This window comes from Actinokineospora iranica (assembly GCF_900101685.1).
In the GTDB taxonomy this organism is placed as follows: Bacteria; Actinomycetota; Actinomycetes; order Mycobacteriales; family Pseudonocardiaceae; genus Actinokineospora; species Actinokineospora iranica.
The window spans coordinates 1-57,671 of sequence record NZ_FMZZ01000019.1 but is presented as its reverse complement, the minus strand read 5'-3'; the positions used below and the strand labels follow the sequence as shown (position 1 = coordinate 57,671).

Annotated in this window: 49 protein-coding genes, 1 tRNA gene and 1 riboswitch (1 of these 51 running past the window's edge); of the genes, 16 read left to right on the top strand and 34 right to left on the bottom strand. The window is 70.8% G+C overall.

Going from position 1 to position 57,671, the window contains the following annotated elements:
* The 7 genes from BLS56_RS27340 to dacB form a co-directional block, all read right to left on the bottom strand.
* Window positions 1–20, bottom strand: partial view of a hypothetical protein gene (locus BLS56_RS27340; RefSeq protein ID WP_091456652.1) — the 5' portion only. Its footprint begins 1,387 nt before the window's first position; the window shows 20 of its 1,407 coding nt (coding positions 1–20); it begins with the start codon at window positions 18–20; the stop codon falls past the left edge of the window.
* Window positions 21–28: 8 nt separating this feature from the next.
* Complete coding sequence (locus BLS56_RS27335) at window positions 29–613, bottom strand: DUF3558 family protein (RefSeq protein WP_175483073.1); 585 nt, start codon at window positions 611–613, stop codon at window positions 29–31.
* A gap of 5 nt (window positions 614–618) precedes the next feature.
* Window positions 619–990, bottom strand: coding sequence for a hypothetical protein (locus BLS56_RS27330; RefSeq protein WP_091456646.1), 372 nt, complete (start codon window positions 988–990; stop codon window positions 619–621).
* 140 nt (window positions 991–1,130) lie between these two features.
* Complete coding sequence (gene hpt, locus BLS56_RS27325; protein WP_091456644.1) at window positions 1,131–1,679, bottom strand: hypoxanthine phosphoribosyltransferase; 549 nt, start codon at window positions 1,677–1,679, stop codon at window positions 1,131–1,133.
* A 10-nt stretch (window positions 1,680–1,689) separates the two neighbouring features.
* Complete coding sequence (gene tilS, locus BLS56_RS27320; RefSeq protein WP_091456754.1) at window positions 1,690–2,658, bottom strand: tRNA lysidine(34) synthetase TilS; 969 nt, start codon at window positions 2,656–2,658, stop codon at window positions 1,690–1,692.
* Complete coding sequence (locus tag BLS56_RS27315) at window positions 2,655–3,746, bottom strand: zinc-dependent metalloprotease (protein WP_228771986.1); 1,092 nt, start codon at window positions 3,744–3,746, stop codon at window positions 2,655–2,657. Before BLS56_RS27315 ends, tilS begins: the two co-directional genes overlap by 4 nt.
* A 30-nt stretch (window positions 3,747–3,776) precedes the next feature.
* Window positions 3,777–8,081 carry a D-alanyl-D-alanine carboxypeptidase/D-alanyl-D-alanine endopeptidase gene (gene dacB / locus BLS56_RS27310; protein ID WP_139191024.1) on the bottom strand — a complete coding sequence of 1,435 codons (4,305 nt, stop codon included), beginning with the start codon at window positions 8,079–8,081 and terminating at the stop codon, window positions 3,777–3,779.
* A gap of 126 nt (window positions 8,082–8,207) precedes the next feature.
* Here dacB and BLS56_RS27305 point away from each other — a divergent pair, with 126 nt between their 5' ends.
* A complete protein-coding gene (locus BLS56_RS27305) occupies window positions 8,208–8,705 on the top strand; it encodes an inorganic diphosphatase (RefSeq protein ID WP_091456636.1) in 498 nt (165 codons plus the stop codon).
* A 50-nt stretch (window positions 8,706–8,755) separates the two neighbouring features.
* Here the strand turns inward: BLS56_RS27305 and BLS56_RS27300 are convergent, their stop codons facing one another.
* The 4 genes from BLS56_RS27300 to BLS56_RS27285 all read right to left on the bottom strand — a co-directional run bounded on the left by BLS56_RS27300 (window position 8,756) and on the right by BLS56_RS27285 (window position 13,166).
* Window positions 8,756–9,424, bottom strand: coding sequence for an SMI1/KNR4 family protein (locus BLS56_RS27300; RefSeq protein ID WP_139191023.1), 669 nt, complete (start codon window positions 9,422–9,424; stop codon window positions 8,756–8,758).
* A gap of 92 nt (window positions 9,425–9,516) precedes the next feature.
* The gene (locus BLS56_RS27295) at window positions 9,517–11,163 is read right to left on the bottom strand and encodes an MDR family MFS transporter (RefSeq protein ID WP_091456633.1); all 1,647 of its coding nucleotides are present in this window, start codon (window positions 11,161–11,163) and stop codon (window positions 9,517–9,519) included.
* Window positions 11,163–11,702 (bottom strand): MarR family winged helix-turn-helix transcriptional regulator, encoded by a 540-nt coding sequence (locus BLS56_RS27290; RefSeq protein ID WP_091456631.1) that lies wholly within the window; start codon window positions 11,700–11,702, stop codon window positions 11,163–11,165. The genes BLS56_RS27295 and BLS56_RS27290 overlap by 1 nt, the downstream gene beginning before the upstream one ends.
* Before the next feature lie 207 nt (window positions 11,703–11,909).
* Window positions 11,910–13,166, bottom strand: coding sequence for a serine hydroxymethyltransferase (locus BLS56_RS27285; protein ID WP_091456628.1), 1,257 nt, complete (start codon window positions 13,164–13,166; stop codon window positions 11,910–11,912).
* 35 nt (window positions 13,167–13,201) lie between these two features.
* Window positions 13,202–13,290, bottom strand: a riboswitch (ZMP/ZTP riboswitch).
* A gap of 50 nt (window positions 13,291–13,340) precedes the next feature.
* On the opposite strand from BLS56_RS27285, the gene BLS56_RS27280 reads away from it, so the two are divergent.
* Window positions 13,341–13,808 (top strand): DUF4442 domain-containing protein, encoded by a 468-nt coding sequence (locus BLS56_RS27280; protein ID WP_091456625.1) that lies wholly within the window; start codon window positions 13,341–13,343, stop codon window positions 13,806–13,808.
* Here BLS56_RS27280 and BLS56_RS27275 read toward each other — a convergent pair.
* Window positions 13,805–14,806 (bottom strand): LysR family transcriptional regulator, encoded by a 1,002-nt coding sequence (locus BLS56_RS27275; protein WP_091456622.1) that lies wholly within the window; start codon window positions 14,804–14,806, stop codon window positions 13,805–13,807. The two genes, BLS56_RS27280 and BLS56_RS27275, sit on opposite strands and share 4 nt — an antisense overlap.
* 112 nt (window positions 14,807–14,918) lie before the next feature.
* Window positions 14,919–15,839, bottom strand: a complete 921-nt coding sequence (locus tag BLS56_RS32620) for a hypothetical protein (RefSeq protein ID WP_228771985.1) — start codon at window positions 15,837–15,839, stop codon at window positions 14,919–14,921.
* Between the two features lie 94 nt (window positions 15,840–15,933).
* Between BLS56_RS32620 and BLS56_RS27265 the strand changes: the two genes are divergently transcribed.
* The 3 genes from BLS56_RS27265 to BLS56_RS32615 all read left to right on the top strand — a co-directional run bounded on the left by BLS56_RS27265 (window position 15,934) and on the right by BLS56_RS32615 (window position 19,392).
* Window positions 15,934–16,746: a hypothetical protein gene (locus tag BLS56_RS27265; RefSeq protein WP_091456619.1), complete on the top strand. Its 813-nt coding sequence runs from the start codon at window positions 15,934–15,936 to the stop codon at window positions 16,744–16,746.
* Window positions 16,743–18,470 carry a serine/threonine-protein kinase gene (locus BLS56_RS27260; protein WP_091456617.1) on the top strand — a complete coding sequence of 576 codons (1,728 nt, stop codon included), beginning with the start codon at window positions 16,743–16,745 and terminating at the stop codon, window positions 18,468–18,470. The genes BLS56_RS27265 and BLS56_RS27260 overlap by 4 nt, the downstream gene beginning before the upstream one ends.
* 148 nt (window positions 18,471–18,618) lie before the next feature.
* Window positions 18,619–19,392 (top strand): excalibur calcium-binding domain-containing protein, encoded by a 774-nt coding sequence (locus tag BLS56_RS32615; RefSeq protein ID WP_228771984.1) that lies wholly within the window; start codon window positions 18,619–18,621, stop codon window positions 19,390–19,392.
* A 10-nt stretch (window positions 19,393–19,402) separates the two neighbouring features.
* Here the strand turns inward: BLS56_RS32615 and BLS56_RS27250 are convergent, their stop codons facing one another.
* Together BLS56_RS27250 and BLS56_RS27245 are read right to left on the bottom strand one after the other, a co-directional pair.
* Window positions 19,403–20,038: an MSMEG_1061 family FMN-dependent PPOX-type flavoprotein gene (locus tag BLS56_RS27250; RefSeq protein ID WP_228771983.1), complete on the bottom strand. Its 636-nt coding sequence runs from the start codon at window positions 20,036–20,038 to the stop codon at window positions 19,403–19,405.
* 83 nt (window positions 20,039–20,121) lie between these two features.
* A complete protein-coding gene (locus BLS56_RS27245) occupies window positions 20,122–20,307 on the bottom strand; it encodes a hypothetical protein (protein ID WP_091456609.1) in 186 nt (61 codons plus the stop codon).
* A 34-nt stretch (window positions 20,308–20,341) separates the two neighbouring features.
* Between BLS56_RS27245 and BLS56_RS27240 the strand changes: the two genes are divergently transcribed.
* Window positions 20,342–21,163, top strand: a complete 822-nt coding sequence (locus BLS56_RS27240) for an oxygenase MpaB family protein (RefSeq protein ID WP_091456607.1) — start codon at window positions 20,342–20,344, stop codon at window positions 21,161–21,163.
* Window positions 21,164–21,314: 151 nt separating this feature from the next.
* Here BLS56_RS27240 and BLS56_RS27235 read toward each other — a convergent pair.
* Window positions 21,315–21,388, bottom strand: a tRNA-Thr gene (locus BLS56_RS27235).
* A gap of 93 nt (window positions 21,389–21,481) precedes the next feature.
* On the opposite strand from BLS56_RS27235, the gene BLS56_RS27230 reads away from it, so the two are divergent.
* Window positions 21,482–23,047 carry a hypothetical protein gene (locus BLS56_RS27230; RefSeq protein WP_175483072.1) on the top strand — a complete coding sequence of 522 codons (1,566 nt, stop codon included), beginning with the start codon at window positions 21,482–21,484 and terminating at the stop codon, window positions 23,045–23,047.
* A gap of 19 nt (window positions 23,048–23,066) precedes the next feature.
* Here the strand turns inward: BLS56_RS27230 and BLS56_RS27225 are convergent, their stop codons facing one another.
* From BLS56_RS27225 to BLS56_RS27195, 7 genes are all read right to left on the bottom strand, one after another.
* Window positions 23,067–24,263 (bottom strand): DNA polymerase III subunit delta', encoded by a 1,197-nt coding sequence (locus BLS56_RS27225; RefSeq protein ID WP_091456602.1) that lies wholly within the window; start codon window positions 24,261–24,263, stop codon window positions 23,067–23,069.
* Window positions 24,263–26,266 carry a bifunctional MFS transporter/dTMP kinase gene (locus BLS56_RS27220; RefSeq protein ID WP_091456750.1) on the bottom strand — a complete coding sequence of 668 codons (2,004 nt, stop codon included), beginning with the start codon at window positions 26,264–26,266 and terminating at the stop codon, window positions 24,263–24,265. Before BLS56_RS27220 ends, BLS56_RS27225 begins: the two co-directional genes overlap by 1 nt.
* Before the next feature lie 271 nt (window positions 26,267–26,537).
* The gene (gene topA, locus BLS56_RS27215) at window positions 26,538–29,327 is read right to left on the bottom strand and encodes a type I DNA topoisomerase (RefSeq protein WP_091456600.1); all 2,790 of its coding nucleotides are present in this window, start codon (window positions 29,325–29,327) and stop codon (window positions 26,538–26,540) included.
* Window positions 29,328–29,468: 141 nt separating this feature from the next.
* Window positions 29,469–30,074, bottom strand: a complete 606-nt coding sequence (locus BLS56_RS27210; protein ID WP_228771981.1) for a hypothetical protein — start codon at window positions 30,072–30,074, stop codon at window positions 29,469–29,471.
* 53 nt (window positions 30,075–30,127) lie between these two features.
* Window positions 30,128–30,646 (bottom strand): hypothetical protein, encoded by a 519-nt coding sequence (locus tag BLS56_RS27205; protein ID WP_091456596.1) that lies wholly within the window; start codon window positions 30,644–30,646, stop codon window positions 30,128–30,130.
* 26 nt (window positions 30,647–30,672) lie between these two features.
* Entirely contained in the window at window positions 30,673–31,338 is a 666-nt protein-coding gene (locus BLS56_RS27200) for a hypothetical protein (RefSeq protein WP_091456594.1), read from the bottom strand.
* A 135-nt stretch (window positions 31,339–31,473) separates the two neighbouring features.
* Window positions 31,474–33,774 carry a sodium-translocating pyrophosphatase gene (locus tag BLS56_RS27195; RefSeq protein WP_091456591.1) on the bottom strand — a complete coding sequence of 767 codons (2,301 nt, stop codon included), beginning with the start codon at window positions 33,772–33,774 and terminating at the stop codon, window positions 31,474–31,476.
* 266 nt (window positions 33,775–34,040) lie between these two features.
* On the opposite strand from BLS56_RS27195, the gene BLS56_RS27190 reads away from it, so the two are divergent.
* Window positions 34,041–36,386, top strand: coding sequence for a DEAD/DEAH box helicase (locus BLS56_RS27190; RefSeq protein ID WP_091456588.1), 2,346 nt, complete (start codon window positions 34,041–34,043; stop codon window positions 36,384–36,386).
* Window positions 36,387–37,246: 860 nt separating this feature from the next.
* Here the strand turns inward: BLS56_RS27190 and BLS56_RS27185 are convergent.
* From BLS56_RS27185 to ssd, 8 genes are all read right to left on the bottom strand, one after another.
* Entirely contained in the window at window positions 37,247–37,876 is a 630-nt protein-coding gene (locus BLS56_RS27185) for a bifunctional DNA primase/polymerase (protein WP_091456586.1), read from the bottom strand.
* A gap of 320 nt (window positions 37,877–38,196) precedes the next feature.
* Window positions 38,197–38,541: an Rv3654c family TadE-like protein gene (locus BLS56_RS27180; protein WP_228771980.1), complete on the bottom strand. Its 345-nt coding sequence runs from the start codon at window positions 38,539–38,541 to the stop codon at window positions 38,197–38,199.
* A gap of 119 nt (window positions 38,542–38,660) precedes the next feature.
* Window positions 38,661–39,008, bottom strand: coding sequence for a TadE family type IV pilus minor pilin (locus BLS56_RS27175; protein WP_091456582.1), 348 nt, complete (start codon window positions 39,006–39,008; stop codon window positions 38,661–38,663).
* Window positions 39,008–39,193 (bottom strand): DUF4244 domain-containing protein, encoded by a 186-nt coding sequence (locus BLS56_RS27170; RefSeq protein WP_091456580.1) that lies wholly within the window; start codon window positions 39,191–39,193, stop codon window positions 39,008–39,010. The genes BLS56_RS27175 and BLS56_RS27170 overlap by 1 nt, the downstream gene beginning before the upstream one ends.
* 28 nt (window positions 39,194–39,221) lie before the next feature.
* Window positions 39,222–39,932, bottom strand: a complete 711-nt coding sequence (locus BLS56_RS27165) for a type II secretion system F family protein (protein ID WP_228771979.1) — start codon at window positions 39,930–39,932, stop codon at window positions 39,222–39,224.
* A 295-nt stretch (window positions 39,933–40,227) separates the two neighbouring features.
* The gene (locus tag BLS56_RS27160; RefSeq protein WP_091456577.1) at window positions 40,228–41,028 is read right to left on the bottom strand and encodes a type II secretion system F family protein; all 801 of its coding nucleotides are present in this window, start codon (window positions 41,026–41,028) and stop codon (window positions 40,228–40,230) included.
* Window positions 41,029–41,167: 139 nt separating this feature from the next.
* Window positions 41,168–42,328: a TadA family conjugal transfer-associated ATPase gene (locus BLS56_RS27155; RefSeq protein WP_091456574.1), complete on the bottom strand. Its 1,161-nt coding sequence runs from the start codon at window positions 42,326–42,328 to the stop codon at window positions 41,168–41,170.
* Window positions 42,329–42,615: 287 nt separating this feature from the next.
* Window positions 42,616–44,547: a septum site-determining protein Ssd gene (gene ssd, locus BLS56_RS27150; RefSeq protein ID WP_091456571.1), complete on the bottom strand. Its 1,932-nt coding sequence runs from the start codon at window positions 44,545–44,547 to the stop codon at window positions 42,616–42,618.
* 422 nt (window positions 44,548–44,969) lie between these two features.
* On the opposite strand from ssd, the gene BLS56_RS27145 reads away from it, so the two are divergent.
* From BLS56_RS27145 to murQ, 6 genes are all read left to right on the top strand, one after another.
* A complete protein-coding gene (locus BLS56_RS27145; protein WP_091456570.1) occupies window positions 44,970–45,797 on the top strand; it encodes an HAD-IB family hydrolase in 828 nt (275 codons plus the stop codon).
* Between the two features lie 715 nt (window positions 45,798–46,512).
* Window positions 46,513–48,213: a glycoside hydrolase family 3 protein gene (locus BLS56_RS27140; protein WP_091456742.1), complete on the top strand. Its 1,701-nt coding sequence runs from the start codon at window positions 46,513–46,515 to the stop codon at window positions 48,211–48,213.
* Between the two features lie 4 nt (window positions 48,214–48,217).
* Window positions 48,218–49,480 carry an exo-beta-N-acetylmuramidase NamZ family protein gene (locus BLS56_RS27135; RefSeq protein ID WP_091456567.1) on the top strand — a complete coding sequence of 421 codons (1,263 nt, stop codon included), beginning with the start codon at window positions 48,218–48,220 and terminating at the stop codon, window positions 49,478–49,480.
* A 10-nt stretch (window positions 49,481–49,490) separates the two neighbouring features.
* Window positions 49,491–51,236, top strand: coding sequence for a serine hydrolase (locus BLS56_RS27130; protein ID WP_091456564.1), 1,746 nt, complete (start codon window positions 49,491–49,493; stop codon window positions 51,234–51,236).
* A gap of 167 nt (window positions 51,237–51,403) precedes the next feature.
* On the top strand, window positions 51,404–52,321 hold the full coding sequence (locus BLS56_RS27125) for a MurR/RpiR family transcriptional regulator (protein ID WP_091456560.1): 918 nt from the start codon (window positions 51,404–51,406) through the stop codon (window positions 52,319–52,321).
* A gap of 43 nt (window positions 52,322–52,364) precedes the next feature.
* Window positions 52,365–53,291 carry an N-acetylmuramic acid 6-phosphate etherase gene (murQ, locus tag BLS56_RS27120; RefSeq protein WP_091456557.1) on the top strand — a complete coding sequence of 309 codons (927 nt, stop codon included), beginning with the start codon at window positions 52,365–52,367 and terminating at the stop codon, window positions 53,289–53,291.
* Between the two features lie 20 nt (window positions 53,292–53,311).
* Here murQ and BLS56_RS27115 read toward each other — a convergent pair whose 3' ends face one another.
* Complete coding sequence (locus tag BLS56_RS27115) at window positions 53,312–54,046, bottom strand: Fic family protein (protein ID WP_091456554.1); 735 nt, start codon at window positions 54,044–54,046, stop codon at window positions 53,312–53,314.
* A gap of 92 nt (window positions 54,047–54,138) precedes the next feature.
* Between BLS56_RS27115 and BLS56_RS27110 the strand changes: the two genes are divergently transcribed.
* A complete protein-coding gene (locus BLS56_RS27110) occupies window positions 54,139–54,720 on the top strand; it encodes a GNAT family N-acetyltransferase (protein WP_175483071.1) in 582 nt (193 codons plus the stop codon).
* Here BLS56_RS27110 and BLS56_RS27105 read toward each other — a convergent pair.
* Entirely contained in the window at window positions 54,717–56,108 is a 1,392-nt protein-coding gene (locus tag BLS56_RS27105) for a GGDEF domain-containing protein (RefSeq protein WP_091456548.1), read from the bottom strand. The two genes, BLS56_RS27110 and BLS56_RS27105, sit on opposite strands and share 4 nt — an antisense overlap.
* A gap of 211 nt (window positions 56,109–56,319) precedes the next feature.
* Window positions 56,320–57,036 (bottom strand): hypothetical protein, encoded by a 717-nt coding sequence (locus tag BLS56_RS31005; RefSeq protein WP_139191022.1) that lies wholly within the window; start codon window positions 57,034–57,036, stop codon window positions 56,320–56,322.
* Between the two features lie 270 nt (window positions 57,037–57,306).
* Here BLS56_RS31005 and BLS56_RS27095 point away from each other — a divergent pair.
* Window positions 57,307–57,671: acetyl-coenzyme A synthetase N-terminal domain-containing protein (locus BLS56_RS27095; protein WP_324187542.1), on the top strand; the 365-nt coding region annotated here is incomplete at its 3' end.

Below are 57,671 nucleotides of genomic sequence, written 5' to 3'. Positions count from 1 at the left end.
TCTCCGCCGTTGGGCGCCATCTCTCCCCCTAGACCTGGACCTTGGGAATCACGATATTCGCTAGCTTTTGCGCCATGTCACAATCGTTGTACTTGCCCCTGCCGCCGGAGAGCAGAGCAATACCCGTTGCGAGGCTCGACTTCCCACCGTTGATCTTGGCGAGCACCTGGCAAGAACGAGTGCGAGTGTTCACCTGCAACACGGCAGGCAACCCCATGACCTCGATGTTGGTGTTGGTGATCCCCTCGCCAGTGCGGATCACTTCCACAGATGAGTCCGGCCCGAATTCAATCGCGACCACCATCTCACCGCGCCACTGGCATTGCGGATGGGCGGTTGAGCCGTTATAGGTGGGTGTCGGGTTCGCGGCGCCGAATTGAGCCACCTCGTCCGCGGTGAGCAATTCGCAGAGCTCGGCGTTGGTGAAGGTGGACTTCTTCACGGGAGCCGAGGACGTTGAGGGCGGTGAAGACGCAGAGGACGCGGTCGTCGGCTCAGCCGCGCTGGACTGGGTCGTCGGCGTGCCGGGCACGCCTGCCACGGGGTCACCGCAGCCTGCGGCGAGCAGGAGCGCGGACGACAGCAGCACCGCGCGTGCGAAATTTCGGGCCACGCTAGCTATCCCCTGTACTTGGCAGCGTTGCCTTGGTCGGTGTGCTGGTAGTTGGCGATGGCATGTTTGAGGGCGTTCTCCGCGGTCTCGATCTGCTCCATGAGTTTCGCGAGCACAGCGATGAGGGAGTCCTCCGACCCCTGGAAACGATCGACCGACTTGCGCGCCATGGCCTCGCCGACCGGATTCGCGCCCAACTCCACTTCTGCGTTACCCCAACCCATGCTATTGGCCAGGACTATCAACTCGTCGCGGACGCTGCCGATCTCGGTGAGAGCGGCTTGGGCGGCGTCCGGATCGATCGAGACCATGCCGCTGGCCGCAGCGCCAGCGAAGGCGCTGACGGCGGCGCCGATCCCACCACTCGAGTCGTACACGTTCGTCTCTCCCCTAGGTTCCCCAACGAGTTCCCCGACAGCCCCTGGCCAGGACTGCTGACCTTGCTCCGAGGCTAACGCACTTGACCACGCCCAGGGCAGAGATCAGCGCAACCTGTGGATAACTCGGCCGCCTGGCCTCAGGACGTGTAGACCCTGGGTTCCAGGGTGCCGATGTAGGGCAGGTCGCGGTAGCGCTCGGCGAAGTCGAGGCCGTAGCCGACGACGAACTCGTTGGGGATCTCGAAGCCGACGTACTTGACCGGGACCTCGACCTTGACCGCGTCCGGCTTGCGCAGCAGGGTGCAGACCTCCAGGGAGCGCGGGTTGCGCGAGGCGAGGTTCTTGAGCAGCCAGGACAGGGTGAGGCCGGAGTCGATGATGTCCTCGACGATGAGCACGTCGCGGCCCGCGATGTCGCGGTCGAGGTCCTTGAGGATCCGGACGACGCCGGAGGAGGACGTGGCCGAGCCGTAGGAGCTGACCGCCATGAACTCCAGTTGGACCGGGACGGGCAGGGCCCGGGCGAAGTCCGTCATGAACATGACCGCGCCCTTGAGGACGCCGACCAGGACCAGGTCGGCGCCGTTGTCCGGGTAGTCGTGCGCGACCTGCTTGGCAAGGTCCGCGATCTTCTCGTCGATCTGCTGCTCGGTGATGAGCACGGAGGCGATGTCGCCGTCGTACACGGTTCCCCTCTCAGGTTTCCGGACCTTCGCAGGTGAGCCTGCCATGCGCGCGGCGTGCCACCAAGCCGCCCGGCAGGGCCACTCCGCGCTGGCCCCGCCAGCGGCCGACTAGGTCGTCGGCGGCGCGCAGGTGGGCGTCGGTGAGTTCGGGCACGCCCGCCTCGGTGAGCCAGTGGCGCAGGACGCGTCTGCGCAGCGCGGGCGGGGCGTCGGCGAGGTCGGCGACGCGCAGTGTCACGCCGTCGCCTGCGCGGGCGCGCAGGTCGGCGGCGAGGTGGTCGAGGGCGGCGAGGTCGTCTTGGAGTTGGGCCGCGGTCCTGGCGAGGGCTTGGGCGACGCCGCCGTGCAGGACGTCTTCGAGCAGGGGCAGCACTTCGCGGCGGAGGCGGACGCGGGTGAAGCGCGGGTCTTCGTTGTGCGGGTCGCGCCAGGGGGCCAGGCCGAGGGCGGCGCAGGCCGCTTCCGTGGTGGCGCGGGCGACCGCGAGCAGCGGTCGCGCCCAGGGCGGGTCGATGGCGCGCATACCGGCGATGGAACGCGGGCCCGAGCCTCGGCCGAGGCCGAGCAGCACGGTCTCGGCCTGGTCGTCCAGGGTGTGGCCGAGCAGGACCAGGTGCGGGCCCGCGGCCGCGCGCAGGGCCGCGTACCGGGCGCGGCGGGCGGCCGCCTCCAGCCCGCCCGCGCCGCTGACCACGACCGGAAGGACGCGGACGTCGGCCAGCCCGAGCCCGGTGAGCTGGTCCGCTGCCCGCGCGGCGACGTCGGCCGATCCGGGTTGCAGGTTGTGGTCGACGATCAATCCGTCGACTCTTAGGCCGCTCTTAGTGCCGACGTGCTGTGCCGCCGCCGCTAACGCGAGAGAGTCAGCGCCGCCGGACACGGCTACCGCGATTCGGTCTTCCGGGCAGGCTTTCGCTAAGAGCGCGCGTACGGCCACACGGATCTCGGCGACCGCCGGATGGGGTTTGGTCCCACTCACGAGGGCGAGACGCGGCGCACCCACGCCTGCGGGTCGCTCAGCTCCGAGCGCAGCGGCAGGGTCTCCGGCGAGGTCCAGATCGTGTTGAACCGCTCCATGCCGATCTCGCCCACCACGTGCGCGGTGAACTTCGCGCCCACCGCGTACTGCTTCATCTTCGCGTCCACACCCAAGAGGCTGCGCAGAAGCCGGTCGAGCAGGCCGCCGCCGCGTCGGCGCACGGTGAAGCGCTCGCGGATGGTCGAGACGGTGGGCACGACCATCGGGCCGACAGCGTCCATCACGTGGTCGGCGTGGCCTTCCAGCAGCGTGGACAGCGCGATCAGCCGGTCGAACACCACGCGCTGGGCGGGCGACTGGAGCAGCTCCATCACGCCCATCGGCCCAGAGGACGCGGTCGGGTCCGGCTTGCCGCGCGCGGCCTTCAGCAGCTCGGGAAGCCGGGTGAGCGCGCTGTTGGCGCTGTCGTCGAGGCCGGAGATGAACGTCGAGACCTGGTTCTGGAAGTACTCGCGCAGCCACGGCACGGCGGTGAACTGCAACCGGTGGGTGCACTCGTGCAGGCAGACCCACATGCGGAAATCTTCCTGCGGCACGTCGAGGGCCTGGTGCGCGGCGACGATGTTGGGCGCGACCAGCAGCAGCCTGCCCGCGTCACCACCGCCGTCACCGTTGCCGAACGGGTCGTACTGGCCGAGCACCCGACTGCCCAGGTACGCCAGGACCATGCCCGCCTGCACGCCCGCGGTGCCCGCGAGGACGCCGCTGACGACCTTGCCGGGCCTGTTGGGCAGCGCGCCTGAGGTGAGTGTGGCGATGCTGTGCGCCGCCGCCCCGATCCAGCCGTCCCGGTCCACGACGTCGCCACCGAGCAGCGGCAGGCCTGCCCCAAGCCCGGTGAGGCCGCGCACGTGCGCCTCGGCTTCCGCGGTGACCTCCCGCAGCCTGGCCACGGTGTGCTCGGCCTCCTGCCGAGGCACCGACGGCCCCGGCCGGACCAGGCGCCGCGCGGTGGAGACCGCGAGGTCCCAGTCGACCGGCGAAACCCTGCCCGGTATGGCCACTTCCGCGCTCGTCGCCCCGTTCACATCCGCGACGCTACCGGAGCCGAGTGAACCTCACCGACAGCCGCACTGGCGCAGCGTCGCCGCGATGGTGTCCAGCGCGGGCTGCGCGGTGCCGGACTGCGAGCCATTGGACATCAGCGCGAACACCAGCAGCCTGCCGTCGGTGTCGAGGACCACGCCCGCCAGGGAGTTCACGCCGGACAGGGTGCCGGTCTTGGCCCTGACCCAGCCCTTGCCGCCCGCCGCGCCCGGCCCCTGGTAGCGCCCGGCGAGCGTCCCGCTGCCACCGGCGACCGGAAGCCCGCCCAGCAGCGGCCGCAGCTTCGCCGTGCGCGGGTCCTTCCCGTCCGGCGCGGCGGCGACCCGCAGCACGTCGGCGAGCAGCGCGGCCGACACCTTGTTCAGCACGGACATCCCGCTGCCGTCGCTCAACTCCAGGCTGCCGACGTCGAAGCCGTTGTCGCGCAGCGTGTCCGCGACGGCCTTGGTGCCGCCCGCGAACGAGGGCTCCTTCCCGGTGGCCCGCGCGACCTCGCGGATCAACGCCTCGGCGAGCACGTTGTCCGAGCGCTGCAACGTGGTGTCGACCAACTCCACGACCGGCGCCGACCGCACCTCGCCGAGCACCTTCGCGTCCGGCGCGGCCCGCACGGTCGCCTTCGCGGGGACCGTCGCGCCGATCCGCTTGGCGAACTCCTCGGCGAGGGTGCGGGCCGGGTTGGCCGAGCGCGGCGACACCGCCTTGGTCGGGTCAGCCCGCCCGCCGTCGAGCATCGCGGGCACCATCGGCGCGATGTGCCCGGCCGCGACGTCGAGCGGGTCCCAGCCCTGGGCGGAGCTGTCGCCGGTGTAGCGGTCGAGGTCGAGCAGCACGGTGTCGACCGGCCCGGAGGCCTTGACCTGGGCGACCAGGTCGTCCAGGTGCGCGGCGCCGGGGAACACGGTGTTCTTGCCCGCGGGCAGCGAAGAGAGCGTCGGGTCGCCGCCGCCGATGATCACGACCGTGCCGGGTTTGTCACCGGCCACGACCCGGGTGGTCAGCTGGCTCGCGTGCGGCAAGACCAGCAGCGCGGCGGCGGAGGTCAAGATCTTCGTGGTGGACGCGGGGACCAGCGTGGTCTCCGCGTTCTGCGCGAAGAGGACCTCACCGGTAATCGGGTCTACCACCGCGCCGGTAAGCGTGCCGAGAGCCGGGTCGCTCACGGGGCCTGCGAGCGCTGACCGGACCCCGGCGGCGGTCGGCGCCGGAGCGTTGGCCCCGGGGCCGCGCAGCGCGGGCATGAACTGCACCGGAGCCCCAGGGGGCGCGGTGGCGACCGAGGACTCGCCACCGCCCAGGCCGAGCTTGGCGGCGAGCCCCGGCACCAGGAACACCGCCGCGGCGCCCACGGCGATCACCGCCACGACCGCCACCGCGACGAGCAGCCCCTTGCGCCGAGGCTCCTCGATCCGCTCCCGCGGCTCGACCCGCTCCGGCATGGCCCGCTCGTCCGACTCGTCGGCGGGCTCGCGGGGGATGGCGGGCAGGCTGATGACCTGGGTCCGCTCCGCGCCCCGCTCGGCCGTGTCCCCGCGGTTCGCCGAGTGGCCGTTGCCCAGGCCTGCCAACCCGGTGTCCGGCGCGTCCTGGCGGATGGTCGCGTGACCGTTGCTCCGGCCATCACGCGGAGCGCCCGACCCGTTCTCTGGGCTCCGCCCCGGCGTGGGCACATCCCGACGAGTGGCCGAATGGCCGTTGCCCTGACCATCAGCGGGCGGCGAGCCGCCGTCCGAGCCCTGCCCAGGCAGCCGACGGGTAGTCGAGTGACCGTCGCTGTCGGCGGCTGGTGGGCCGCCGGTTCCTGGTCCGCCCGGTCCGCTGCCGTCCCCTGGGCCGTTCGGGCCGACGAAGCCGACGGGCCGCGTGCGGTCGGCGGGCGTGCCGGGGCGCGGGGTGTTCGAGGGCAGGCCGTGGGGCCGGGGGCCGAGGGGTCCGCGCTGCGGCGGTCGGCCCGACGGGCCGGGGCGGATCGTCGGCGGCCGGAGGTTGCCGGGCGGACGACCACCGGTCGGTGGCCCGGTGTCCGGCCTGCGCGACGGTGGCACGGGCGGTTTGGGCGCGGGGACGGTGCTGCCCGCGTCGTCATCGAAGGGCCGCTCGGTGAAGCGGGTCGGAGCGTCATCGGTCCGGTCGACCGGCGCGGTGAAGCGGGTGGGCGGGTCGACCGGCGCGGTGTAGCGAGTCGGCGGCTCAAGGTCGTCGTCCGCCAGCTCCGACTCGGCGAACGGATCGACGGGCGCGGCGAACCGGGTCGGCGGATCGAAGCCGTCGTCATCCAGCTCGGCGAGACCGGAAGACGAATCCGCGGCAGAACCGACAGGCTCCGCGAACCGCGTCGGCGAATCGAAACCGTCGCCATCCAGCTCGGCGAGACCGGAAGACGAATCCGCGGCAAAACCGACAGGCTCCGCGAACCGCGTCGACGGATCAAAACCATCATCCGCCAGCTCGACAGGCTCGGCAGGCGACTCCACGAAACGGGTCGACGGCCCGAGGTCGTCGTCCTCCGGCTCGGCGAACCGGGTGGGCGAGTCCGCGTGATCAGCCACCGCCTCGGTGAACCGGGTCGGCTGATCGGCGGGCTCGGGGAAGAGCGTCAGCGCGTTGTCGGTGTCCGCGAACTGAACGGGCGAGTCGACGGAGCCCGCTGGTGAGTCCACAGGGGTGGGTCGGGTGAACTCGTCGGTCGCACCGGCATCGGAGTCGGCGGGCGAATCGGTGACGGGGTCGACCGGTGACGCGAAGAGGGTTAGCGGCTCGGCAGTGCTGTCCGCCGATTCCTGGTAGCTCGACCAGGAATCGGCGGGCTCGCTTTCCTGCTCGTCGGAAAGCGTTGGCTGCTCATCGGGTTCGGGCTCTGGTTCCGGCGAAGAATCCGCTGGGTCAGCGCTGCCCTCCTGGACGGTGGGAACGGTCGCCGAGATGGTCTCCGCGCTTGCGGAAGGCGCTGCGGGCTCGGACTCGGCAGTCGGCTGCTCCGGATCGACCGAAGACTCCGGCTCGCCACTGGGCGAAACCTCGGGTTCAGCCGAGGACGCGGTCGCAAGCTCGGTAGTGCGCTCGGGATCGGCAGCGGCCTCCGGCGCGGATTCGACCGACACGACCGCCGCCAGATCGGCGGAAAGCTCCGAGTCCGGCTCACGGTCGTCCTCGACCGACACGGGTTCGCCGTCGTTCGACACGTCGGCGGCGGGCTCGCCACTGTCGACGGGCGTCTCGGGTTCTGCCGGGGTCTCGGGCTCGGCAGGCCGCTCCGGCTCGCCAGACACCGACTCGGCGGACAACGCCTCCGCGGTGTCCGACTCGGCGGGCGGCGGCTCGGCCTGGTCCGCCTCGGCAGACACCGACTCAGCGGAACCCGGCTCAGCGGAGGCCTGCTCGGCAAAGACCGGCGCGGCGGACTCCGACGCGGCTGAACCTGACTCAGCAGGCATCCGCTCGGCAGACCCGGCAGACGCCGAAGGCGTCGACTCAGCGGACACCGGCTCCGCTGAGTCCGACTCGACTGAGTCCGGCTCGGCAGGCATTCGCTCAGCGGGTTCGGCAGGCGTCCGCTCAGCAGACTCAGCGGGCGCTTGCTCCGCGGACCCGGCAGAGACCTCGGCGGGCGTCCGCTCGGCGGACTCCGACTCGACGGACTCCGACTCCGCCGAACCTGACTCAGCAGGCACCCGCTCGACAGACCCAGCAGGTGCCAGCTCGGCAGCCTCGGCGGCCACCGATTCGGCAGGCACCCGCTCGGCGACTTCGGCAAACACCGATTCGGCAGACGCCAACTCGGCAGGTGCCCGCTCAGCAGACTCGGCAGGTGCCAGCTCGGCAGCCTCGGCGGCCACCGATTCGGCGGGCGCCCGCTCAACAGACTCGACGGGCGCCCGCTCGGCAGGCTCGGAAGGTGCCGGCTCGGCTGGTGCCCGCTCGGCGGAGGCCTGCTCGGCGGGAGTCGAATCCTCCGCGTCCGTGGCCTGCGGTGTCTCGGGGGCGTCGGCGGAATCCGCTGAGTCCGGGTCGTCGGCTTCGGTGGTGGGCCAAGGGGGCTCGGCAGGTTCACCCGGCTGGGTGGTGGCGGTTTCGGGCGTGTCGCGGGCCTCGGCGACGTGGGCCTCGTCACGTATCGCCAGCGGCGACGGTGTCGCAGGCTCGTCCGGGTCGGGCGGCGCGGATTCGTCGTCGTCCTGGGCGGGCCAGAGCGCCTCGTCCGCCACGGGCCAGGCTGGGGTCGCGTCGTCCACGGTGGGTGGACGTTTGCCCTGGTCACCAGGTTGCCCCGGCACCGTGTCCTGATCTTGCCCGACGGGCTGGTCCTGCTCGGGCACGCGTCTTCCTCCCCTGGCAGCGGTCGAACGTCACACCCGTCGCCGTCGGTATCGGTGCGGGGTTCCGCAATGCCGTGGTCCACACTAGTGCCGTAACGAGGACAGCCGAGAGGAGCGAGGGACGGCGTGGAGTTCGACGTCACCATCGAGATCCCCAAGGGGAATCGCAACAAGTACGAAATGGATCACGAGACGGGGCGCATCAAACTCGACCGCACCCTCTTCACGGCGACCCAGTACCCGGCCGACTACGGCTTCGTGGACAACACCCTCGGCGAGGACGGCGACCCGCTCGACGCGCTGGTCCTGGTGATGGAGCCGACGTTCCCGGGCTGCCTGATCCGCTCGCGCGCCATCGGCATGTTCCGGATGACCGACGAGAAGGGCGGCGACGACAAGGTCCTCTGTGTCCCGTCGCACGACCCGCGCACCGAGCACCTGCGCGACATCCACCACCTGGCGGAGTACCACCGCCTGGAGATCCAGCACTTCTTCGAGGTCTACAAGGACCTGGAGCCCGGCAAGAGCGTCGAGGGCGCGAGCTGGGTTGGTCGGGTCGAGGCCGAGGCCGAGATCCAGCGGTCTTACGACCGGCTCAAGGAGTCGGGTCTCACCCTGCACTGAAGTCATGGCACGGCGAACGCCCCACACCGGGACGGTGTGGGGCGTTTGGTTTATGTGCGGGTCCACCGCAGGATGCCGACAGCGTCGACGTCGGCCCGGTAGCGACCGGCGAGGGGGCCCTTACCGTCGAGCAGGTCAGCGGTTTGCTCGACCAGGTCGGTAAGCGTCGCGGGGAGCGGTTCGAGGGGGCCTTCCTCCGGGTACTGGCCGAGGCCCTGCTCGTCGAGGAAGAGCAGCGCGGTGGCGTCGCGGGCCACCGGGACGTACCGCCCCTGCGCGGTGTCGCACGCGGTGCCGACGGTGGCGAGGATGTCGCGGACGGAGAGCAGGTCGTAGGACGGCGGCAGGGTGAACCCGCCGGAGCGGGTGCCGTTGTGCCGTTTGAGCGTGGCGACGAGTTCCGGCGGCAGCATGACCCCGATGTCGCGTTGCAGGGTCACCAGGTCGGCGTCGGTGGCGGCGCGGTTCCAGGCGGCCGAGGTGGCGGGGGCGTGGCGCAGCAGCCAGCCGTCGACGCGGTCCCAGGCGAGGGTGAGGCGGGCGGCGACGTCGGGCGGCGGCTGGGTCAGGGTGACCGGCCCCTCGCATCCGGCCGCGCCGGTGGGGGTCTCGGCGGTGGGGGTCGGCTGCGCGGCGTCGCGGTCTCGGACGATGCCGACCGACAGCGCCAGGGCGATCACCAGACCGCCCACGAGGAAGATCGCCAGCACGACACGCACGCTTCACCCCCGAGTGTTTCGGTCTCAAGGATGACAGACGGTGCGGGCGAACGGCCCCGCGCTGGTGGGCGCGGGGCCGTTCGGCTGATCGGTCAGCGCAGGGCTGGCTCGGGCGCCTGGTCGGCTCCGGCCGCCTCGTCGGCGACGCGCTCGATGCCGGACTTGGTCGAGAGCGGCACCTCCTTGAGCAGCCAGATCAGCGCGAACGCGATCAGGGTCACGAACCCGCCGACCATGAACACCGTGTCGAGCGAGCTGGAGAACCCGGTCAGGATCGGCCGGGCCAGCGTCGGGTCGATGGTGTTCAGGAACGACGTGTCGTTCAGGTCGATCCCGCCGCTGAGGCTCTGCGCGAACTGGGGGTTCTGCGCGAGCGCCGCGGTGAACGCCGCGTCGCCGCGGGCCGAGGCGATCGCGTCGTTGATGCGGTCGCCGACCACGGTGAACAGGATCGACAGGAACACCGCTGTGCCGACCGTGCCGCCGATGGACCGGAAGAAGGTCGCCGACGATGTCGCCACGCCCATGTCCTTGACCGGCACGTCGTTCTGGATGGCCAGGATCAGGGTCTGCATGCACAGGCCGAGCCCGGCGCCTGCCAGCACCATGATCAGCATGGTCGACCACAGTGGAGTGTCGACGCCGATCTGGGCGAACAGGAACAACGCGCCTGCCATCGCGGCCAGACCGACGATCGGGTAGACGCGGTAGCGTCCGGTCTTGGAGATCAGCGCCCCACTGCCCATGGCCGCGGCGAGGATGCCGAAGGTGAGCGGCAGGGTCATCAGGCCGGACTCGGTCGGCGATGCGCCCTTGACGATCTGCAGGTACAGCGGCAGCGACATCATCATGCCGAACATGCCGACGCCGAGGATGAAGTTGACGACGTTGGTCAGGGCGAAGGTGGAGCGGCGGAACAGCCGCAGCGGCAGCAGCGCCGCGTCGCCCATCCGCTTCTGCACGAAGACGAACACCACGAGCCCCACGACCCCGACGACGTACATGGTGAGCGCGCGCCCGGAGCCCCAGCCCCATTCCCGGCCCTGTTCGGCCACGACCAGCAGCGGGACCAGGCCGACGGTGAGCGAGATGGCGCCCCAGTAGTCGACCTTCTGCGGGACCTTGCGGTGCGGGACGTTGAGGTAGCGGGCGACGACCGCCAGCGCGACCAGCGCGATCGGCACGTTCAGCAGGAACACCCAGCGCCAGCCCTCGATGCCCGCGAAGTCGCTCAGGCCCGCGAAGAACCCGCCGACGACCGGACCGGCCACACTGGACAGCCCCCAGACGCCCATGAAGTAGCCCTGGTACTTGCTGCGCTCCCGCGGCGAGACCAGGTCGGCGATGATCGCCAGCGCCAGCGACATGAGACCGCCCGCGCCCAGGCCCTGCACCGCGCGGTAAGCGGCAAGCTCGTACATCGTGTTCGCGATGCCGGACAGCACCGATCCCACGAGGAAGAACGAGATCGCGGTCAGGTACATCGGCTTGCGCCCGAAGATGTCGGACAGCTTGCCGTAGAGCGGGGTGGAGATGGTCGCGGTGATCAGGTAGGCCGTGGTGGCCCAGGCCTGGATGGTCTGGCCGTTGAGCTGGTCGGCGATGGTCTTCATCGCCGAGGCCATGATCGTCTGGTCGAGCGCGGCGAGCAGCATTCCCAGCAGCAGGCCGGATAGGACGGTCATGATCTGCCGGTGGCTCAGCTGCCCTGGTGCGGCATCCGAAACCGGTGCTGACATCAATGTCCCCCTTCGGAACGCGCCGATCTGGCGCATTCGGTGATCAGCGTGGGCATGTGTTTCTCGTGGTCGGCGAGGAACCGCTCGAACAGCCCGACGAAGGTGTCGAGGTCGGCGGGGTCCCAGTGGCCGACCATGCGGGCCAGCGAGAGCGCGAACCGGGCGCGTTGCTCCTCAAGCAGGGCCATGCCCGCCGGGGTGACGGCGAGCAGGCTGGCGCGGCCGTCCTCGGGGTCGGCGCGGCGTTCGAGGAGCCCGTCCTTGACCATGGCCGCCACCTGGCGGCTCACGGTCGACGGGTCGGAGTGGACGGCGCCCGCGAGCGCGCTGGAGCGGCTCGGGCCCAGCGCGACGAGAGTCTTGAGCAGGACGATCGAGGAGCGGTCCACGCCCGCTTTGCTCATCCGGGCGGCGACAGTGGCCTGTTGCTTGCCGAAGGCGAACAGGACCGACGCGAGGCGCTGGCCCTTCTCGATGTCTTCCTGACTGAGATCGGCAGCGGGCGCGTCACCCGATGGCGCCCAGTGTGGCGCGACCATGCGACCTCCGAGTTGCGTGCATCATCCAATTAGTTGGTCGATACAAGCATGCGCTTTTTGGGGGTCGCGCAGCAACTCAATTACCTGTGACCCGGCCCCCACCACGCGCAGTGCCCCGGCGCTCACCGAGCGCCGGGGCACTGTCTTACATCGGTCAATCCAGCCTTACATCGGTCAATCCAGCCTTACGTCGGTCGATTCAGCCGGTCAGGCCCAGCCGGGCATCGGGTAAGCGGCGAGCAGCTCGCGCACCTCGGCGGCCACCTTCTCGATCTCGGCCTCATCGTCCACCGCGCTCACCACCCGGTCGATCCACTGGGCGATCCGCGGCATCTGCTCGACGCCCAGGCCGCGGGTCGTGATCGCCCCGGTGCCCAGGCGGATGCCCGACGGGTCGAACGGCTTGCGCGGGTCGAACGGCACGGTGTTGTAGTTAACCTCGATGCCCGCGCGGTCCAGCGCCTGCGCGGCGGGCTTACCGCCGACGCCCTTACTGGTCACGTCGACCAGAACGAGATGGTTGTCCGTGCCGCCGGTAACCAGGTCGAACCCGCGCTCGGACAGCGCTGCCGCCAGCGCCTTGGCGTTGGCGACGATGTTCGCGGCGTACTCGCGGAAGTCGGGCCGGGCCGCCTCGCCGAGCGCGACCGCGATGGCGGCGGTGGTGTGGTTGTGCGGGCCGCCCTGCAGGCCGGGGAAGACGGCCTTGTCCAGCGGCTTGGCGAACTCGGCGTCGGACATCAGCATCGCGCCGCGCGGACCGCGCAGGGTCTTGTGGGTCGTGGTGGAGATGATCCGCGCGTGCCCGACCGGCGACGGGTGCGCCCCGCCCGCGACCAGGCCCGCGATGTGCGCGATGTCGGCGACGAGCACCGCGTCGACCTCGCGGGCGATCTCGGCGAACCCGGCGAAGTCGATCGTGCGCGGGATGGCGGTGCCGCCGCAGAAGATCAGCTTGGGCCGCTCGGCGCGCGCGAGGTCGCGCACCTCGTCCAGGTCGACGCGGCCGGTGTCCTTGCGCACGCCGTATTGCACGGAGCGGAACCACTTGCCGGTCGCGGACACGCTCCAGCCGTGCGTCAGGTGGCCGCCCGCGGGCAGCGCCATGCCCATGACGGTGTCGCCCGGGTTGGCCAGCGCCAGGTAGACGGCGAGGTTGGCGGGCGAACCCGAGTACGGCTGCACGTTGGCGTGGTCGACGCCGAAGAGGGCCTTGGCGCGCTCGACGGCCAGCGTCTCCACCTGGTCGACGACCTGCTGACCCTCGTAGTAGCGCTTACCGGCGTAGCCCTCGGAGTACTTGTTGGTCAGCACCGTGCCGGTGGCCTCCAGCACGGCGGTGGAGACGTAGTTCTCGGAGGCGATCAGGCGGACCGTGTCGAACTGGCGGCGGGCCTCCCCCTCGACCAGGGCGGCGACCTCGGGGTCGCTGGCGGCGAGGTGCGGGACGGCTGGCTGGTGCATGGCGGTCTCCTCGGGAGCGTGCGGCGTCCATCGGCCGGGAGCACCCAGGCGTCCGGTGCCTCATCCGCTCTCGCCGCTCCCCGGTGGTTATGCCCACCCGAACACGCCAGTCACGACTCGGCGACAGCATAACATCTTGACCAGAATAAGTTACTGACGAGTAATGTGCGCGGCATGAGCACTGACTACGGCTGGGTCGCCGACATGATGAAGAAGACCGTCCCCTGGGTGGCGACGGCGGGCGTGGAGTTCACCGAGGTCGCGGCGGACCGGGTGGTGTGCAGGCTGCCCGACGTCGAGGGGCAGCGCAACCACGTCGGCGGGCCGCACGCCGCGGTGATGTTCGGGCTGGCGGAGACCGCGTCCGGGGCGGTCGGACTGGCCTCGTTCGCCGCGGAACTGGGCCGGGCGACGCCGCTGGTGGTCACCTCCGAGATCCGCTACCGCAAGCTCGCCCTGGGCCCGCTGACCGCGGCGGCGGTGCTGACCAGGCCCGCCGCCGAGGTCATCGCCGAACTCGACGCGGGAACCCGCCCGGAGTTCGCCGTGGAGTGCACGATCCGCGACGCGCACGGCGTGACCACCGCCGAGATGACCGTCGTCTGGACACTGCGACCGAACAAGGCCAAACAAGAGGCTTAAGAGCGCCTACCGGGACGCGGTAGCGCCAACGCCGCGTCGACTTCCACATGCGCCTCGGGGTGCTCGGCCCACCACCGGGCGTAGGTCGGGTTGCGGTCGACGATCGACCGGTAAGCATGGGCGACACACGCGAAGACCTCGTGCGCGCGACCGCGAAGAACGCCGTCGAGACGCGTCACCAGAACGACCGGTAAGCGCAAGACGGCCCCGCGTAAGGGCCGGATGACGAAACCGGGACCGCCCAGGGACGCGGGCTGCGCCAGGCAGACCGCCCCCGCCGCGGCGAGGGCCATGGCGGTTCGGCTCTCGGTGACGTGGTGGGTGACCCTCGGCGTGAAGCCCGCCTTCTCACAGGCCGCCCGCAGCCGCAGCCGCATCGGGTCCTGGTCGGGCGGCGGGACGACCCAGTCCAGGTCGGCCAGGTCGGCGAGGTCCACCTCCGGCCTGGCCGCCAGCGGGCTGTCGGAGCTCAACGCGACGAACTGCGGCTCCTCGACGATCGTGCGGACCTCGACATCGCCCAGCGGCCGGTGCTCCATGCCGTCGAACCGCTCGAACACCGCCAGGTCGGCCTGCTTGGACACGATCAGGTCCAGCAGCGCGGGCCCGGAGGTGTCGATCTCGGTGCGCACCCCCGTGCACCGCACCCACGCCCGCACCTCGGCGATCAGGGCGCTGGCGAACAGCATCGGGCTCGCCGCGACCACCAGCGGCGCCCCGGGCGGGTTGCGGGTGTGCGTGCGCGCCGAGGCGACCAGGGCCGCCATGTCGTCCAGCACGACCCGCGCCGAGCGCACGACGCTGCGGCCCAGCTCGGTCGGCAGGCTCCCGTTGGACGAGCGGCGGAACAGCTCCCCGCCCACCAGGCGCTCGATAGACCTCAGCTGCGCGGTAAGAGCGGGCTGGGTGACCCCGAGCCTGCCAGCCGCCTTGGACACGCTTCCCTCGTCGGCGATCGCGCAGATCGCCCGCAGGTGGCGAAGCTCAAGTTCAGGCATAGGGGCACTTGATACCCGCTGTGCCAAGACGGTGGCTATGGGCGAGGTCTCCGTGATCGGCAACCGGTTCCCCCGCGTCGTTCACCGGCCGTCTCCTCCTGGGTAACGCGTCCTAGGTAACGCGGATCAACGCCGCCCCGGCAAGCACGAAGAAGACGAGCACGACAAGCGTGCTCGAACTACCGCTGGTCGAACTGGTGACGATCTGGTCGACGGCGCCGGTCAGCACGATGCCGCACTCGGCGGTCACCACGTGCCTGCCGGGCTCGACCCGGGCGAACTCGACCCGCGCGGTGAACCGGCCCGTGCCGTCGGACACGGCCTCGCCGACCTTCTCGCCACCCGAGGTGAGCACGACCGGATGGTTGGGTGCGCAGCCATCGCCGGTGGCCGAGAGCGAGTCGCCGGGCTGGAGGCTCTCGCGGTCGAGTTCGAGGTCGCCCTCGGGCCGCGCGGTGGTCTGCGCGGTGGTGCTCGGCGCGGTGGTGGCCTGCGGCGGCGTGTCGGAAGTGGTCGAGGTGGTGCTGTCCGTGGTTGTTGTTGTCGTGCTGGTTGTCGTCGTGCTGGTCGAGGACGTCGTTGTGGGCCGCGAACGGGTAGTGGTGGTCACGGGCGGCCGGGTGGTGGTCACCGGCGTGCCAGGGGTCACTACCGGCTTGCTGGTAGTGGTGACCGGCGGACTGGTGACCGTGGTGGGCGGCGGCGTGACCTCGAAGGTCGCGCGCAAGAACGGGTCGTTGTCGCACGCCACGTCCACCGCGTAGACACCCGGCTTGGCCGACTCCGGGACCGTCCCGGTGGCCGACGTGCCGGTCGCCGACGCGATCGCGGTGCCCGACCAGCGCAGCTGGACCACCCGGCAGGGCGCCCCCTTCGGCCAGGTCGCGGTGAACGCGCTCCCTGTCGGCCCCTTGTCCGGGCTCAGGGTGAGCGACTGCGCCGAGGCGGGGGTCACCGCTAACAGCGCGAGCAGTGCGAACAGCGCGGCAATGCCCGCAACGCCCCTGCCTCCGATGCGTCCAACAGTGCGCACAGCCACTTCCCTCGTCCGATGGAACGCCCCGGCAAGTATCGACTCGCTGTAGCATTCCGCCTCAATCGGGCCCGCTTCACTCGGGAGTTCTCCCATGGGACGTCTTATCGCCGCGGCGGTTGCCCTAGTGGCCACCGTCCTGGTGCTCAACGCGGCGCCTGCCTCCGCGCAGGAGTCCGACGAGCCACTCAGAGTCACCGTCACTGTGGACGGTGCGGACATCACCGGACGCACGGTCGAACTGGACCCGGGCAAGCCCGCCGAGCTGTCGATAACCGCGGTCAACCCGGGCTCGGCGCCGGTGAAGGTGCGCCTGGTCCGGGTCTCCGGGGTCGCGTTGGCACTCACCTTCTACGCCTACGACACGACGCTGCCGTTCGAGGTGCCCGCGCGCGGGCAGACGGTCCGGACGTTCCCCTTGGACGTGCGCGACCTTGACGGCCAGGCGATCGGGCTGCTGCCGACATCGGTCGAACTGCTTTCCGAGGACCGGACAGCACTCGGCGGGGCGAGCACAGTGGCCGACGTGCGCGGCTCTTACTGGTCGGTCTACGGGGTGTTCGGCCTGGCGTTGGTCGTGCTTACCGCGGTCACGTGGGCAGGCGCCCTGCTCGCCCTCGCGCGCCACCGGCTGTCGCGGAACCGGTTCCGCCGCGCGCTGCGGTTCCTGCCCGCGGGCGTGGGGACCGGCCTGGTCGCGGTCGTGACGCTGTCGGTGCTGCGGCTCGTGCCGCCGGAGCCCGCCGTGGAGATCCCGATCGTGCTGGGCGCGGCGGTGATCGCGCTGCTGCTCGGCTTCCTGACCCCGCACCCGACACCGGCCGGACCACCCGCGCCCGCCGACCAGGGCGACCGGACCGTGGACGTGTCCACCCAGTACATCGGAGTCCAGGGGTCGACCGGATGACCACGCCCACCGGGCTCGCCGCGGCGCTGCCGCAGTACGTCGTCGGCCAGAAGATCGGCTCTGGCGGCATGGGGGTCGTGTTCGAGGGCACCCACCGCTCGCTCGGGCGCGCCGTGGCGATCAAGCAGCTGCCCGCGAACCTGGTCGGCGACCCGGAGGTCAACGCGCGCTTCGACCGGGAGGCGCGGGTGCTGGCCAGTCTCGACCACCCGCACATCGTGCCGGTCTACGACTATGTGCAGACCGGTCAGGACAACCTGCTGGTGATGGAGAAGCTAGACGGCGGCACGGTCTATGACGCTTTCCACGGCGCGGGTCTGACCGGTGAGCAGTCGTGCGCGATCGCGCTGGCGATGCTGGGCGGGCTGCACGCCGCGCACGTGGCGGGCGTCCTGCACCTGGACGTCAAGCCGAAGAACCTGCTGTTCACCTCCGCCGGGGTCATGAAGGTGGCCGACTTCGGCATCGCGCAGGTGGTCAGCGAGGGTGCGACGATGGTCACGCACGCGGGCGAGGTGCTGGGCACGCCCGCCTACATCGCGCCGGAACAGGCGATGGGCAACCCGCTCTCACCGGCCGCGGACGTCTACGCGGCCGGGACAGTCCTCTATGAACTCTTGTGCGGAGACCTTCCGTACGACCGCACACGCGGCGCGGTAAGCATGATGCGCCAACGTATCTTCACCGACCCGCAGCCGCTGCCGCGCGTCCCGGAGCCGCTGTCCACAGTGGTCATGCGCAGCCTGGCCCGCGACCCGCAACAGCGCTACCGGGACGCCGAGGCGTTCGCCGTCGACCTCAGCGCGGCCGCGACCGCGGTGTTCGGCCCCCGCTGGCTGGAACGCTCGGGCGTGCCGGTCCACTTGGCCCCCAGGGTGACCGGCGCGATCGCCCAGCAGGCCAACCGGCAGCCGGACGCGCCCACCGTGGTCTCCCCGCCCGTGCGCGGCCTCGTCCCGGAGCCGACCCGCACGTTCCGGGCCGACGACCTGCGCGGCAAGGCGTTGCGCCCGGCGAGCGAGTTGCTGCGCACCGGTCCGTCGCCGCTGTGGCCGGGTCTGGTCGCGGCGCTGGCGCTGATCGTGCTGGTGGTAGTGCCGTTCACCGCTCCCAAGACCCTGGACCACGATCCGACAGGCCTAACCGTCAACGGACAGCAAGTCACCAACGGCAAGCCGGTCGAGGTCGACCTGAGCGCGCCGATCGCCATTTCCGGGGCCAGTACGGACAAGGGGCCGACGGTTGTCCACTTCGCGGTAAGCGCGGCCGAAGTGCCGCTGGGCACGGTTCTACTGGAAAACGTGATCCCGAAGAACGGCGCTTTCCAGGCGAGCGTTAAGCCGCAGGCGCTAATGCGCTGGCTGGTAGGCGGCGCGGCCACCGGCGAGGTGCGGGTCGGCGACGGGCAGCCGCAGCGGTTCACCCTGGTCTCGCCGCAGCACCCGATGGCCAGCGTGATGGGCACGGGCAGCCTGCTGCTCGGCCTGTTCGCCATGGCCTACCTCGAATCAGTCATGCGCACCCTGCGCCGCGGCCACCGACGGCCTGCGGCCCCGATCACCGCCATGCCGCTGGGCGCGCTGTTCGGCGCGGCGACGTGGCTGCTGATCTCGGCGCTCACAACCACCGAGCCGTCAGCGACACACGCCATCGGCTGCGCCGCGGTCGGCGCGATCGCGGCAAGCTGCCTAGTGCTCGCGACAGCGTGGTCCGCGCGCCGTTAAGAGAGACAACTAGGCCAACCGATAGCCGTGCTATCACCACCGAACGGGACACGCTTCCGCCAGAAGAGTGACACACGGTCGAGTCGGGTAACGGTATGTAGCGATCCACTCGATGTCCCCCGCACAGGGAAACACGAGGGGAATCCAGATGACCTCCACACAGGGCGGTTTCAGACAACGCTGGCGCGACGCGCCCCGCTGGCAGCGCATCACCGCGACGATCATCGCGGTGTTCGTCGTTCTGTTCATCTTGGCGGGCATCTTCGGCGAAGAGAAGAAACCGGTGGCGTCGCCCGTACCCCCGGCCGCGGAACCCACAACCACCACCAGTGCGACGACCACGACAACCACGGCCCCACCCGAGCCACCCCAAGCCGTGGTGACCGAGGTGCTCGACGCCCGAACCGTCCTGACGTCGACCGGCGAACAGATCCAGCTCACCAGCCTCACGGCCACGGGCCAATGCTGGCAGGACGCGGCGATCAGGTTCGCCAAGGAAACGCTGACCGGCAAAGAGATCCTGACCGGAGCCCCCGGCACGCTGGTGCTGGCCGACGGCACGGACTTCGCGACAATGGCGGTCAGCAGCGGCATGGCCAAGGCCGCGGCAGGCGCGTCGGCCGGGCTGGTGACTGCCCAGGCGGCCGCGAAGAACGCCGCCGCGGGCCTGTGGGGCGCGCCCTGCCTCGGCGCGGACGTGCTCGCGCCCCCGCCCGCCCCCAAGACCACGCCCCCGGTGGCGCCCCCGCCCCCACCTCCCGCCGCGACCCCGGAACCGGAACCCGAGCCGGAACGCGCCGCCGCCTACTACAAGAACTGCACGGAAGCCCGCGCCGCGGGCGCCGCCCCCATCCAGCGAGGCGAACCCGGCTACCGGTCAGCGCTGGACCGTGACAACGACGGCGTGGCCTGCGACAGCTAGGCCCTGTCTCCTAGGCCAGCCGGTAGCGCAGGCTGTCGATCTGGTCTTGCCGTATCTGCTCCAGGGTGATCGCCGGGTCGCCGATGTGCGCGTGCACGATCTCGGCGGGATCTGGCTGGGCCGACGCGTCCAGCCAGGTCTCCGGCTGCCACACCTTGGAGCGGACAAACGCCTTGGGGCAGTGCGTGAACACCTCTTCCGGCTCCACGACCAACGCGGCGCGCGGCGGTTTGCCCACCGCCGTCAACGACGCGAGCAACTCCGGCCGCGTGGACACGCACGCGCGCCCGTTCACCCGAAGCGTCTGCCCCCGCCCGGGAATCAGGAAGATCAGCCCGGCCCGCCCGGTGGCCACCACGTTCTGAAGCGTGTCGATCCGCCGGTTCCCCGTGGCGTCCGGCACGACCACGGTCCCCTCGGCCAGCACCGACACGAACCCCGGCGGCCCACCCCGCGGCGTCACGTCACACCGCCCCCGCGCGTCCGCACTGGCCACGAACACGATCGGCGAACACGCCACGAACTCCCGGGCCAGGTCGTCCACCAGGTCGATCTGCTTGGCTTTGGCGTTGGCCGACTGCTCGGGGTAGATCTCCCGCAACTCGTCCACAGAGCCGATCGCGTCGGCGAAGAGGTCTTTGGTCACCAACCGACGCTACCGGCGCACACCACAGAGAATCCGCTGATATTCAAGGTGACGCACGTCGATTCGATGCCCCGGCCGCCGAGTCAACGTCGCCAAGCGAACTCGGCCAGCAGCGGGCCTACCTCGTCGCGGAACTTGGTCCATCGGTGCAGCCGCTCTTCCTGACCCAGCGCCCAAAGCAACGCCACCGGCTGGTGCGGCGACGGAACGCTCTGCCTGGCGTAAACCCGCAACCGCTCGAAGCGCGACACCACATCCACCCGGTCCACTCCCGAAACCTACCGATCCGTGCTACGAAACGGCATGGATTCCTTAGGCCCGGACTCCGCCACCTGGCGCGTGATGGCGGATGTCCGCACAGCCCTATGCAGTGGCCGCGCGCTGTTGATGCAGGTGTCCCACCCCGCGGTGGGCGCTGCTGTGGCCAAGTTCTCCGACTTCCGGACAAACCCCTGGCCACGCCTGTGGGGGACGGTGAACTCGGCGTTCATCCTGACCTTCGGCGGCCCGCAGTCGGACCACGAGGCCCGGCGCCTGCGCGCCCTCCACCGCACCATCCACGGTGTCGACGCCTCCGGCCGCCGCTACCACGCGCTGAACCCGGAGAACTACTTCTGGGTCCACGCCACCCTGCTCGACTCGGCCATCGCGGCCTGGCGCCACTTCGCCACCCCGGTCACCGACGAGGAGCGCCTCTACGCGGAATGGCGTTCCCTGGGCGCCCGCTTGGGCATCCCGCCCCGCACCACACCCGCGACCTACGCCGATTTCCGCGCCTACGTCGACGACATGACCGCCACAGCCCTCACCAACACCCGGTCAGCCCAAGAAGTCCTGCACGCCCTGACCGGCGACGTCCCGCCTCCGCTCCCCCGGTTCCCCCTCTGGGACCGCCTGATGCCCCGCCTGGGCACCCACCTGACCCGCCTGACCCTGGGCACCCTGCCCCACCCGCTGCGCGAGAAGCTGAACGTCCCCTGGACCTCGTCCGACGCCCTGCGCTTCGCCCGCCAAGCCGACCGCATCCGCGCCACGGTCTCGGCCCTCCCCCGCTGGGCGCGCCAATACCCCGGCGCCACCTACGCTTTCCGCCACCCGATGCCGAGCCCCTACCCGACGGACTGACCGCGTTCGAGACAAAGGCAGCGCAAACACAAAGGCTGAAAGGCTTCGCTCGATTGGCCTGCCCCAGACACCTGGACAACGACAGAGCCCTGGTCGCCCCGCCACTGGCTCCATGCGGAGCGGGCGAAGGCAACCAGGGCTCTGACCTGCGAGCCGCCTAAGGGAATCGAACCCTTGACCTATTCATTACGAGTGAATCGCTCTGGCCGACTGAGCTAAGGCGGCGTGGCCGTGGACAAGTGTAGCGGGCCGCTGGGCGTCACCGGCAAGGGCCACCGTCGTTGGACGGGTAGGTGCTGTGGCGGGAGGGGCGGGATCATGCCGAGACGACTGCCTGTGGTGTTGGTCACCGGGTCGGTGTTGGCGTTGTGGGCGGCTCCCGCGGCCGCTCAGGTGGCGACGACGCCGGTGCCGCCGCCCGCGAATCCGAGCGCGCCGCCCGCGTCGGCTCCGGTGGGGCCGCGGCCGTTGGGGCGGGCGGTCGGGGATGCGGGGACCGGGTTGGCGGTGGTCCGGGTGCTGCCGAACTCCGCTCCCACCAAGACGATCATGCCGGGGGCCGGGGACAAGCTGCCGCGGCAGCCCGCGGTGGAGGTGGGGTTCGGGCTGGCAGGCGCGCAGGCCAACTCGGAGGCTTACCTGTCGTACGAGAAGGCGATAGCGCAGGCCGCGCCGGGTGGGGTCGCGGTGGGTGGGGCCGGTCCGCAGGCGCCGGGGGCGTTGGCACAGACGGCGCCGCCGGGCAACCAGGAGCCGCGGACCGGGGGGATCAGTCCTCCCGCCACACCGTTGGTCAAGGCCGGGGCGCTCAGCGGGAGCGTGCGGGCCCGGTGGAGCGACACTCTCGGGCCGTGTGTGGGGACTATCGCGGACTCGACTACCGAGTTGGCGAGTCTGTCGGCGTTGAACGCGATCCCGACGCTGCCGGGGGTCACCGACCTGACCGGGGTGTTCGACGCGCCGGGCTTGGACGCCGCGGGCGACCGGGCGGTCGTGGACGGGCTCAAGCGGCTGACGGGGCCGTTGAGCACGCTCGGCGGCGTGCTGGGCGACCAGAGCGCGCTGCTTAGCCTGCCTAACACCCTGTCGGCTAGGTCTGTCGTCGAGCTCGTGGATATCCCGGGGTCGGCCAACAAGGCGGTCCAGTCGACGTCGACGTTGCGGGTGGCGTCGGTGAAGGTGCTTGCCGGTACGCCGTTTGAGGTGTCGGTGAACGTGGTCAGCCAGCCGACGCTGCGGGTGACTTCCACGGGAGACGCGACCACGTCCTCGGTGGCGTACACCGCGCCGGTGCTGGAAGTCGTTCAGGGCGGCAAGAGCCTGGGCAGGCTGGACGCGGCGAACCCGGAGCTGGACATCCCGGTCGGCATCCCGCTGCCGGGCGCGCTGCCGGGCCTGGACGACCTGCCGATCGTCGGCGCCCTGTTGGCCGACGGTAAGGGAGTGCAAGAGGCGCTGGCGAACGGGCTCAAGAAGCTGGATCTAGGCGTGCTGCGGCTGTCGGTCGCCGGGCTGAGTGAGAAGCGCGAGCAGGCGACGGAGCCGTTCCACGGCTACCGACTCGGCGCCACCGCGCGGATGCTGGACTTGCGGGTGCTGCCGACCGACGCGCTGGGGCTGCCGAACCTGCCTCCGGCTCTCGCGCGGGTCTCGCTGGGCGAGCAGGTCGCGCGGGCGTTCGCCCCGACCGGCGGGGTGGTGTGCGGGACCGCGACGCAGACACCGCAGAGCCCGCCCGCGCCCGCCCCGCAGGGGATGGCCACACCGCCGCTGGCCTACACGACCGCCGCCTACCACTCGGTGCCGCTGTTCTGGACCGGCACGGCGCTGCTGCTGGTGGGCGTGGTGCTGGTGGCCGCGCTGCCCCGGCGACGTAAGACGTAATAGGTAAGACGGACCGCTGCTACCCGAAATAGAGGGCTGTCACCATCGCCTCTATAGCGATCCTCGGTTTGACGTTCATCTCTAGCGCCTCTCGGCAGTGCAACACCGCTTCCAGCCGCCGCAGCGTCGACTCCGGGGTCCACTTGGCCGCCGCCTGCGCGCTGCCCTCGGCGTGATCCGGGTGGTTCAAGGCCGCCGACGATCCCGACGCGGTGACCAGGACATCCCGGTAGAAGCCGGCCAGGTCGACCAGGGCGAGGTCCAGGGCGTCGCGCTGGGTTCGGGTGGCGCGCGACTTCTGCCGCTTCTCCAACTCCTTGATCGCGCCCGCGCTGCCCCGGGTGGCGGACGCGGCGCCCTTTCCGGTGCCGCCGTGGCCCATGGCCGTCTTGAGGGCTTCCTTCTCCGCCTCGTCGCGGGAGCCGCTCACCTCGCTGGCGTCAGTCTCGGCGGCCTTGACCAGGTCGTCGGCGCAGTCGAAGACGTCGGAGAGCCTGCGCAGGTTCAACGGGATGCGCAGGACCTTCGCGCGGCGGTCGCGGGCGGCGGTGTCCGCAGCCAGGCGGCGGGCTCGGCCGACGTGGCCGCCGCAGACCGACGCCGCCCACACTGCCGTGTCCGCATCAACGCTGTCGCGGTAGCGCAGGACTTCGGCGATGGCGTCGGGCGCCGGGGTGCGGAGCGCGATCGACCGGCAGCGGGACCGGATGGTGACCGACACGTCTTCCGGGTGGTCGGAAGGCGCCGCCAAGAGGAACACGGTACGCGGGGGAGGTTCCTCCACGGCCTTGAGCAGCGCGTTAGCCGCGCCCTCGGTAAGCCTGTCCGCGTCGGTGATGATGACGACCTGCCAGCGCCCGCTGGTCGGCCTGCGCGCGGCGGTCTGCACCAGGGCGCGCATCTCGGCGACCGAGATCGACAGGCCCTCGGGCACCACCAGCCGCACGTCGGCGTGGGTGCCGGACATGCTGGTGTGGCAGCCCTGGCACTCGCCGCAGCCCGGAACCTCTTGGCCTGCCGTGCATTGGAGAGCGGCGGCGAACGCGCGGGCCGCGACAGACCTACCGGAGCCAGGTGGTCCGGTGAAGAGCCAGGCGTGTGTCATGCCCGCCGCGGTGCCGGTGCCGTCGACCAGTCCGGCAGCGGCCGCCGCCGCCGTGCTGAGGATGTCCACGGCCTCGGGCTGGCCGACAAGCTGTGACCAGACGCCCGCCATCAGCCTGTCTCGACCGGGGTCGGGGCGTCGGGGACGAGCCGGGCCAGCTTGCGCCCGGCGACGGTGGTCTGGACGGCCAGGCGGACCCGGTCGGCGACGTCCTCGGGGGACCCGTCGCCGTCGACGACCACATAGCGGTCGGGATCGGCCGCGGCCATGTCGGTCAGCACGCTCTTCACGTGCCAATGATGCTCCGAGTTCCCCGAGCGCGGACGCAGGGTCGCCGGGTCGCGGTCGAGCAGCACCGTGATGTCGGGGCGCAGCCGGGACGTGGCCCAGTCGGCGAGGCCTTCCAGCTCGGCCGGGTCGAGGCCAGCCGCGGCGGACAGGTGCGCGAGCGGGCTGTCGACAAACCGCTCCATGACGACCAGGGCGCCGCGGTCGAGGGCGGGCTGGATCTCGCGTTCCACCAGGTCGGCGCGGACCGCGGCGGCGGCGAGGGCTTGGGCGCGGGGGCTGGTGAGCCGCGCGCCCATGAGGACGGCGTGCAGGCGGGCGTCGTCTAAAGCGGGGTCGGTGGCGAGCAGGACTTCCTTCGTCCCCGGCCCGCGCAGCCAGTCGGCGAGCAGGTGCGCCTGGGTGGAGGTGTCCAGGTGGGTGTCGCCCTCGACCGCGATGAGCATCCCGGAGCTGCGGCGCGGCTTGCGGCGGATCGCGGCGAGCAGGTCGGCCAGGATCGTCTCGGAGCGCCGGTCGTCCATCTGCCGGTAAGCAACGACGCCCGCCAGGACCGCGAGGACCGCGGCGCCCAGCAGCACCGGGCGGGTGCCGTCCACGACCATCTCGCGGCCGAACAGGGTGATGCTGTGCGGCCGCACCAGGCCCACCAGGACCGGCGTCAGCGCCATCGCGCCCGCCAGGATGAGCTTCATCAGCGACTGGTAGATCGCGTTGATCCGGCCGCGGATGGCATCCTCGACCTGGGTGCCGATGATCGTGACGCCGGTCAGGAAGGCCGCGCCCGCACATGCGCCGAGGATGGCGACGGTGACCAGCGAGACGGCGAGGTGCGGCGAGAGCGCCACCAGGACCAGTGCCAGTCCGGCGACCACGATCGCGATGCCGAACAACCGGTTGTGCGGCAAGCGCCGGGCGACCTTCGGCGAGCCGGTCATGCCACTGGCGAGGCCGATGAACAGCGCGACGAACAGCAGGCCGAACGACGACAAGCCGCCGAGCAGGCTGTTGGCGTAGAGCTGCGCGGACCCGACCAGCGCCCCGGCCGCGGCGAACGCGCCGATCATGCCGATGAGCAGGCCGCGCACGATCGGGGTCGTGCGGACGAACCGGCCCGCGTCGCGGACCATGGCGAGGAACCCGGACTGCTCGACCTGTTGCTCGGCGCCGGGAGCCGCCGGGGCCACGACGCGGCGGGACAGCTCCGGGATACGGGTGGCGATGAGGACGGCGCTGGCCAGGTAGAGCAGACCGACGATGATCAGGATGACCCTGCCGATGCCCATCCCGATCGCGTCGGGGCGGATGTTGAGGTTGGTGCTGACACCGGTGATGGCCGCGTAGAGGCCCGCGCCGCTGATGACCGAGATGCCGTAGGTCATCACCATGCCGAGCTGGTTGGCCGTCTCGACCTGGTCGGGCCTGCGCAGCAGGTTGGGGACCGCCGCCTCCTTGGACGGAATCCACAGCAGCGCGCAGCAGCCGACCAGGAAGTTGCCCACGAACAGCCACACCGGCGAGCCGACGATGGCGATCGACAAGAGCAACCCGCACCGCCCGATGTCGGCGAGAGCCATGACCTTGCGGCGGTCGAACCGGTCGGCGAAGATCCCGCCGAGAGGCGCGAACAGCAGGCCAGGCAGCAACTGGGTGAGCACGACACCCGCGAACGCGAAGCTCTGGGCCTTGTAGTCCTGGGTCATCTGCGCGGCGAACCCGGCCAGCGCGAGCAGCGACATCCAGTCGCCGACACTGCACAGGTACGTGACACCCCACAGCCTGCGGAACGGGCGGATGGCCAGCACGCTGCGGGCACGGTGCGCCATGGACGCGCCCGCCCCCGCGCCCGTCTTCTCGTCCTCGCTCAGGCCGCCGCTGATGCCCGCCACCCACTTCCCACGCCGTAGCCGCTTCCAGCGTAACCGGGAGGCGTGTCCTGCCTGGTCAACCGGGTGGCCCATAGCCGGTGGCCGTCCAATGACACTCAGCAAGCACCACCGCCGACCCCTTCACTGGATCGGGTGGATTCCCGGCATCACCGACAGCTAACCATCCGCGGCGGGCGGAGGGCGTCACATCGGGTGATCCCGCCGCGGGTCACGACTTCGACTTGGCCGGAGTCTTCTTCGCGGGGGCCTTGCGCTTGGCGGGCGCGCGCTTGGGGGCGGGGCCCTTGGCGCGCTTCTCGGCGAGCAGTTCGGCGGCGCGCTCGTCGGTCAGCGTCTCCACGCTGTCCGCCTTGCGCAGGGAGGCGTTCGTCTCACCGTCGGTGACGTACGGGCCGAAGCGCCCGTCCTTGATCACCATCGGCTTGCCGGACACCGGGTCGTTTCCGATCTCGCGCAGCGGCGGCGCGGCCGCCGCGGCCTGCCTGCCGCGCTTCTTCGGCTCGGCGTAGATCTTGAGCGCCTCGTCCAGGCCGATGGTGAAGATCTGGTCCTCACTGGTCAGCGAGCGCGAGTCGGTGCCCTTCTTCAGGTACGGCCCGTAGCGCCCGTTCTGCGCGGTGATCTCCTCGTTGGATGCCGGGTCGACGCCCACCACGCGCGGCAGCGAGAGCAGTTTGAGCGCGTCGTCGAGCGTCACCGTGTCCAGCGACATCGACTTGAACAGCGAGCCGGTGCGCGGCTTGGGCTTGGCAGGCGCCTTCGCGCGGGTCTTCTTCGCGCCCTCCGCGGGCGCCGGGGGCTCCTCCGGCTCGGGCAGGACCTCGGTCACGTACGGCCCGAACCGGCCTTCCTTGGCCACGATCTCGTGCCCGGTGACCGGGTCGACGCCCAGCGAGCGGCCCTCCATCGGGGTGGCGAACAGCTTCTCGGCGATCTCGACGGTCAGCTCGTCCGGCGGCAGGTCCTCGGGCAGGTTCGCCCGCTGCGCGACGCCGTCGACCTCGCGTTCCAGGTACGGCCCGTACCGGCCGACGCGCACGACGACCGGGCGGTCTTCGGCGTCGGCGAACACCTGGATGGAGTTCACCTCCTTGGCGTCGATGTGCTCGACGCCGGAGCCGACCAGCTTCTTGAGCCCGCCGGAGCGGCCGACCGAGCCCTCCGGGCCGACCGAGCCGCCGAAGTAGAAGCCGGACAGCCAGTCGGTGCGCTGCTGGGTGCCCGCTGCGATGCCGTCGAGCTCCTCCTCCATGGCGGCGGTGAAGTCGTAGTCGACCAGCCGCTCGAAGTGCTGTTCGAGCAGGCCGATGACCGAGAACGCGATCCAGGACGGGACCAGCGCGGAGCCCTTCTTCCACACGTAGCCGCGGTCCTGGATCGTGTTGATGATCGAGGCGTAGGTGGACGGGCGGCCGATGCCGAGGTCTTCGAGCGCCTTGACCAGGCTCGGCTCGGTGTAGCGGGGCGGCGGGCTGGTGTTGTGCCCGTCGGCTGCCAGGTCCCGCGCGGTGGCGGCCTGGCCCTTGGTGAGCAGCGGCAGCCTGCGCTCGGCGTCGTCGGCCTCGCCGCCCGCCTCGGTGTCGACCGCCTCGACGTACGCGCGGAGGAAGCCGGGGAAGGTGATGGTGCGGCCGGAGGAGGAGAACACGCACTGCTCGCCGCTGGCGGCGGCGCCGCTGATGCGCACGGTCATGGTCGTCCCGCGCACGTCGGCCATCTGCGAGGCGATGGTGCGCTGCCAGATCAGCTCGTACAGGCGGAACTCGTCGGCCTCAAGCTCGGCCGCGACCTGCCCCGGGGTGCGGAAGACCTCGCCAGCGGGGCGGATGGCCTCGTGCGCCTCCTGGGCGTTCTTGACCTTGCGGGTGTACTGGCGCGGGGTCGGGTGCACGAACTGCGCGCCGTAGAGGTCGGTGGCCTGCGCGCGCGCCGCGTCGATCGCCGTCTCCGACAGCGTCGTGGAGTCGGTTCGCATGTAGGTGATGTAGCCGTTCTCGTACAGCCGCTGCGCGGTGCGCATGGTGCGGTCGGAGCCGAACCGCAGCTTGCGGCCCGCCTCCTGCTGCAGAGTCGAGGTCATGAACGGCGCGTACGGCTTGCGGGTGTACGGCTTCTCTTCGACGCTGGAGACGGTGAGAGCCGCGCCTGCCAGAGCCTCGGTAAGACGGCGTGCCTCGACCTCTTCGAGCAAGAGGACCTCGGCGCCAGCTTTGAGCTTGCCGTCCTGGCCGAAGTCGCGGCCGGTGGCCAGGCGGGTGCCGTCGACAGACAGCAGGCGCGCGCCGAACGTGGGCGGCTCGGCGGTCTTCCCGGCGTCCATCGTCGCCGAGATGTCCCAGTAGTTGGCCGCGACGAACGCCATCCGCTCGCGCTCGCGCTGGACCACGATCCGGGTCGCCACGGACTGCACCCGGCCTGCCGACAGCCTCGGCATGACCTTCTTCCACAGGACCGGGCTGACCTCGTAGCCGTAGAGCCGGTCGAGGATGCGGCGGGTCTCCTGGGCGTCGACCAGGTCGCGGTCGAGTTCGCGAGTGTTCTCGGCCGCCGCGCGGATCGCGGGCTCGGTGATCTCGTGGAACACCATCCGGCGCACCGGGACCTTGGGCTTGAGCGCTTCGAGCAGGTGCCAGGCGATGGCCTCGCCCTCGCGGTCGCCGTCTGTGGCCAGGTAGAGCTCGTCCACGTCCTTGAGCAGGCCCTTGAGCTCGGTGACCGTGGACTTCTTGTCCGGGGTCACGATGTAGATGGGCTCGAAGCCGTTGTCGACGTTGACGCCGAGGTTGGACCAGGCCTCGCCCTTGTACTTCTCCGGGACCTCGGCCGCCTTGCGCGGCAGGTCCCGGATGTGCCCCCGGGAGGACTCCACGACGAAGTTGCGGCCGAGGTAGGAGGCGATCTTGCGGGCCTTCGCGGGCGACTCGACGATCACCAAACGCCGAGGCGCGGCGCCGTCGGCGCCGCCGCCGTTTCTCTTCGTCCCTGTCGACCCAGCCACGCTGTCCCGCTCTCTGTAAACCCCGTATCAAGCCTGCGTCAGCCAGTCAGTGTGCACGCCGCGCAGAGAATGCCCTATTCCAGGTTGCCCTGCGCTGGAGATCGGCCGACGAAGTATGAACCTTTACCACCTCTAGCACGGTCAAGACACGACGCGCATCCGGGAAACCGCCGGCCACTGGTCCGCGCAGCCCTGGTCGGCAGGCGGGCCGACCAGTTCGAGCAGCCTGCCCAGCCGTCTGCGGCCGGTGACGCGCAGGGCCGGGCCCTCGTCCCCCATCGAGTGCATTACCGCAGGTAGACCGCATTGGGTTAACGCCGCGACAAGAGGCTCGTGGGTGTCGGGCGCTTCAGGGTCCAACGGCAGAAGGTAAGAGCCTTCCGCCCACCGGCCCGCCGCCAGCACCCACATGCGCAAGATCGCGCCGTCCAGCCCGAAACCGCGGGGCACCGACTTGGCCGAACCGGTGGTCCACGCCGCGGCCAGCGGGGCGAGGTCGGACCGGAACGCGGTGCGCAGCAGGGGCCGTCCGACCTCTTCGCACACCTTGACCTCGGCGGCGACACCCCGCTCGGCGCAGGCCCTGACCAGGGCGTTCGCCCGCCAGGAGGCATCGACGGCGAGGGAGAGCCGGGCGGTCGCCTTGGCGAAGACGATCGTGCGGCCATGACCGCACAGCAGACCCGCCAAATCGGCGACCCGGGGAGTGGTCGCCTCGGCGGAGAAGAACGACATCTGCCGTGCCACGGCGGCCAGAGTAGAACACGAGTTCGATCACGGTAAAGCGCGGCGGAATCGGTTCAGCGACGCAGCGCGGGCACTTCGGCACAGCGCGGAGCCTGTTCGGCCCAATGGGTGAAGTCAGAATCACCGTCGACAGCGAGCGGGTCGGCGGCGGCGACGGCCTCCAGCCGAGGGGCGATTTCGCTCACCACCCGCGCCACGGTGTCGGCGTCTTGGGCACCGTCCAGGACTGTCTTGGCCTCGGTAAGCGGCCGCCGTAGCCCCTCGTAGGCGTCGCCCGCGGTCCGGGAGACTCGGTCGCCACCATCTATAGGTGACTGCCCGAGGCCTCTTACCGCTTCGACCGCGCGTCCCAGACCCTCGGTAAGAGTGCCCAGGTAAGCGCTGAGCGTGTTCTTGACCGCCGCCGGGTCCCCGGTGTCGATCGGCGGCGGCGCGGTCGCTAGAGCGGCGTTCGCGTCGGCCACCGCCGCGCACAGCCGGTCGGCCCACGCGGTCTTGGCCGCCGGGGCGGGCTCGGGTGCGGACGTGCAGGCCGCCGCGACAAGCACGAGGCTCGTCGCGGCGGCCGTCACCGCTGTCCTGATCGGGCTGTCCTCGCTCAGGAGGTCGGCCTGGGGCTCGCCGTCTCCGACGGGGACTCCGAGGCCGCCTCGGACTCTGGCTCGGCGTCGTCCAGCTTCTTGCAGGTCGGCGCCGCCTTGAACGCCTCCTCCAGCTCCTTGTTGCCGCGCAGGCCCTTGGTCGGGTCCTCGAGGTCGCCCAGCTTCTGCAGGTCCTGGCCGACCTGCAGGAAGCCCGACTGGAACGCGGCCGGGTCTGCGGTGTTGACGCCCTCGAGCTTGACCTTGGCGCCGTCCACGATCTTCTTGGCCTCGTCCAGCGAGCCGACCGCCTTCTCCGACAGCTGGTCACCATTGGCGACCGGCGGGTCGCCCGCTTCCTTGAAGCTCGCGGTCATCGAGTCGAGCGCGCCGGAAAGCTTGTCCAGGTACGCGCTCATCCCCGCCTTGGCCTTGTTCGGGTCGGTCCCGTCGATGTCCTTGGGGCCGTCGTCCAGCTCATCGACATGCGGGGCGACCGACGAGCACACCTTCTCGGCCCACGCGACCGCGTCGCCGTTCGCCGAGGTTCCACTCGTGGTCGTGGCCGCCGGGGCGCTGGTGGTGGTGGCGCCCGGGGCCGTGCCGGGGTCGGAACCGCACCCTGCGAGGCCGAGCGCGAAGGCAGCGGCCGTCGCGGTTGCCGCGACGAGACGACGCACCATGTCAAGTTCTCCTTGCATCAATGATCCGGGACCCGCCCCGGCGACGATCCGATGCTCGCAGGCCGATGATCAGGCCGCACGTCGAAAAAGGCCGGTTCCCTCGGTGAGGGAACCGGCCTCGTTCGACAGGGTGATCTACACGCTCGCGGTGGTCTCCGCCGGAGTGTCCGCGATCGCCGTGCCGCGCCGCTTGGACACCACGACGGCCGCGACGATCAGCACGACCGCCACCAGCGCGATCGTGACACGCAGCCCCGTCGAGGCGTCCGAGCCGACGGAGAAGGTGACGATGGCGGGCGCGATCAGCAGCGAGACCAGGTTCATGACCTTGATCAGCGGGTTGATCGCCGGGCCTGCGGTGTCCTTGAACGGGTCGCCAACGGTGTCGCCGATGACGGTGGCCGCGTGCGCCTCTGAGCCCTTGCCGCCGTGGTTGCCGTCCTCGACGATCTTCTTCGCGTTGTCCCACGCGCCGCCGGAGTTGGCCAGGAACACCGCCATGAGCGTGCCGGTGGCGATGGCGCCGCCGAGATAGCCCGCCAGCGGGCCGACGCCGAGGCCGAAGCCGACCGCGATCGGGGCGAGCACCGCGAGCAGGCCGGGGGTGGCCAGTTCGCGCAGCGAGTCGCGGGTGCAGATGTCGACGACCTTGCCGTACTCCGGCTTGGTGGTGCCCTCCATGATCCCGGGGATGTCGCGGAACTGGCGGCGCACCTCGAACACGATCGCGCCCGCCGCCCGGGTGACGGCGTTGATCGCGAGACCGGAGAACATGAACACGACGGCCGCGCCGATGCCGATGCCGACCAGCACGTTCGGGCTGAACACGATGAAGGAGAACGCGCTGCTCGGCGCCTCCCCGATGCTCGACCCGACCTTCGCCAGCGCCTTGCTGATCGCGTCCTGGTAAGAGCCGAACAACGCCGTCGCGGCAAGCACCGCGGTGGCGATCGCGATGCCCTTGGTGATGGCCTTGGTGGTGTTGCCGACCGCGTCGAGTTCGGTGAGGATCTGCGCGCCCTCGCCGTGCACGTCCCCGGACATCTCCGCGATGCCCTGCGCGTTGTCCGAGACCGGGCCGAAGGTGTCCATCGCGACGATGACGCCGACGGTGGTCAGCAGGCCGCAGCCCGCGAGCGCGATCGCGAAGAGCGCCACGAGAATCGAGCCGGAGAGCAGGAAAGCGCCGTAGACCGCGGCGCCGATAACCAGAGCGGTGTAGACAGCGGACTCGAAGCCCACCGAGATACCGGACAGGATGACTGTCGCGGCACCGGTAAGAGAGGTCTTGCCGACGTCCTTGGTCGGCTTGTGGTCGGTGCCGGTGTAGTAGCCGGTAAGCCAGAGGATCGCGCCCGCGAGCACGATGCCGATGATCACCGCGACGGCCGCGATCAGCGCCGGGCTGCCGGTGATGTTCCGGGTCTCCGCGGCGCCGAGGTCGGCGAACGAGTTCGGCAGGAAGATGAACGCCGCCGCCGTGCACAGCACCGCCGAGACCAGCGCGGAGATGTAGAAGGAGCGGTTGATCGCGGTCAGGCCGCTCTCGCCCGTCCTGGCCTTGGTGATGTAGACGCCGAGCATCGCGGTGAGCACGCCGATCGCCGGGACGATCAGCGGGAACAGCAGGCCGGACGCGCCGAACGCGGTGCTGCCCAGGATCAGCGCGGCGACCAGGGTGACCGCGTAGGACTCGAACAGGTCGGCGGCCATGCCCGCGCAGTCGCCGACGTTGTCGCCCACGTTGTCGGCGATGGTCGCGGCGTTGCGCGGGTCGTCCTCGGGGATGCCCTGCTCGACCTTGCCGACCAGGTCGGCGCCGACGTCGGCGGCCTTGGTGAAGATACCGCCGCCGACCCGCATGAACATCGCGATCAGCGCGGCGCCGAAGCCGAAGCCCTCCAGCACCTTGGGCGCGGTTCCGGTGTAGACGAGCACGACGATCGACGCGCCGAACAGGCCGAGCCCGACGGTCGCCATGCCGACCACGCCACCGGTGCGGAACGCGATCTTGGTCGCCTTCTCCCGGCCGCCTGCCTCGTTGGCCGCGGCGGCGACGCGCAGGTTGGCCTGCGTCGCCAGCCACATGCCGAGGTAGCCGATGGAGAACGAGAAGACAGCGCCCACCAGGAAGAACAGTGATCGTCCTATCCGTTCACCCGCGCTGTCGGCGGGTAGCAGGAACAGCAGCAGGAACACGGCTGTGCCGAAGATGAGAAGTGTGTTTCGCTGCCGTTTGAGATAGGCCGCCGCGCCCTCTTGGACCGCTTTGGCTATCTCCTGCATCTTGAGAGTGCCTTGGCCCGCGGCCAAGACCTCCTTGAGCAAGACATAGCCGACGGCGAGAGCCGCGAGGGCGATCACGGCGACCACGACGACGACACCGCGGTCGCCGCCGGTGAGCGTCAGATCCGCCGCGAGGAACTGCCCGGACATCCGTCCTCCTGATGATCTGCCTGTTACAGCGCCGACATCCGCCAGTACCACACGACGTCCACCGACCCCGTTTTCACGTGTCCGCCACCACAATCGGTGGGATGTCGGCGGAGTCTATTGGTAAGGCGGATCACATACGCGAGCTGTCCCTTACCGTGCACGGTACGTGACACAGAGCGGGCGGACTGTGACTAACATCTCATGATCATCACCGGTGTGGCCGCGGACCCGGCAAGAAGGTCGGTGGGGTGTGCGAAGCTCGACAGGTGAGTGTGGAGGCGGCGACCGAGCGCGGCGGCCTGCTGCTCGGGCGGGTGCTGGCCGGTGTGCCATCCGGTGAGAACCCGCTGACGCACGTCGCCGAACTGCCCGAGCGAGCGGCGACAGTCGTGCCGTGGCCCGCTTGGACACCGCCTCCGGTCCGCGCGGCGTTCACCCGATGCGGCGTCCCCGAGCCCTGGGCGCACCAGATCGAGGCCGCGGAGCACGCGGCCGCGGGCCGCAGCGTGGTGATCGCGACCGGCACCGCGTCCGGAAAGTCGCTGGCCTACCAGCTTCCGGTAATCACCGCGTTGACAGAGGACACCCGCGCTACCGCGCTTTACCTGTCCCCCACCAAAGCCCTCGGCGCCGACCAACTGCGCGCCGTGCGCGCGCTGGACCTGCCTGACCTGCGCGCCGCGAGCTTCGACGGCGACACACCGCTCGCCGAGCGCGACTGGGTGCGCGCGCACGCCCGCTGGGTGTTCACCAACCCGGACATGCTTCACCGCGGTGTGCTGCCCGCCCACGAGCGGTGGACCACCTTCTTCCGCAAACTGCGGTATGTCGTGGTCGACGAGTGCCACTCGTACCGCGGCGTGTTCGGCTCGCACGTCGCGTTGCTGCTGCGCAGGCTCCGGCGCATCGCCCGGCGATACGGGTCCGACCCGGTGTTCGTGCTGGCCTCGGCCACGGTGTCCGACCCGGCCGTGTCCGCGTCCCGACTGTCCGGAGTGGACTGCGTGGCGGTCACCGAGGACACCTCCCCGCGCGGCGCGCGCACGGTCGCCCTGTGGGAGCCGCCGCTGCTGGCCGACCTCGCGGGCGAGAACGGCGCGCCGGTCCGCCGCTCGGCGGGCGCGGAAACGGCCCGCATCCTGGCCGACCTGGTGATCGAGGGCGCGCGGACACTGGCCTTCGTCCGCTCCCGCCGCGGCGCGGAGCTGACCGCGATGGGCGCGAAGCGCATCCTGGCCGAGGTCGACGGCGACCTGGTCGACCGGGTCGCCGCGTACCGGGCGGGCTTCCTGCCCGAAGAGCGGCGGGCGCTGGAGAACGCGCTGGCCTCCGGCGACCTGCTGGGTGTGGCCAGCACCAACGCGCTGGAGTTGGGTGTGGACATCGCGGGCCTGGACGCGGTGGTCGTCGCCGGGTACCCGGGAACGCTGGCGTCGTTCTGGCAGCAGGCGGGCCGCGCGGGCCGGGCGGGCGACGGCTCGCTGGTGGTCTTCGTCGCCCGCGACGACCCGCTGGACACCTACCTGGTGCACAACCCGTCAGCGGTGCTGGACAAACCGATCGAGGCCACGGTCACCGACCCCGGCAACCCGTACGTCCTGGCGCCGCAACTGGCCTGCGCCGCCGCCGAACTGCCGTTGACCCCGGACTGCCTACCGGCTTTCGGTGAGACGGCCCCCGCTGTCATAGCGGACTTGGTGGCGGAAGGCGTTCTGCGCAAACGCCCCACCGGTTGGTACTGGACCTCCCGCGACCGCCCGCACAGCGCCGTCGACATCCGCGGCTCGGGCGGCGACCAGATCGCGGTGGTCGAGGCCGACTCCGGGCGGATGCTCGGCACGGTGAATCCGGGCAGCGCGTGCGCGACCGTGCACCAGGGCGCGCTGTACCTGCACCAGGGACAGTCCTATGTGGTGGATGAGTTGGACCTGGACTCCGGGCTGGCCTTGGTGCACGCCGAAACCCCGGACTGGACGACCACACCACGCGAAGTCGTGGACATCGCCATCCTGGACACGGTTTCCGCCAAGACCTACCCGGCGCGCGGAGGCGGCGAGGTGACGGTTTGCCTCGGCGAGGTGGCGGTGACGTCCCAGGTCGTCGGCTACCTGCGCCGCCTGCCGTCCGGCGAGGTGCTGGACCAGATCCCGTTGGACCTCCCCGAGCAGACGCTGCGCACCCGCGCGGTCTGGTACACCGTCAGCGAGAGCCTGCTGACCGGCCGCGGCATCGACCGCGCGGGCCTGGACCCCGCCGTCATCCCCGGCGCCCTGCACGCCGCCGAACACGCCGCGATCGGCTTGCTGCCGCTGTTCGCCACCTGCGACCGCTGGGACATCGGCGGCGTCTCCACCGCGAACCACCCCGACACCGGCCACCCCACCGTCTTCGTCCACGACGGCCACCCCGGCGGCGCGGGCTTCGCCGACCGCGGCCACGCCGCCCTGATCCCCTGGCTGCGCGCCACCCGCCGCGCGATCGCCGCCTGCGAATGCCCGGCAGGCTGCCCCTCGTGCGTGCAGTCCCCCAAGTGCGGCAACGGAAACGACCCACTGGACAAGGCGGGCGCTGTGGCGGTCCTGACCACGGTCCTGAACACCCTGCGAACCTGACATCGAACACCCGAGCTAGCCGACGCCGAGCCGCCCATCGCGATGGCTCAGCCGCTGCTCGGCATCCGCTCCCGGCTCGCGGCAGCGGTTCCCGCCCGGCACTTTCCCTTGCCTGCCCTAGCAATCCGGCTACAGCCAGCCGGTTCAGCGGGTTGGCTGAGCGGGGTGGTTGAGCCGTTGATTGAGCAGGCCAGGTTTCCGCCGGGGCTGCTTCGTCGAGTGGGCCGGGTGCGGAATGTGGTCGAGTCGACGCCGCGCGATATCCGCGCCTTACTTGTCCAACCGCACCATGTCGGTGCTCGGTGCTCACGCGTCCGGCCGCGCGATGTCGGTGCCTCACTCGCTCAAGCCCCACCACGCCGGTGCCCACTCACCCGGCCGCCCGGTGTCAGTGCCTCACTCGTCCAGGCCTCGCGGTGTCGGTGCTCTAAATCGTCCGAGCCGCGCTGGCAAGGGTGCGTATGTGGCAGCGCGCCGGGGGCGCCGGTGGAGTGCCGGCGCGCGTCCCGGCGCGCTGCTCGCCGCCGAGCTTTCGCGGCGTGGTCTGCTACCGCTGTGCCGTCACGGAGACTTGCCGGGACCAGTCGACGGGGAGTACCTCGACCTGCTGGTCGACACCGGGGAGGCGGCCGATGTCGGCAGGGTGGTCATCCCGGGGCGGGAATCGTCGACTGCGGCCGGGCCGCTGTCCCTGTCCGTGAGCGGTTGCGGGAGACCGACGCCTCCAGCGATGCTCGGCTGGCTGCCTGTCCTCGCGGGCGACACCTCTCGGGCGGGAGATTGGTGTCCGCGCAGCGGGGACGGGCGGGTTGTGTGGTGGCCGGGCCCGTCGGACTCGGCCGTCCACAGTGGATTTTCAGTTAGTCGGCGGCGACCAGCTGGCTGACCAGCCCGTCGGTCGCGGGCGCTTCCACCGCGTCGAGGAGCGCGTCCTGCACCGTGTGGGAGTGCGGAATGTGCCAGCCGCACGCCTCGGGCTTGACCCGCCAGTGCACGACGCCGTGTCCGAACGGGCTGGGCGGCAGGACGATCCAGCCGCCTTCGCCGTGCAGCGTGACGTCCGCGTTGCCCGCGAGGTCCGCGGCGAGCGGGGTTCCCGAGTGGACAAGGAAAAGCCACCGGCTGTTCGGGGTCGCGATGATCGGCACCGGGATGCCGACCGAGCGCAGCACCCGGGCGGTGCGGCGGCCGAGGTCGTCGTCGACCTCGATCGCGTCGTACCCGGCGCCCGTCGCGAGGAGCAGGCTGTAGGGGCGACCGGTCCACCACGTGGCGACCTGCTCGGCCTTGGTGCCGACGCGTTCCCGCCAATCCTGGTGCACGGGAACCGGTCCGGTGTCCTCGATGCCGTCGCGGCCTGCCCACTGGGCGCCCGCCGGATAGGTGCCAGGCAGAACCGGCCAACCGCGGTACGCGAGGCCGATCGCCTCGGCCCGAAGCTCGACGCGGAACGCTCGTCGCCAGCTATCCGACCTTTCGGTTTCCAACATCTCGGGTAATGCCTCCTCGCTGAGCGGCGCCGGGTTCGGCGGCCTACAACAGACTTAACGGCATGACACCCGTCCTCCGTAACTTGCTGTCGACAACTGGTCGATTCCGCGAGACAAGTGACGGGTCTACTGGACGGCGGGGCGAATCCACACGAACCGGTCACCGCCGGCTACCACCGCACCCGCCAAGGTAACTCCGACCGGCCGCAAAACCTCATTTCCGGAACCCGATCACGGGCGACTACCTGCGGAAACGGTCAGTTCCACAGAGCGTGACCACTGATTCCCCCTGTCGCGATGATCGGTAGGCGTGATGCCGTTCACCGTGCGACGCCGACCGCTGGACCGTCCACGACCGGCCCAGCACGTGCCGTCGCCCGTGCGACACCGAGACCGGCCACCGTCACCAGCGGACGACCGGTGACCGCGACGGTGACCTCCCATCCGGCCAGGGCGCACGCCGCGAGGTCGACCCGCATCCGCTCCGCCACCCACCGCGCCCGGCCGCAGGCGTGCGCCTCGCCCGCCAACGCGTGCGCGGCGGCGGAGAGCGCCGCCAGGTCGGCGGCGCTCTCCGCCCGGTGCCTGGCGACCACGGCCGAACCCAGCGCCATCACCAGGCCCGCGACGACCACCAGCGCGGAGATCGCGACCGCGGCCCACACCGTGGCGAACCCGCCATCGCCGGTGGTCCCGGCCGTCCCGGTCGTCCTAGCCGTCCTGCCGGTCGTCCTGCCGGTCGTCGTAATTGAAGTCGTAATTGACGTGGAGCTGGTCGTCCTGGTCACGGCGCGACCCCGGGTTCGGCCACCGCGTAGGCGTCCGCGCTTACCTCGATACCGGGTAAGAGCCCGCCGACCGGCTCGGCGCGCACCGCGACCGACACCGTGTCTCCCGCCACCTGGATGTCGACTGCCGCACCGCGCGGCGCGATCGCCACCGCGGCGGCGCGCCCGCGCTCCGGCTCGCCGCGTGCCGCGAGCCGGGCGGCTTCCCGCGCCGCGTCGACACACCGGATCTGGTCGGCCACGGCCCCCACGCCCGCGATTCCCATCGCGATCACCAGGACGAGCACGCCGACCGCGATGGCGGCCTCGACGGTGACGGCTCCGCGATCACGTGGCGGCCGCATCACCAGTCCGCGGTGAGCGCGCGCTCAATAAGAGCCGTAAGCCCGTTGAATACAGCCGGACTGCTCACGATGGCGAACAGAAGCGCGGCAAAGGCCGCTGCCGCGATCGTGCAGAGGGCGTATTCGACGGTGCTCATACCGTCGTCGCGGTCGACCAAGTCGTGGATCTTGGAGCGGATGAACATCAGAGCCTCCGGATTTCGTGGTCTTTGATCAAAACTGGGTGGACATCCGGGCCGCCATGCCGATGACCACCGGCAAGACGCCCAAGCAGAGGAAGGCGGGCAGGAAACAGAGCCCCAGCGGCCCGGCGATCACCACCGCGGCCCGCTGAGCCCTGACCTCGGCGGCGTCCTCCGCGCGCTCGCGCACGCCTGCCGCCAGGGACCTGGCCACCCCGGCTAACGCGGCCCCGGACCGCGCGGTCCGCCGGGCGCCGCGCGCGAGACCAGCCGTCTCGGGACACTCCAACGCGGCACTCCACGCCTGCACCGGATCGCTGCCAAGAGCCAGCAGGTCAGCCGTGTCGCGCAGAGCCGCGCCTGCCCGGTCGGGCAGGTCGCCTGCCACCGCCCGAATCGCGTCCGGAACCGGCATCCCGGACTGCAGGCAGGCGGCGAGCAGGTCCCAGGTCGCGGCGAGCCCGAGGTGGTCGAGCGCGGGCCGCCGAGGCCGCAGCCCTTTCGCGGCCGCCCACCAGGCGCCGCCACCGGCGATCACTCCGGCCACGACACCGGCGAGGATTCCGGCCAGCGCCGCGACGGCCAACGCGATCAGCACGGGCGCGCGACTGACCCGACGTCGTCTGACGGGCACGACGTCGGCCATGTTGGCCAGGCGGGTCGGTCCGCGAGGGTGCGGGAATCCGATCACCAGCGCCAGTGCGGTCAGGAGCAGGGGAATCGTCAGCACGGCGCTGCCCACCGAGTGAGCGTGACCGCAGAACATTGGTTGTCTGGGCTTTCAGGGCCGTTTACCGACGTCCTTGAGGGCCCAAGCGGTTGACGGAGAGCCGACTGCCTGCGGCAACACTGTCCGCCCGCCTGGCTAGCCGAGCGACTGGCGCCGGCCGAAGGCCGGACCGAGCTTGCGGCACGAGCGAGGCCGCGGGCAGCGCCGGGTTGGCTCTCCCTTGGGCTTCTGCGCGCCGCAGGGTGACCGGGCGGCAGAGCCGACCAGGCGCCACCGCGGCCGGGCGGGGATTCGATTCGGCGGAGTGTCATCGCAGCACCGCTTGTCCGGTCAGGCGGGCGGCCCAGGCCAGGCCAGCGCAGACGAGGGCGACGCCGAGAACCAGCAGGACCTGGCCTGCCATGCCGTCGGACAGCACTGCCAGCGGGTGCGCGCCCATGGCTTCACCGAGCAGGATTCCGAGCACCGGCAGACCGGCCAGGACCGTGGCGCTGGCGCGCGGTCCGGCCATGCGGGCGAGGACCCGGCGGCTGAAGCGGGAGCGCTGGTCGAGATCACGGGCGACGGCGTCGAGGACGTCGGCCAGCGGAAGGCCGTGTCGCGCGGCCAGTTGCCAGGCCCGGCCCAGTTGGTGCGCGGCGTCGGCCAGCGCCGGGGCGAGCCCGCCGCGGCTGAGCGCGGCCCCGACGTCACCGCCCAACCGGACGGCGCCCGCAGCGCCACGCAGGACGCGGGCCGCCGCCGGGTCGGCGTCGGCCGCCGCGCGCTCGGCGGCGTCGGCGGGGTGGGCGCCCGCGGCCAGTTCGGCGACCAGGGACCGCAGTGCCTCGACAAGTCCGTCGACGGCGGTGAAGGTGTCCCGTAGCTCCCGCCTGGATCGCCTGCGGCGCCACGCGGTGGCGGCCACCAGCGCGGCGGCGAGAGCGCCCCCGGTTCCGAGCGCGAGCCAGCCCGGCACCGCGGCGGCCACGATCACCAGCACCGTGTGCGGCCGCGGGCGCGGCCAGGCGCGGGGTCGCCCGCCGTTTCCCAGCAGACGCAGCCGCCGGGCGGCGGTTCCCCGCGGCCAGGCCGCGAGTGCGGCGGCGAGAACGAGCAGCGTCACCATGGCTGGGCGCCTCGCTTTCCGGTGGCGCAGGCGCGGTCCGTCCGCCGGTGTCTGCCTGGGCTCGCCCGATGTCGTGCCTGACCGCTGCGGGTCGACTTGTGGACAAGAGCGATCGCCGCGACGGCGAGCAGGAAGGGGATCAGCATGGGGGTTCGACACCTCGGCTTCGGATGAGTTCGGACAGGGCCGTTCGGGCAGGGGTCCACTCGCCGTCGATCCAGGCGGGGGTTATCGCCAGGGTCTTGGACGTGCCGGTCAGCACGGCTACCTGGTGAAGGCGGCGGGAACCCGCAGGCGTGCGCCGCATGTGCAGGACAATGTGGACGGCGGCGGCGAGCTGGCTCCGCAGCGCTTCCCGCCCCAGTCCGCCCAGGGCCGCCAGCGCCTCCAGACGAGCCGGGACCTCGGCTGGCGAATTGGCGTGGACCGTGCCCGCGCCACCGTCGTGCCCGGTGTTGAGGGACGACAACAGCTCGCACACCTCCGCGCCGCGGACCTCGCCCACGACGATGCGGTCAGGGCGCATCCGCAGCCCCTGGCGAACCAGGTCGCGCAGGGTCACCTCGCCCGCGCCCTCGATGTTGGGTGGCCGGGCCACCAGGCGCACGAACTGCGGGTGATCGGGTTGCAGCTCGCCCGCGTCCTCGACGCAGACGATCCGCTCGGTGGGCGGGACCTGGCCAAGCAGCGCGGCCAAGAGCGTTGTCTTGCCTGACCCCGTTCCTCCCGAGACGAGGAAAGCCAAGCGGGCGTTGACGATCGCGGATAACAGCTTGTGGACAGGATCGTCAAAGGTGTCCAGCGCGCGGAGTTCGTCCAGGCCGTGGGCGGCCGGGCGCAGCACCCGCAGGGACAGGCACGTGCTCTCCACTATCGGCGGCAAGACGGCGTGCACGCGGACGCGCCCGGGTGATGTGCCGGGGAGCCAACCGTCCACATAGGGCTGGGCGTCGTCGAGCCGTCGCCCACCGGACATCGCCAGACGCTGGGCTAGACGGCGCACCGCGTCCTCGTCGGGGAAGCGGATGCCGGTGCGGCGGAGTCCGTGCTCACCGTCGACCCAAACCTGGTCTGGGGCCGTCACCAGGATGTCGGTCGTCTCCGGATCGCGAAGCAACGGATCGAGCGGGCCCGCGCCGACGAACTCCTGACGCAGCAGCGTAAGCGCGGAGAGGACGTCAGCATGGCCGACAACGCCACCGGCCTCTTCCCGAACAGCATTGGCGACGAGGGCGGCGGTGATCTCACCGTCACCTCCGGCCAGGCGTTTGCGGACGCGCTCGACCAAGTCGGCTGTCATTGGGCGCTCCTTTGGATTCGGGTCCTCTTGGGATGGTTGTTCGACATGACGATTCAGGGACGGTGGTGAGGCGCGTTGTCGCGTTGGGACGAGGCAGGTCGGCGTTGCGATGGCATGAGTGGCTCCGGAATCGACAGGAGTTGCGGAACGGGCAACGTGGTTGCTGGGGCGGGTGAGATGGCTGTCGGGTGGGCTTGTACGGCTGGTGACGGGCTCGGAGAACGACTGGTTTCGGTAACAGCGGTGTGGGCGGTTGATGTCGGGCGGGGTCGGTTATCGAGGTTCTGTCATCGGTGGAAGTGGTCACTAGGGGTCGGCGCGGGGAAGTCGCGTTGGCAGGACAGCGGTTGCGGGTGGCGGTGGGTGTGAGCGGCACGGCTGCGGTTTGGCAAGGGGATGGGCGCACGCGCGGTCCATACGGAATGCGTTGGGGAGTGAGGTACGCGCGAGCGGAGTAGCGGGCCGCGCGGGCGCGGGGGTGGGCAGCGCAGGAGAGAGGCGAGCTGGGCACGCGGAAAACCGGACTGCGAAGGTAGGAAAGCGAGTCGCGCGGGTGGGACAGCGAGCAGCACAAGCCCAGATGCCTGCTCGGCGCACGAAACCCCGGACTGCGCAGCTGGGGAAATGAACTGCACGGGCGGGGAAGGAAGCCGCGCGGGCGGAGGCACCGGCTGGGCACGGGCGAGAGCAGGCCGCGCGGACCGAGAGGCCAACTGGGTGAGCGGAAGGGCGGGCGACGCAGGCGGGAAAGCAAGCCACGCAACCGGCAACCCGGCCCGCGCAAGCGCGGAAACGAGCGACACAGCCCCAGATGCCCGCCGGGCACGCGGAGAAACGGACCGCGAAGGTAGGGAAGCGAGTCGCGCGGGCGAAGGGACCAACTCGGCCCGGAGAAAAGCGGGCCGCACAGGCCAAGAAGCCAACTGGGCGGGCGGAGAAGCGGAATGCGCGGGCGCGGAAGCGGGTGGCGCGGGCGAAGGGGGCAGCTCGGCCGGGGGAAGAGCAGGCTGCGCAGGCTCGGGTGCCAACTGGGTTGCCACAGGAGCGGGCGGCGCAGGCGGAGGTGCGAGCCGGGCAGGCGGAAGGGCGGACGATGCACCAGGCGGCGAGAGCGGGGAAGCGAGCGGCGAGAGCGGGGAAGCGGGTGGGGGGTCGGGGTGGGTGGGGTGGGCTAGGGCGCGGAGGACCGTGCGGGCGGCGCGGGACAGGGGGCTGCGGGGGCGGAGGTGGAAGGTGCCGTGGTCGAGGGCCTGGACCAGGGACGGGTCGGAGCGGAGGGTGGCCAGGAGGGGGAGGCCCACGGCGGTGGCGATGTCCTGGGGGCGGAGGCGGGCTGGGGAAGGGCCGCGCACCACGAGGGCGGCGCGGATGCCTCGGGTGGTGAGGTGGGTGGCGACGCGTTTCGTGGCGGCGGTGGCCCGGAGTTCGGCGGGGACGATGATGACCGTGAGGTCGGCGCGGTCCAGGGCGGCTCTGGCGGCTGGGTCGGGGGTGCGGGGGAGATCGCAGACGACGGTTTCGCCCGCGCGTTTGCCCGCGTCGAGGATCGCGGCGACGGCCTCGGGGGTGGGGCCTTCGCCGTCGCGGGAGGTGGAGAGCAGGGTCAGACGGGTGCTGGCCTTGGTGCGGCCCGGGAGGGACGCGTGGAGGCTGGAGATGGGGACGCGGCCCGCCTTGAGGCGCAGGTCCGGCCAGCGGAGGCCGGGGTGATCCTCGGCGCCGAGGACGAGGTCCAGGCCGCCGCTGAGGGGGTCGCAGTCGACCAGGAGGGCGTTGTGGCCCAAGTCGAGGGCGGTCAGCGCCACGGCCGCGGCGAAGACCGACGCTCCCGCGCCGCCGCGGCCGCCGATGACGGCGAGGACTTTGCCGGTCGTGCTGGCGGGGGCCTCGGTGGCGTCGGCCAAGGCGCCGACCAACCAGGTTTCGGCGTCGGGCAGGGCGACGACGTGTTCCGCGCCGAGGGCGACGGCGCGCTCCCACATGGTGGGCGGGGGTGGGCCCGCGGTGGCCAGGACGACCGAGTCGCGCCGGGGCAGGGCCGCGGCCTGGCAGGCCGCGGCGGCTTGGGCGTCGAGCAGGATCAAGGGGGCGTCGTGCCAGTGGGCGCGGATTTCGGTCACGTCGGCGGCGCGGTGGATCTCGGCTCCCGCGGCCGCCGCGAGGCGCAGCACGTCGTCGAGCAGGGCGTCGTCGTGGACGCAGATCAGTGGGCGGGGCATGGCGGGGCGGGCTCCTTCGGATCGCAGCGAGTGGTGCTGTGATCAGGATCGGCCGGTGGGCGGGCCGCCGAAAGAGCGCTGGTCAGACTGTGGATGAATCCGGTGATTGTGGACAACTTGGCGACAGATCGCGGCTGGGGCGCGGAGATTGTCGGTGCCCTGGTGCAAGCTGGAGGGGGCTGCGTTTTCCCGGAAAAGGGACGACCCCCGCCAGGGGGGAGGGGCGGGGGTCGTCAAAGGTTCAGTCCCGGGGGGTCGGACTGAACCGTCCCGGCGCGAGGCCGGGTATGGATACTGTATCCCCTCGGAGCGGTTACTTGGCTACATACAGCTGAAGACACCCCTGCCGAGTTCTACCGTGCTCCGTACGTTCGCCCCCGCCCTGCGCCATACGGTCCACTCGACGCTCCTATGCTGGCCGGGTGACCGACTCCGGCAGACCTATCGACCCGGCCGCTCCCGGTCGGGTCGCGGCCTTCTTCGACTTGGACAAGACGGTCATCGCCAAGTCCAGCACGCTGGCGTTCAGCAGGCCGTTCTTCCAGAGTGGGCTGATCAACCGGCGTGGCGTGCTCAAGAGCGCCTACGCGCAGTTCGTCTTCGCCTCCTCCGGCGCTGACGCCGACCAGGTAGAGCGGATGCGCGCGCACCTGACCTCGCTCTGCGCGGGCTGGGACGTCGGGCAGGTTCGCTCGATCGTCGACGAGACCCTGCACGACATCGTCGACCCGCTGGTCTACGCCGAGGCCGCCGAGCTCGTGGCCGAGCACAAGGCCGACGGGCACGACGTGGTGGTCATCTCCGCCTCCGGCGAGGAGATCGTGGCCCCGATCGCGGAGATGATCGGCGCCACGCGCAGCGTCGGCACCCGGATGGTGTCCGTCCAGGGCCGCTACACGGGTGAGATCGACTTTTACTGCTATGGGGTGAACAAGGCGGCCGCGATCCGCGAACTGGCCGAAAAGCACGGCTACGACCTCACCGTGAGTCACGCGTACTCGGACTCGAGCACCGATCTGCCGATGCTGGAGGCGGTGGGCAGGCCGTCGGTGGTGAACCCGGACAAGAGCCTGCGCAAGCTCGCGGCGGAGCGGGACTGGCCGGTGCTGACCTTCTCCAAGCCAGTCTCACTGCGGTCGCGGTTCAACGCGCCGTCGGGGACCACCGTCGCGGTCACCGCCATCGGGCTGGGCGCGGTGGCCACCGCGGGCGCCGCCTGGTACGGGCTGCACCGCAAGCGCCGCAAGTGAGCGGGACTCGTTACCCCGCAAGGGAGAGCGCGTAGACCGACGGGCGGTACCGGGACCAGGCCAGTTCGCGTAACCGGATGCGGTGAACGCTCACTACTCGTCGCGACGGCCCCCGTCCGTGGACTTGACCGGTGCACCCGAACGTGCCCTTGAAGTGACCTTCATCACTGAGTAGAAAGGAAGTGCGGACTTCGAGTCGGCCAGGGACGGAGCGAAGGGAAGCTCCAGTCCACCCCAACCGAACTCCGTGCGCGAAGCACCGGGCACCCACGCGCAGCGCGCCGCGGGAGGCTTGTCGTCAAGGGACTGCGTACCGGGACGCCGGACGCCGAGGCCAGGTAGGTACGACTGAAGTTGCACGCTTGGTAACCCGAGTGATTCGCGCCGACGGTTTGGGCGGTTCAGCTCTACGGAGCGGAACCGCCCAATCCATGTCCGGAACTTGTCCACAAACTTGTCCACAGCGGTTGTCCACAGCCCCGACCGGCCGCGTTGACCTCGGATAGTGACGTGGGTAACTTCCCCAGTGACACCGATTTCTGGTGAAGAACCCACCTGGCCGACGAGGGAGGCCGCGGTGCCCGCTCTCCGCTCCATCCACCGGACGTTGCCCGTCGCGGTGGCTACCATCGCCACCGTGGCGATCGCCGTGCTGGCCCTCGCCCGGCCAGAAGCCCCGGCTCCGGCATCGGCGCCGCCCAGCGCCGACGCCGCGATGCGGGCCTGGACCGAGAGCGTCCTGCACGGGATGCCCTTGGAGCAGAAGGTCGGCCAGCTGCTCGTCGCCACCGTCTGGGGCAAGTCCGCGGACGAGGCCCACCCGACCAACCGCCTCCGCTACGGCGTCGACACCCCGGCGCAGGTGATCCAGCGCTACCAGGTCGGCGGCGCGATCTATTTCAACAACAGCGGCACCGACAACGTCGACAGCCCCGCGCAGCTCGCCGCGTTCTCCAACGGGCTGCAACGCGCGGCGAAGGGCGTGGCGCCGCACCTGCCGCTGGTGATCTCGATCGACCAGGAGGGCGGCAACGTCACCCGGGTGGAGGCGCCCGCCACGGAGTACCCGAGCAGCATGGCTGTCGGCGCGAGCCGCAGCGCGGCCGACGCGCGCACGCTGGCCGCGGTCAGCGGCCGCGAGTTGCGCGCGATGGGCGTCAACCAGAACTTCGCGCCGGTCGCCGACGTGAACTCCAACCCGCTGAACCCGGTGATCGCCGCCCGCTCGTTCTCCGCGCGGCCCGACCTGGTCAGCGCCTTGGTCGCCGCCGAGGTACGCGGTTACCAGGCGGGCGGTAGGTCTTCCGAGACTGTCTCGTCGTCGGCGAAGCACTTTCCCGGCCATGGTGACGCGGCTACCGACAGCCACACCGGCCTGCCCGTGATCACACGCACCGCCGAGCAGTGGCGAGCGATAGACCTGCCGCCGTTCGCCGCGGCGATCGAGGCCGGCATCGACTCGATCATGACCGCGCACATCCAGTTCCCCAGCCTCGACCCGACCGGCGTCCCGGCCACTGTGTCCAAGCCGATCATGACCGGGCTGCTGCGCGAAGAGCTGGGCTACCAGGGCGTGATCGTGACCGACTCGCTGGGTATGCAGGGCGTGCGGGAGATGTTCGGCGACGCCGAGATCCCGGTGCTGGCGCTGGAGGCGGGCGTCGACCAGTTGCTGATGCCGCCCGACCTGAACCTGGCGAAGGAGTCGGTCCTCGCGGCCGTGCGCAGCGGCAGGCTTACCGAGCAGCGGATAGACGAGAGCGTCCGGCGAATCCTGACGTTGAAGTGGAAGCGCGGCATCCTCACCCGGCCGTACGTCGATGAGCGAGCGGTGCCCGCGCGCGTCGGCACGCCCGCGCACAAAGAGGCGATCCAGAACCTCACCGACCACACGGTCACCGTCCTGCGCAACGACGCGAACACGCTGCCGTTGGCGTCCGCGCCCGGGAAGGTGCTGGTCGCGGGGGTCGGCGACACGGTCACTCCGGCCAACTCGCCTAACGCGCTCGCGGCAAGCATCAGGGCCCGCGGGTCGACCGCGACAGCGCTACCAACCGGTCTGAAGCCGACCGAGGCGACTATCGCGCAGGCTGTGACGGCGGCCCAGGACACGGATCTTGTCGTGCTGCTTACCAACAACCTCTCCACGAACACCGCCCAACGGACCTTGCTGACCAGGTTGCTGGAGACCGGCAAGCCGGTAGTCGCGGTGGCCGCCCAAGTGCCCTACGACGCGGGATTCGTGGACGCGCCGACCTGGGTGGCCACGTACTCCTGGCGGGCGGTCTCGCTGGAATCGCTCACCAAGGTCCTCTTCGGCGAGATCGCGCCCCAGGGCAAACTGCCGGTCGACGTGCCGCTGGGCAGTGACCCGAGCACCATCCAGTACCCGTTCGACCACGGCTTGACCTGGTAGAGCGATGGACAGGAGACGGTTCCTCACCGCGTCGGCGCTCGCCGCCCCACTGGTGACCGCCGCGGCGGCGGTGCCCGTGGTCGCCCAGCCGGAAGCACAGCGGAGCCCGGTGACGCCGGGGGCGGACGTGCTCGCGGCCCAGGGCTGGCAGGCCCTGACGGGCCGCGAGGTGGGCGTCGTGTCCAACCCGACCGGCGTGCTGCGCGACGGCACGCACATCGTGGACTCGATGGTGGCGGCCGGGGTCCCGCCGGTGGCGGTGTTCGGGCCCGAGCACGGTTTCCGGGGCACGGCCCAGGCAGGCGGCTCCGAGGGCGACTACCTCGACCCGCGCACCCGGCTCCCGGTCTACGACACCTACGGCGCGACCGCGGAGAAGCTGGCCGGGCAACTGGCCAAGGCTGGCGTGGACACCGTCGTGTTCGACATCGCCGACGTCGGCGCGCGGTTCTACACCTATATCTGGACCATGTACACGGCCATGCACGCGGCCGTCCTGACCGGCGCCGCGTTCGTCGTGCTGGATCGGCCCAACCCGGTCGGCGGTGCGGCGTTCGGCCCCGCACTGGACCCGGCCTACGCGTCGGGTGTCGGGCGGAAGGCGATAGCGCAGCAGCACGGCATGACCGTCGGCGAGCTGGCCGGGCTGTTCGACGCCGAGTTCCTGCCCGCCGACACCGGGGGCAAGCGCTTGCCGAGCCTGGAGGTGGTCCAGGTCCGCGACTGGCGGCGCGACACGCTGTTCAGCGAGACCGGTCTGCACTGGGTGCTGCCGAGCCCGAACATGCCGACAGCGCAGACCGCGCTCGCTTATCCCGGCACGTGCCTCTTCGAGGGAACGGTCCTCTCGGAGGGACGCGGCACGACGCGACCGTTCGAGATCATCGCCGCTCCCGGCGTCGACTGGCGCTGGGCCGATGAGCTGAACGGGCTCGGCCTGCCGGGCGTGCGGTTCCGGGAGCATTACGTCGTGCCGACGTTCGGCAAGTTCGCGGGCGTCGCCTGCGGCGGGGTCCAGGCGCACATCACCGACGAGCGCCGGTTCGAGGCGATCCGCGCGGCCGTGGCGATGATCGTCTCGGTCCGGCGGGTGCATCCGGCGGTGTTCGGCTGGCGGCCGGACCTGTTCATCGACAAGCTCTCCGGCTCCGACCGGCTGCGCCGCATGGTGGACGCGGGCGCCGGGGTGGCTGAGGTGGTCGGGGCGTGGGACGCGGAGCTGGGCGACTTCCGCAGGCAGCGGCAGCCGTACCTGCTGTACCGGTGAGGTGGGGACGATGGCCAGGAGAGTCCGACTGTCCGCCGCGCTCTTGGCCGTCGCGGTGTCGGTCGCGGGAAGCGCGGTAGCCGTGGCCCAGGTAGACGGGCACGCCTCGGGTCGGTTCGACAGACCGAGGGCCGGGTTCGCCCCGCCGACTACAGTGCTGCGTCCGGGCTCACCGGAGTCCGTGGGACTGGACGCCGCGCCGATCCGGGCGGCCGACGAGGCCATCGCGCGGTGGACGCGGCCAGATCCGGCCACGGGCAGGCCGTTGTTCGCGGGCGCGGTCAGCCTGCTCGCGCACGATGGCGTGGTGGTCCACCGGGGCGTCGCGGGCCAGGCCGTGCGCTACGCGGACGCGGCGGGGACCGAGCTGCCCGCGGACCAGCAGACGCCGATGCGGGCGGACACGATCTTCGACTTGGCCTCGGTCAGCAAGCTGTTCACCTCGCTGGCGGTGATGTGCCTGGTCGAGGACGGGCTGGTCCGGGTCGATGAGCGGGTGGCCGCCTACCTGCCGGAGTTCGGGGTGAACGGCAAAGCGGCCATCACCGTCGAGCAGCTGCTGACCCACACCTCGGGTTTGGAGCCGTTCATCCCGCTGTGGCGGGACTGGCCGGACCGGCCCGCGCGGATCAAGGCGGTCATGGACCGGGCGCCGACGAGTCCGCCGGGGACGAAGTACGTCTACTCCGATCTCAACCTGATCACTCTCGGAGTGCTGGTGGAGCGGCTAAGCGGTCAGCCGTTAGACGCGTTTACCGCCGACCGCATAACCACGCCGCTGGGCCTCCACGACACCGGCTACAACCCGCCCGCGAGCAAGCTCGACCGGATCGCGGCCACGGAGTACCAGGCGGTGCCCGCGCGCGGCATGGTGCGCGGGCAGGCGCACGACGAGAACGCCTGGTCGCTCGGCGGCGTCGCCGGGCACGCGGGGGTCTTCTCCACCGCGGCGGACCTGTCGGTGCTGGGACAGGCGATCCTCAACGGCGGCGGTTACGCGGGGGCGCGCATCCTGCGGCCGGACACCGTGCGCGAGATGCTGACGAACTACAACACGGAGTTCCCGGGCAGCGACCACGGTCTCGGGTTCGAGTTGTCCCAACGCTGGTACATGGGCGGTCTAACCGGCCCGCGGACAGCGGGGCACACGGGGTTTACCGGCACCTCTCTTGTGCTCGACCCGGCGTCACGGTCTATCGCGATCCTGTTGACCAACAGGGTCCACCCCTCGCGGTCCTGGGGTTCGGTCAACGTGGCGCGCGAGACGCTGGCGACCGGGTTGGCGCGGTCCCTGGCCGTCCGGCCGCGGCACGGCGGGGACGCCTGGCACGCCGGGTTCGGCAACGGGGCGACGGCGACGCTGAGCACGCCCCCGCTGGCGGGCTCGGGCACGCTGCGGGTCGCCTTCGACGCCTTCGTCGACACCGAGGCGGCCGATCCACTCGTCCTGGAGGCGAGCGATGACGGCACGACGTGGCGAAGTGTGCCCGTTCGGGCGCACGGCCCGGGCGCACCAGTGGGCGAACAGCCGCTTTTGTCGGGTTTCGGTCACCGTAGTTGGTGGAAGATCAACGCTTGGGTACCGGCAAGCGGACGAATCACGTTGCGCTGGAGATCAACTACCGATAGTCGCTACGCCGGAAGAGGGGTCTACCTCGACGGAATAACCGTGACAGACAGTAGCCATTTGTTGCTCAGTGGTGAGAAAGAACCCCACTTGCTGCGACCACAAGGGTGGGAAGTCAGAACTCGTTGACGATCAGACGCTAACAATGTGCGCTCGGGCGACGATTCGGTGAGCAAGCCCCCACCAGGGGCGACGGCGGTTGCGGACACATTTGGGTAGCGTTGCTGCCGGATGTGATGCGTCACCTTGTATTACCCCTTAACTGTTAGTAAGTTTCCCACGTGAGTGCGAGTCAAATGACAGCAGAACACAGCGAGTCAAGCCCCTTGGTCCGCATTCGCTCGCTCCTGCCGGGCCTGGCCCGCGCGGAGCAGCGGGTCGCCAAGGTCGTCCTGGACAGCCCGCATACCGTCGCCCGGCGCAGCATCACCGAGGTGGCCGAGGCCGCTGGCACCAGCGAGACGACGGTGACCAGGTTCTGCAAGGCGATCGGCGTCGGGGGCTACCCCGAGTTGCGCATCGCGCTTGCCGCGGACACCGCGCGCTCAGAAGCCAGGGCCGACCGGGACCTCGGCGGCGAGATCGCCCCGGAGGACGACCTCAAGACCGTGGTCGGCAAGGTCACCTTCGCCGACGCCCGCGCCGTCGAGGAGACCGCGGAGCAGGTCGACATCGACGTGCTCGGCAAGGTCGTCGAGGCGGTGGCCACCGCGGGCAGGGTCGACGTCTACGGGGTGGGCGCCAGCGCGTTCGTGGCCGCCGACCTGCAGCAGAAGCTGCACCGCATCGGCCGGGTGAGCTTCGCGTGGAACGACACGCACATCATGCTGACCTCGGCTGCGGTGCTCAGCCCCGGCGACGTCGCGGTCGGCATCTCGCACACCGGCGCCACGGCGGACACCGTCGAGGCCCTGCGTGTCGCCCGCGAGCACGGCGCAACCACGGTGGCGCTGACGAACTACCCGACCTCGCCGATCGCGGAGGTGGCCGACCACGTGCTCACCACCGCGGCCAGGGAGACCACGTTCCGCTCCGGCGCGACGGCGAGCCGGATCGCGCAGCTCACGGTGGTCGACTGCCTGTTCATCGGCGTCGCGCAGCAGCACCTCGACCAGTCGATCCGGGCGCTGGACTCCACCCGCGACGCGGTCGGCCCGCACCGGCTGGAGACCAGGCACGACGGCAGGCGCAAGCCTCGGGAGACCGGGAAGTGACCAGGGGTGCGCGGTTCCGCCACTCCAGGGAGGGGAACATCGGATGACCGTGCCACAACAGTCAGCACACGTGGACTCCCCCACCGAAGGGCGGAATCCGCGCACCACGGAAATCGACCGGATGTCGACGCTGGACATCCTGCGCATGATCAACACCGAGGACCAGTTGGTCCCCGGCGCGGTGGCCGCCGTGCTGCCGCAGCTCAGCCGGGCCGTGGACGTGGCGACCGAGGCACTGCGGACCGGCCACCGCGTGCACTACGTCGGCGCGGGCACCTCCGGCAGGCTCGCCACCTTGGACGCCGCCGAGCTGTCCCCGACCTACAACGTGCCCGACGACTGGTTCCTCGTGCACCACGCGGGCGGCGCGGCCGCGCTGCGCAACGCGGCCGAGGGCGCGGAGGACGACCGGCTGGCGGGCGCGGCCGAACTGACCCGTGACGCCCGGTCCGGGGACTTCGTGCTCGGCCTGACCGCCTCTGGCCGCACCCCGTACGTCCTGGGGGCGCTGGCCGCGGCGCACGACCTCGGCGCGACCACCGCGCTCGTGTCGAACAACCCCGACGCGGCGCGCGCGCCCGGGGTGGACCTGCTCATCGCGCTGGACACCGGCCCGGAGGTGATCTCCGGATCGACGCGGATGAAGGCGGGCACGGCCCAGAAGATCGTGCTTACCGCGTTCTCGACAGCCGTGATGGTCAAGATGGGCCGCACGTACTCGAACCTGATGGTCAGCATGCGCGCGACCAACGCGAAGCTTCGCGGCCGCAGCCTGCGCATCCTGCGTGAGGCGACCGGCCTGGGGCACCAGGAGTGCGCGACGGCGCTGATGGACGCGCACGGCGACCTCAAGGTGGCCATGGTGCACCTGCTGGCCGGGGTGGACGCCCGGGCCGCGGCGAAGGCGCTCGCCGAGACCAGCGGGCACGTGCGGCGCGCGCTCGGACTGCTCAACATGCACGCCGTCTGAACTCTTAGCGGGGTCTTGCCCTAAGAGGCGGTGGCGGCGTCGGCGATGCTGGTGGCTTCCCGAGCGCCCGCCTCGATGGCCTCGCAGCAGAAGATGATCCACGCCGTGACGCCGTCCCGGTCACCGGAGGCGAAGGCAGCGGCCGCGGTGCGGTACTGGTCCTGGCGGCGCATGAAGGAGACCTCGGGGACCGCGAGGCCCTTGGGGTCGAGGCCGGTGCCGATCAGGGTGAGCCGGGCCGCCGCGCGGGCAACGACACCGTCCGCGGCGCCGAAGGGAGCCAGCGCGAGCAGTTCGCCGTGGACGACAGCGGCGATCACCGGGCCGGGCGCCTTGGTGCCGCCCGCGACCAGGCTCGCGAGCAGGTCGAGCCTGCTGGTGACGTCCACTCCCATGCGGGGCCTGCCCAGGGAATCCTCGTCGGTCAGGTCCGCCGCGGCCAGGACGTGCAGCTTGGCCAGGGCCTGCATGGGCGCGCGCTCCCAGGTCGGGAGCAGCGGGCCGAGGGCTTCCGCGACGCGCAGCGCGCCTGCCAGGACCGGGTCGGAGACCTCGCCGACCTCGGGGATCTCCGGGTCGCCGCCGTCGAGGACGGCGGAGGCGCGGGCGGCGCGGACCGAGGCCTCCGCGGAGGTGGCAGGCCAGCCTCGCCGGTTGGTGGGGTGCCGGTGGACCTCGGCCACCGAGTCCCGGGCAGTGGCCACGGCGTCGCCGACGCCGGGGAGGTCGAGCAGCGGGGCCAGCGGATCGGTCACCTCGCGGACAGTACCCGCCGGCGAAGTGGCCTTCTTGAACTGCTCAGTAGTGGACCTCAACGCAAGGCCACTTTCGGTTTACCGTCGGACGGGTGAGCGAGTGGAAGCCGCTGGGAACGATGGCAGGCCGGTTCGTCCGGCTGGAGCCGCTGACCGAGGCACACGTGGCCGGACTGTACGAAGCGGGCAAGGACCCGGACGTCTGGACGTGGCTCAGCGCGGGCAGGCCGCGCGCCCTCGGCGACATGCGAGCCCAGGTGGCCGACGCGATCGCCGACCCCGTGCGGTTCCCGTTCGTCCAGTTCGACGCGAACGGTGAGATCGCGGGAACCACCTCTTACTACGAAGTGGACCAACGCCACCGCGCTGTCTGGATCGGACACACGTGGATCGGCGCCCGGTGGCAGCGGACGGCGCTCAACACGGAGTCGAAGCTGCTGCTCATGTCGCGCGCGTTCGACGAGTTCGGCGCGCTGCGGGTCGGGTGGCACACCGATGTCCGCAACGAGCGGTCTCGCCGGGCGATCGAACGCCTTGGCGCGCGGCAAGAAGGCGTGCTCCGCGCGCACCGAATCCGTCCGGACGGGACTCTTCGCGACACTGTCTGCTACTCGGTAATCGCGCCGGAGTGGCCTGCCGTGCGCGACCGCCTCCTCTTGAAACTGCACGCCTAACTCGAGTCGTACGTCCGCTCCCGCACGGCCCGGACCCCGGGAACCGCCGCGGGCGGAGTGAGCCTGACCTGGTTGCGGCCGCCGTCCTTGGCTTGCGCCAGCGCCTGATCAGCGTGCTCTTGCAGGGTCGCCAGGTCGGTGCCGTGCTCGGGGGACAGCGCGATGCCGCCGGAGATGGTGAAGTCGCCCGCGAGTTCGGTGCGGCCACCCGCCGCCTTGGTCAGCTCGACGGTCATCGACTCGACGGCGACGCGGATGCGCTCGGCGATGGTCCACGCGTCGGCGCGGGTGGTGCTGGGCAGCAGCACCGAGAACTCCTCACCTCCCCACCGGCACACCAGGTCGTCGCGCCGGACACAGGAGCGCAAGACACCCGCGAGTGCTTTGAGAACCTCGTTCGCGCCCAGGTGGCCGAGGCGGGAGTTGACCTGTTTGAACCGGTCCAAATCGAACATCATCACCGCCGTCGGCCGCCGCCGCGCCTGGTCGGCGACCAGGGCGAGCGTCGCGGCCGGGTTGAACGCGCGCTGGTTGGCCAGCCCGGTCAGCGGGTCGTGCAGCGCGTCGACTTCCAACCGGTCGCGTTCCTGTTCCAACTGCTCGATGCGCTGGGTGTGCCGGGTGTAGCCGACGACGACTACCGACAGCGCGGCAAGCAGCAGCCCGTAGGCGACGCCCGCGCCCCACGCCGCGATGAGTCCGAGGCACAGGGTGATGGCGAGGTCGACGTTCTCCTTGCGGTTGCCCAGGATCGACACCCAGGACCAGTCGCCGCGCAGGCCGCGCGCCACACCGATGACGATCGTCTGCGCCGCGTAGTACGCCGCGAACGCGCCGCCGACGGCCAGGGCCGCGCCGAGCACCTGGTCCGCGGCGATCGGCTCGCCGCGAATCCAGTCGTGCACCGGGGTCGCGGTGGCCAGCGCCTGCGCGGCGAGCGCGGAGGACGTAATAGCGAACGTCGTGAACAAATAGCGGCCAGGAGGCTTACGCGCGATGAAATAGCGGCGCAATCGGATGATCAACACCAGTGCGACCACCAGTGGCACCGGAAGCACGAACGCGCCCGCGCACGTCCACACTCCGGTGTGGTCGATATGCTCGCCCGCCAAGTGAGCGGCGCGGCGGCGTTCTTCCGCGGGCCGGGTGGCCTCCATATGCAAGATCGCGAAGCCGGTCAGCAATGCGAACAGCCGAAGCGACAACGCGTCGGGAAATCCGCCGCCCAGGACTCCGGCACAGGCCCAGACGAAGATCGCGATCTCGCTGGCGAGGATCCACAGGATGCCCGCGCGGGTGGTGTGCATGAACAGGTCGAGCGACCGCAGCCGTTCGCCGAGGGACACGCCCGCGAGGCGGGCGTGTCGGGGGCTTGTCAGACTGGGCATTGTCCCCCTTCACGACAAAGGGGAAACTGAATACGTTCCAGGTAACCGTGGCCGAGTCCGATCCCCCCGGACCCGAGAGAGAGGTAACCCCGTGCGGAACCGCGAGTACTGAGCCGAATGGCCGGGGCACACGCGCCGGTCGTTGATTTTTCAGCAATCCGCACTCCCGAGGAGGAAGCCGCGATGCGCAACCGCGAGTACTGATCTTCAGTCATGCCACCGCCTCCTTCGGGACCGCCGACCTCCCCTGATGCCAGACGAAGCCTGCTACCACGCAGCCTATGGTCCCGAGCACGCCTTCCCGCGCGACGGTCAGCGAAGTGAAATCGACGACCGGGCCGATGAAGATCATTTCGCTCGAACCAGTCGAGAACGGGATGAGCGCGGGCCGGGACCCACGCACCCGGCGGACGACACGCGCCCCGGCAACGACGCCGAGCGTGCGGGCGGCAAGCAGAACCGACGCGCCGGGCCGGTGCTCCAGCGACGACGCGAGCCCGACCGCCGCCATAACGAGCAGTGACGATGTGGCAACCGTAGGCAACTGACGGTCCGGATGGAGTAGTCCGACCGCCGCGTTCGAGGCAACTTTTGCCGCCGTACGGGTGCACATGTCGAATCGCAACACAGCCCCCGGGGTCATGGCCAGTGCTGGCGGACCAGTTCGGCGGGCGCCGAGGAGCCCCATCGTGGCGACGGCGCCCGCCACACCGGCCTGCCTGCCGACTACCCGCGACCGGGTAAATCGCCGCCGGGCCGGGTAACCGAGCGTCCGGTCAGTGTTCGATAGGAATGCGTGCGCGATTAGCGCTGTCGTCGCGCTCTTACCAACCAGAGCCGAGACACGAAGACCGACCGACGTGACCGACGCCTCAATGGTGCTGAGCGCGGAGCCGGACAGCGGTGAATCCTGATCTGCACCACCCATCGTCAATCCCCCACTAGCGTCGGCTGCTCCGAGCTGGATCCACCATCGACCACGGTACGTCTCTGTCAGGCTACTTTCCGGCGATTGAGTGGAGGACAGCCGAACGGAGCAGATGCCCCCCGATCGGGCGAATCTCACGGCGATCCGCATTGGTCTGAACCAAGGGGTGGGCGGTCTGTCGAACACACGCTGTTCGCACTAGATTGCTCTGGCGATACACACAGCCGCGCACGACACCGCAGCCGCACACGCACCGAGGAGGTCACGTCCATGACCGAGCAGTCCGGTCAGAATCCGACGCTGGACAACTTGTCGACGGAGCACAGGGTGTTCGCGCCGTCGGAGGGGTTCGTGGCGGGGGCGAATGTGACCGGTGCGGCGTACGCGGAGGCGGAGGCGGATCGGGAGGGTTTCTGGGCCGCCCAGGCGGAGCGGTTGGTGTGGGCGCAGCGGTGGGAGCGGGTGCTGGACTGGGACAACCCCCCGTTCGCGAAGTGGTTTGTGGGGGGCCGGTTGAACGTGGCCTACAACTGCGTCGACCGCCACGTGCAAGCGGGGTTGGGGGATCGGGTCGCGATCCACTGGGTCGGCGAGCCCGGCGACACCCGCACCATCACCTACGCCGACCTGCACCG

Coding starts and splice junctions, on each gene's coding strand:
- BLS56_RS27285 (WP_091456628.1), bottom strand. CDS start 13,166: ATGCACCAGCCAGCCGTCCCGCACCTCGCCGCCAGCGACCCCGAGGTC.
- BLS56_RS27105 (WP_091456548.1), bottom strand. CDS start 56,108: ATGCCCAGTCTGACAAGCCCCCGACACGCCCGCCTCGCGGGCGTGTCC.
- murQ (WP_091456557.1), top strand. CDS start 52,365: ATGACCGTGCCACAACAGTCAGCACACGTGGACTCCCCCACCGAAGGG.
- BLS56_RS27260 (WP_091456617.1), top strand. CDS start 16,743: ATGACCACGCCCACCGGGCTCGCCGCGGCGCTGCCGCAGTACGTCGTC.
- BLS56_RS27200 (WP_091456594.1), bottom strand. CDS start 31,338: ATGGTGCGTCGTCTCGTCGCGGCAACCGCGACGGCCGCTGCCTTCGCG.
- BLS56_RS27290 (WP_091456631.1), bottom strand. CDS start 11,702: ATGGTCGCGCCACACTGGGCGCCATCGGGTGACGCGCCCGCTGCCGAT.
- BLS56_RS27220 (WP_091456750.1), bottom strand. CDS start 26,266: ATGGCGCACCGTGCCCGCAGCGTGCTGGCCATCCGCCCGTTCCGCAGG.
- BLS56_RS27160 (WP_091456577.1), bottom strand. CDS start 41,028: ATGGTGACGCTGCTCGTTCTCGCCGCCGCACTCGCGGCCTGGCCGCGG.
- BLS56_RS27195 (WP_091456591.1), bottom strand. CDS start 33,774: ATGTCCGGGCAGTTCCTCGCGGCGGATCTGACGCTCACCGGCGGCGAC.
- BLS56_RS27265 (WP_091456619.1), top strand. CDS start 15,934: ATGGGACGTCTTATCGCCGCGGCGGTTGCCCTAGTGGCCACCGTCCTG.
- BLS56_RS27125 (WP_091456560.1), top strand. CDS start 51,404: ATGACAGCAGAACACAGCGAGTCAAGCCCCTTGGTCCGCATTCGCTCG.
- BLS56_RS27140 (WP_091456742.1), top strand. CDS start 46,513: ATGCGGGCCTGGACCGAGAGCGTCCTGCACGGGATGCCCTTGGAGCAG.
- BLS56_RS27170 (WP_091456580.1), bottom strand. CDS start 39,193: ATGTTCATCCGCTCCAAGATCCACGACTTGGTCGACCGCGACGACGGT.
- BLS56_RS27230 (WP_175483072.1), top strand. CDS start 21,482: ATGCCGAGACGACTGCCTGTGGTGTTGGTCACCGGGTCGGTGTTGGCG.
- BLS56_RS27275 (WP_091456622.1), bottom strand. CDS start 14,806: ATGCCTGAACTTGAGCTTCGCCACCTGCGGGCGATCTGCGCGATCGCC.
- BLS56_RS32615 (WP_228771984.1), top strand. CDS start 18,619: ATGACCTCCACACAGGGCGGTTTCAGACAACGCTGGCGCGACGCGCCC.
- BLS56_RS27175 (WP_091456582.1), bottom strand. CDS start 39,008: ATGCGGCCGCCACGTGATCGCGGAGCCGTCACCGTCGAGGCCGCCATC.
- ssd (WP_091456571.1), bottom strand. CDS start 44,547: ATGCCCCGCCCACTGATCTGCGTCCACGACGACGCCCTGCTCGACGAC.
- BLS56_RS27225 (WP_091456602.1), bottom strand. CDS start 24,263: ATGGCGGGCGTCTGGTCACAGCTTGTCGGCCAGCCCGAGGCCGTGGAC.
- BLS56_RS27130 (WP_091456564.1), top strand. CDS start 49,491: ATGGCCAGGAGAGTCCGACTGTCCGCCGCGCTCTTGGCCGTCGCGGTG.
- BLS56_RS27155 (WP_091456574.1), bottom strand. CDS start 42,328: ATGACAGCCGACTTGGTCGAGCGCGTCCGCAAACGCCTGGCCGGAGGT.
- BLS56_RS27280 (WP_091456625.1), top strand. CDS start 13,341: ATGAGCACTGACTACGGCTGGGTCGCCGACATGATGAAGAAGACCGTC.
- BLS56_RS27240 (WP_091456607.1), top strand. CDS start 20,342: ATGGATTCCTTAGGCCCGGACTCCGCCACCTGGCGCGTGATGGCGGAT.
- BLS56_RS27185 (WP_091456586.1), bottom strand. CDS start 37,876: ATGTTGGAAACCGAAAGGTCGGATAGCTGGCGACGAGCGTTCCGCGTC.
- BLS56_RS31005 (WP_139191022.1), bottom strand. CDS start 57,036: ATGGGTGGTGCAGATCAGGATTCACCGCTGTCCGGCTCCGCGCTCAGC.
- BLS56_RS27135 (WP_091456567.1), top strand. CDS start 48,218: ATGGACAGGAGACGGTTCCTCACCGCGTCGGCGCTCGCCGCCCCACTG.
- BLS56_RS27295 (WP_091456633.1), bottom strand. CDS start 11,163: ATGTCAGCACCGGTTTCGGATGCCGCACCAGGGCAGCTGAGCCACCGG.